55 protein-coding genes (1 of these 55 only partly in view) are annotated in these 55763 nt (G+C 73.2%); 21 read left to right on the top strand and 34 right to left on the bottom strand.

The window, feature by feature from the left end:
• Window positions 1-53: 53 nt before the first annotated feature.
• From LUM46_RS17490 to LUM46_RS17555, 14 genes are all read right to left on the bottom strand, one after another.
• Complete coding sequence (locus LUM46_RS17490; RefSeq protein WP_274995537.1) at window positions 54-2609, bottom strand: beta-glucosidase family protein; 2556 nt, start codon at window positions 2607-2609, stop codon at window positions 54-56.
• A gap of 44 nt (window positions 2610-2653) precedes the next feature.
• Entirely contained in the window at window positions 2654-4252 is a 1599-nt protein-coding gene (locus LUM46_RS17495) for an FAD-dependent oxidoreductase (RefSeq protein WP_274995538.1), read from the bottom strand.
• On the bottom strand, window positions 4249-5331 hold the full coding sequence (locus LUM46_RS17500) for a LacI family DNA-binding transcriptional regulator (RefSeq protein ID WP_274995540.1): 1083 nt from the start codon (window positions 5329-5331) through the stop codon (window positions 4249-4251). The genes LUM46_RS17495 and LUM46_RS17500 overlap by 4 nt, the downstream gene beginning before the upstream one ends.
• Window positions 5328-6467, bottom strand: coding sequence for an ABC transporter ATP-binding protein (locus LUM46_RS17505; protein WP_274995541.1), 1140 nt, complete (start codon window positions 6465-6467; stop codon window positions 5328-5330). Before LUM46_RS17505 ends, LUM46_RS17500 begins: the two co-directional genes overlap by 4 nt.
• On the bottom strand, window positions 6464-7609 hold the full coding sequence (locus LUM46_RS17510; protein ID WP_274995543.1) for an ABC transporter ATP-binding protein: 1146 nt from the start codon (window positions 7607-7609) through the stop codon (window positions 6464-6466). The genes LUM46_RS17505 and LUM46_RS17510 overlap by 4 nt, the downstream gene beginning before the upstream one ends.
• Window positions 7609-8556, bottom strand: coding sequence for an ABC transporter permease (locus LUM46_RS17515; protein ID WP_274995545.1), 948 nt, complete (start codon window positions 8554-8556; stop codon window positions 7609-7611). Before LUM46_RS17515 ends, LUM46_RS17510 begins: the two co-directional genes overlap by 1 nt.
• A gap of 5 nt (window positions 8557-8561) precedes the next feature.
• Window positions 8562-9632 carry an ABC transporter permease gene (locus LUM46_RS17520; protein ID WP_274995547.1) on the bottom strand — a complete coding sequence of 357 codons (1071 nt, stop codon included), beginning with the start codon at window positions 9630-9632 and terminating at the stop codon, window positions 8562-8564.
• A 2-nt stretch (window positions 9633-9634) separates the two neighbouring features.
• On the bottom strand, window positions 9635-11296 hold the full coding sequence (locus LUM46_RS17525; RefSeq protein WP_274995548.1) for an ABC transporter substrate-binding protein: 1662 nt from the start codon (window positions 11294-11296) through the stop codon (window positions 9635-9637).
• Between the two features lie 198 nt (window positions 11297-11494).
• Window positions 11495-12472, bottom strand: a complete 978-nt coding sequence (locus LUM46_RS17530) for an alpha/beta hydrolase (protein ID WP_274995550.1) — start codon at window positions 12470-12472, stop codon at window positions 11495-11497.
• Window positions 12469-14136: an ABC transporter ATP-binding protein gene (locus LUM46_RS17535; RefSeq protein WP_274995551.1), complete on the bottom strand. Its 1668-nt coding sequence runs from the start codon at window positions 14134-14136 to the stop codon at window positions 12469-12471. The genes LUM46_RS17530 and LUM46_RS17535 overlap by 4 nt, the downstream gene beginning before the upstream one ends.
• Window positions 14133-15815, bottom strand: a complete 1683-nt coding sequence (locus tag LUM46_RS17540) for an ABC transporter ATP-binding protein/permease (protein ID WP_274995553.1) — start codon at window positions 15813-15815, stop codon at window positions 14133-14135. The genes LUM46_RS17535 and LUM46_RS17540 overlap by 4 nt, the downstream gene beginning before the upstream one ends.
• Window positions 15816-15818: 3 nt before the next feature.
• Window positions 15819-16832 carry an ABC transporter substrate-binding protein gene (locus LUM46_RS17545; RefSeq protein ID WP_274995554.1) on the bottom strand — a complete coding sequence of 338 codons (1014 nt, stop codon included), beginning with the start codon at window positions 16830-16832 and terminating at the stop codon, window positions 15819-15821.
• Window positions 16829-17659: an ABC transporter ATP-binding protein gene (locus tag LUM46_RS17550; protein ID WP_274995555.1), complete on the bottom strand. Its 831-nt coding sequence runs from the start codon at window positions 17657-17659 to the stop codon at window positions 16829-16831. The genes LUM46_RS17545 and LUM46_RS17550 overlap by 4 nt, the downstream gene beginning before the upstream one ends.
• Window positions 17656-18780, bottom strand: a complete 1125-nt coding sequence (locus tag LUM46_RS17555; protein ID WP_274995556.1) for a FecCD family ABC transporter permease — start codon at window positions 18778-18780, stop codon at window positions 17656-17658. Before LUM46_RS17555 ends, LUM46_RS17550 begins: the two co-directional genes overlap by 4 nt.
• A gap of 213 nt (window positions 18781-18993) precedes the next feature.
• Between LUM46_RS17555 and LUM46_RS17560 the strand changes: the two genes are divergently transcribed.
• Together LUM46_RS17560 and LUM46_RS17565 are read left to right on the top strand one after the other, a co-directional pair.
• Entirely contained in the window at window positions 18994-19572 is a 579-nt protein-coding gene (locus LUM46_RS17560; RefSeq protein ID WP_274995558.1) for a hypothetical protein, read from the top strand.
• A gap of 74 nt (window positions 19573-19646) precedes the next feature.
• On the top strand, window positions 19647-20300 hold the full coding sequence (locus tag LUM46_RS17565; RefSeq protein ID WP_274995560.1) for a response regulator transcription factor: 654 nt from the start codon (window positions 19647-19649) through the stop codon (window positions 20298-20300).
• A 27-nt stretch (window positions 20301-20327) separates the two neighbouring features.
• On the opposite strand, the gene LUM46_RS17570 is transcribed toward LUM46_RS17565, so the two are convergent.
• Window positions 20328-21998: a sensor histidine kinase gene (locus LUM46_RS17570; protein ID WP_274995561.1), complete on the bottom strand. Its 1671-nt coding sequence runs from the start codon at window positions 21996-21998 to the stop codon at window positions 20328-20330.
• A gap of 149 nt (window positions 21999-22147) precedes the next feature.
• On the opposite strand from LUM46_RS17570, the gene LUM46_RS17575 reads away from it, so the two are divergent.
• Window positions 22148-23050: a universal stress protein gene (locus tag LUM46_RS17575; RefSeq protein ID WP_274995562.1), complete on the top strand. Its 903-nt coding sequence runs from the start codon at window positions 22148-22150 to the stop codon at window positions 23048-23050.
• An 8-nt stretch (window positions 23051-23058) separates the two neighbouring features.
• Here the strand turns inward: LUM46_RS17575 and LUM46_RS17580 are convergent, their stop codons facing one another.
• Window positions 23059-23208 carry a tautomerase family protein gene (locus LUM46_RS17580; protein ID WP_274995563.1) on the bottom strand — a complete coding sequence of 50 codons (150 nt, stop codon included), beginning with the start codon at window positions 23206-23208 and terminating at the stop codon, window positions 23059-23061.
• A gap of 131 nt (window positions 23209-23339) precedes the next feature.
• On the opposite strand from LUM46_RS17580, the gene LUM46_RS17585 reads away from it, so the two are divergent.
• The gene (locus tag LUM46_RS17585; protein ID WP_274995565.1) at window positions 23340-24152 is read left to right on the top strand and encodes an ArsR/SmtB family transcription factor; all 813 of its coding nucleotides are present in this window, start codon (window positions 23340-23342) and stop codon (window positions 24150-24152) included.
• Window positions 24153-24204: 52 nt separating this feature from the next.
• Window positions 24205-25014, top strand: coding sequence for an SDR family NAD(P)-dependent oxidoreductase (locus LUM46_RS17590; protein WP_274995567.1), 810 nt, complete (start codon window positions 24205-24207; stop codon window positions 25012-25014).
• 20 nt (window positions 25015-25034) lie between these two features.
• Here the strand turns inward: LUM46_RS17590 and LUM46_RS17595 are convergent, their stop codons facing one another.
• Window positions 25035-25337 (bottom strand): helix-turn-helix domain-containing protein, encoded by a 303-nt coding sequence (locus LUM46_RS17595; protein WP_274995569.1) that lies wholly within the window; start codon window positions 25335-25337, stop codon window positions 25035-25037.
• A gap of 66 nt (window positions 25338-25403) precedes the next feature.
• Here LUM46_RS17595 and map point away from each other — a divergent pair, with 66 nt between their 5' ends.
• Window positions 25404-26180, top strand: coding sequence for a type I methionyl aminopeptidase (gene map / locus LUM46_RS17600; RefSeq protein WP_274995570.1), 777 nt, complete (start codon window positions 25404-25406; stop codon window positions 26178-26180).
• Window positions 26181-26291: 111 nt separating this feature from the next.
• On the opposite strand, the gene bdeA is transcribed toward map, so the two are convergent.
• Entirely contained in the window at window positions 26292-27164 is an 873-nt protein-coding gene (gene bdeA, locus LUM46_RS17605; RefSeq protein WP_274995571.1) for a bis(hydroxyethyl) terephthalate hydrolase, read from the bottom strand.
• 118 nt (window positions 27165-27282) lie between these two features.
• Here bdeA and LUM46_RS17610 point away from each other — a divergent pair, with 118 nt between their 5' ends.
• Window positions 27283-27903 (top strand): TetR/AcrR family transcriptional regulator, encoded by a 621-nt coding sequence (locus tag LUM46_RS17610; RefSeq protein WP_274995573.1) that lies wholly within the window; start codon window positions 27283-27285, stop codon window positions 27901-27903.
• Between the two features lie 94 nt (window positions 27904-27997).
• Here the strand turns inward: LUM46_RS17610 and LUM46_RS17615 are convergent, their stop codons facing one another.
• A complete protein-coding gene (locus tag LUM46_RS17615) occupies window positions 27998-28909 on the bottom strand; it encodes a VOC family protein (protein ID WP_374726937.1) in 912 nt (303 codons plus the stop codon).
• Window positions 28906-29541: an NADPH-dependent F420 reductase gene (locus LUM46_RS17620; RefSeq protein WP_274995575.1), complete on the bottom strand. Its 636-nt coding sequence runs from the start codon at window positions 29539-29541 to the stop codon at window positions 28906-28908. The genes LUM46_RS17615 and LUM46_RS17620 overlap by 4 nt, the downstream gene beginning before the upstream one ends.
• Window positions 29542-29630: 89 nt before the next feature.
• Between LUM46_RS17620 and LUM46_RS17625 the strand changes: the two genes are divergently transcribed.
• A complete protein-coding gene (locus LUM46_RS17625) occupies window positions 29631-30101 on the top strand; it encodes a MarR family winged helix-turn-helix transcriptional regulator (protein ID WP_274995577.1) in 471 nt (156 codons plus the stop codon).
• A 95-nt stretch (window positions 30102-30196) separates the two neighbouring features.
• On the opposite strand, the gene LUM46_RS17630 is transcribed toward LUM46_RS17625, so the two are convergent.
• Window positions 30197-30442 (bottom strand): CGNR zinc finger domain-containing protein, encoded by a 246-nt coding sequence (locus LUM46_RS17630; protein ID WP_274995578.1) that lies wholly within the window; start codon window positions 30440-30442, stop codon window positions 30197-30199.
• Between the two features lie 327 nt (window positions 30443-30769).
• Here LUM46_RS17630 and LUM46_RS17635 point away from each other — a divergent pair, with 327 nt between their 5' ends.
• On the top strand, window positions 30770-31057 hold the full coding sequence (locus tag LUM46_RS17635; protein WP_274995580.1) for an MFS transporter: 288 nt from the start codon (window positions 30770-30772) through the stop codon (window positions 31055-31057).
• Between the two features lie 139 nt (window positions 31058-31196).
• On the opposite strand, the gene LUM46_RS17640 is transcribed toward LUM46_RS17635, so the two are convergent.
• The 3 genes from LUM46_RS17640 to LUM46_RS17650 are packed head-to-tail and all read right to left on the bottom strand — an operon-like array spanning window position 31197 to window position 32845.
• On the bottom strand, window positions 31197-31397 hold the full coding sequence (locus LUM46_RS17640; RefSeq protein WP_274995582.1) for a hypothetical protein: 201 nt from the start codon (window positions 31395-31397) through the stop codon (window positions 31197-31199).
• Between the two features lie 56 nt (window positions 31398-31453).
• Complete coding sequence (locus LUM46_RS17645; RefSeq protein WP_274995583.1) at window positions 31454-31864, bottom strand: DoxX family protein; 411 nt, start codon at window positions 31862-31864, stop codon at window positions 31454-31456.
• Between the two features lie 48 nt (window positions 31865-31912).
• Entirely contained in the window at window positions 31913-32845 is a 933-nt protein-coding gene (locus LUM46_RS17650) for an EamA family transporter (RefSeq protein WP_274995585.1), read from the bottom strand.
• A 71-nt stretch (window positions 32846-32916) separates the two neighbouring features.
• Here LUM46_RS17650 and LUM46_RS17655 point away from each other — a divergent pair, with 71 nt between their 5' ends.
• On the top strand, window positions 32917-33864 hold the full coding sequence (locus tag LUM46_RS17655; protein WP_274995586.1) for a LysR family transcriptional regulator: 948 nt from the start codon (window positions 32917-32919) through the stop codon (window positions 33862-33864).
• Here the strand turns inward: LUM46_RS17655 and LUM46_RS17660 are convergent.
• Window positions 33859-35097: a sensor histidine kinase gene (locus LUM46_RS17660; RefSeq protein WP_274995588.1), complete on the bottom strand. Its 1239-nt coding sequence runs from the start codon at window positions 35095-35097 to the stop codon at window positions 33859-33861. The two genes, LUM46_RS17655 and LUM46_RS17660, sit on opposite strands and share 6 nt — an antisense overlap.
• Window positions 35094-35810, bottom strand: coding sequence for a response regulator transcription factor (locus tag LUM46_RS17665; protein WP_274995589.1), 717 nt, complete (start codon window positions 35808-35810; stop codon window positions 35094-35096). Before LUM46_RS17665 ends, LUM46_RS17660 begins: the two co-directional genes overlap by 4 nt.
• Window positions 35811-35925: 115 nt before the next feature.
• Between LUM46_RS17665 and LUM46_RS17670 the strand changes: the two genes are divergently transcribed.
• The 4 genes from LUM46_RS17670 to LUM46_RS17685 are packed head-to-tail and all read left to right on the top strand — an operon-like array spanning window position 35926 to window position 40007.
• Entirely contained in the window at window positions 35926-36972 is a 1047-nt protein-coding gene (locus LUM46_RS17670; protein WP_274995591.1) for an AAA family ATPase, read from the top strand.
• Complete coding sequence (locus LUM46_RS17675; protein ID WP_274995593.1) at window positions 36969-37916, top strand: DUF58 domain-containing protein; 948 nt, start codon at window positions 36969-36971, stop codon at window positions 37914-37916. Before LUM46_RS17670 ends, LUM46_RS17675 begins: the two co-directional genes overlap by 4 nt.
• On the top strand, window positions 37913-38932 hold the full coding sequence (locus LUM46_RS17680; protein WP_274995594.1) for a VWA domain-containing protein: 1020 nt from the start codon (window positions 37913-37915) through the stop codon (window positions 38930-38932). The genes LUM46_RS17675 and LUM46_RS17680 overlap by 4 nt, the downstream gene beginning before the upstream one ends.
• Before the next feature lie 22 nt (window positions 38933-38954).
• Window positions 38955-40007 carry a S1C family serine protease gene (locus LUM46_RS17685; protein ID WP_274995595.1) on the top strand — a complete coding sequence of 351 codons (1053 nt, stop codon included), beginning with the start codon at window positions 38955-38957 and terminating at the stop codon, window positions 40005-40007.
• Between the two features lie 35 nt (window positions 40008-40042).
• On the opposite strand, the gene LUM46_RS17690 is transcribed toward LUM46_RS17685, so the two are convergent.
• The 3 genes from LUM46_RS17690 to LUM46_RS17700 are packed head-to-tail and all read right to left on the bottom strand — an operon-like array spanning window position 40043 to window position 42897.
• Complete coding sequence (locus LUM46_RS17690; RefSeq protein ID WP_274995596.1) at window positions 40043-41062, bottom strand: 1-aminocyclopropane-1-carboxylate deaminase; 1020 nt, start codon at window positions 41060-41062, stop codon at window positions 40043-40045.
• Between the two features lie 3 nt (window positions 41063-41065).
• Window positions 41066-41752 (bottom strand): GntR family transcriptional regulator, encoded by a 687-nt coding sequence (locus tag LUM46_RS17695; protein ID WP_274995597.1) that lies wholly within the window; start codon window positions 41750-41752, stop codon window positions 41066-41068.
• Between the two features lie 44 nt (window positions 41753-41796).
• The gene (locus LUM46_RS17700; RefSeq protein ID WP_274995600.1) at window positions 41797-42897 is read right to left on the bottom strand and encodes an AI-2E family transporter; all 1101 of its coding nucleotides are present in this window, start codon (window positions 42895-42897) and stop codon (window positions 41797-41799) included.
• Window positions 42898-43151: 254 nt separating this feature from the next.
• Here LUM46_RS17700 and LUM46_RS17705 point away from each other — a divergent pair, with 254 nt between their 5' ends.
• Window positions 43152-44276 (top strand): PQQ-dependent sugar dehydrogenase, encoded by a 1125-nt coding sequence (locus LUM46_RS17705; protein ID WP_274995601.1) that lies wholly within the window; start codon window positions 43152-43154, stop codon window positions 44274-44276.
• 10 nt (window positions 44277-44286) lie between these two features.
• Here LUM46_RS17705 and LUM46_RS17710 read toward each other — a convergent pair whose 3' ends face one another.
• Window positions 44287-45054 carry an ABC transporter permease gene (locus tag LUM46_RS17710; protein WP_274995602.1) on the bottom strand — a complete coding sequence of 256 codons (768 nt, stop codon included), beginning with the start codon at window positions 45052-45054 and terminating at the stop codon, window positions 44287-44289.
• Complete coding sequence (locus LUM46_RS17715; protein ID WP_274995604.1) at window positions 45051-45818, bottom strand: ABC transporter ATP-binding protein; 768 nt, start codon at window positions 45816-45818, stop codon at window positions 45051-45053. The genes LUM46_RS17710 and LUM46_RS17715 overlap by 4 nt, the downstream gene beginning before the upstream one ends.
• Window positions 45819-45881: 63 nt before the next feature.
• Between LUM46_RS17715 and LUM46_RS17720 the strand changes: the two genes are divergently transcribed.
• Entirely contained in the window at window positions 45882-47033 is a 1152-nt protein-coding gene (locus LUM46_RS17720; protein ID WP_274995605.1) for a sensor histidine kinase, read from the top strand.
• Entirely contained in the window at window positions 47030-47674 is a 645-nt protein-coding gene (locus tag LUM46_RS17725; RefSeq protein WP_274995607.1) for a response regulator, read from the top strand. The genes LUM46_RS17720 and LUM46_RS17725 overlap by 4 nt, the downstream gene beginning before the upstream one ends.
• A 31-nt stretch (window positions 47675-47705) precedes the next feature.
• Here LUM46_RS17725 and LUM46_RS17730 read toward each other — a convergent pair whose 3' ends face one another.
• Together LUM46_RS17730 and LUM46_RS17735 are read right to left on the bottom strand one after the other, a co-directional pair.
• Complete coding sequence (locus LUM46_RS17730) at window positions 47706-48722, bottom strand: LacI family DNA-binding transcriptional regulator (RefSeq protein WP_274995608.1); 1017 nt, start codon at window positions 48720-48722, stop codon at window positions 47706-47708.
• 74 nt (window positions 48723-48796) lie between these two features.
• A complete protein-coding gene (locus tag LUM46_RS17735; RefSeq protein WP_274995610.1) occupies window positions 48797-49255 on the bottom strand; it encodes a carboxymuconolactone decarboxylase family protein in 459 nt (152 codons plus the stop codon).
• 134 nt (window positions 49256-49389) lie between these two features.
• On the opposite strand from LUM46_RS17735, the gene sigJ reads away from it, so the two are divergent.
• The gene (gene sigJ, locus LUM46_RS17740; RefSeq protein WP_274995611.1) at window positions 49390-50292 is read left to right on the top strand and encodes an RNA polymerase sigma factor SigJ; all 903 of its coding nucleotides are present in this window, start codon (window positions 49390-49392) and stop codon (window positions 50290-50292) included.
• Window positions 50293-50327: 35 nt separating this feature from the next.
• On the top strand, window positions 50328-51056 hold the full coding sequence (locus LUM46_RS17745) for an aminotransferase class IV (RefSeq protein ID WP_274995613.1): 729 nt from the start codon (window positions 50328-50330) through the stop codon (window positions 51054-51056).
• Window positions 51057-51095: 39 nt separating this feature from the next.
• On the opposite strand, the gene LUM46_RS17750 is transcribed toward LUM46_RS17745, so the two are convergent.
• Window positions 51096-51545, bottom strand: a complete 450-nt coding sequence (locus LUM46_RS17750; protein WP_274995614.1) for a winged helix-turn-helix transcriptional regulator — start codon at window positions 51543-51545, stop codon at window positions 51096-51098.
• Between the two features lie 72 nt (window positions 51546-51617).
• Here LUM46_RS17750 and LUM46_RS17755 point away from each other — a divergent pair, with 72 nt between their 5' ends.
• Entirely contained in the window at window positions 51618-53027 is a 1410-nt protein-coding gene (locus tag LUM46_RS17755) for an MFS transporter (protein ID WP_274995615.1), read from the top strand.
• A 128-nt stretch (window positions 53028-53155) separates the two neighbouring features.
• Window positions 53156-55763, top strand: the 5' portion of a protein-coding gene (locus LUM46_RS17760; RefSeq protein ID WP_274995616.1) for a phosphodiester glycosidase family protein. The gene runs 1211 nt beyond the window's last position; only the first 2608 of its 3819 coding nucleotides appear in the window; it begins with the start codon at window positions 53156-53158; its stop codon lies beyond the right edge, outside the window.

A 55763-nucleotide genomic window follows, 5' to 3' on the forward strand; every position in this document is an offset into this window, starting at 1 on the left:
TCCGTTCTTCGTTGAACGAGTGGTCGAGCTCCGTGGTGGCAGCGGTCCAGCGGTCAGCGGGGTGCGACCACCCCCTCCGGTTCGCCGATGACGACGTCGGCGCTGAGCGGCAGGTCGGCGACGTGCGGGCCCGCATGGACGGTGAGCACGCCCGGGTCGGTCCGCCACCCGCCGTCCCAGCGGGCGAGCGACCGCGCGGGGACGTGCACGACCGCGGTCACGGTCGCGCCCGGCTCCGCGTGGACGACGGCGAACCCGGCGAGCCGGCGCACGGGTCGCTCCGCCACGTCCCGGCCGAGGCCCGGAGGCGTGTCGCCGCCGTCGGGTCCCGAGAGGTAGACCTGGACCACGTGCTTGCCCGCCCGGGTGCCGGTGTTGGTGGCCTCGACGCGCACCTCGAACCCGGCCCCGGGCTCCACGTCGGCCGGCGCCCGCAGACCGTCGAGCCGCCAGGTGGTGTACCCGAGCCCGTGCCCGAACGGGTAGGCGGGCACGCGGCCGGCCCGCAGCCAGGCGCGGTACCCGACGTGGATGCCCTCGTCGTAGCGCACCGCACCGTCGACGGGGGTGGTGTCGAGCACGGGCACGTCCGCCTCGGCGACGGGCCACGTGGTGGGCAGGCGTCCGCCGGGCTCGACGACGCCGAGCAGCACGTCGGCGAGCGCGTGCCCGTACTCCTGCCCGCCGAACCAGGTGAGCAGCACGGCGGCGACGTCGTCCCGCCAGGGCAGCAGCACGGGCGCCCCCGCGTTGACGACCACCACCGTGCGCGGGTTGGCGGCCGCGACGGCGCGCACCAGGTCGTCCTGGCGGCCGGGCAGCGCGAGCGTGGTGCGGTCGAAGCCCTCGCTCTCGACCTCGGCGCTCGTGCCCACGACCACCACGGCGACGTCCGCGGCGCGGGCGGCACCGGCCGCCGCGGCGATCTCCGCGTCCGCGTCGCCCTGGCCCAGGTCGAGACCGAGCGTCAGGGTCACGGCGCTGTCCGGGCGCTCACGCTCGGGCAGCGCCAGCCGCACCACGACGTCCACCGGCACCCCGGCGGTCAGGGTCATGGGCGCGCTCGCCGACGGCGGGGCCACGAGACCGCCGCCGAACTCCTGCCCGGTGTGCACGAGCGTGGTCTCGACCAGGGTCCGGCCGTCGACCGTGAGCACGGCGTGCCCGGCACCCGCGACCCCGAGGCGCACCTCGCCGGGCTCGCGGGGCACGTACCGGGTGCTGACCTCGATGGTCGTGGTGGCACCGAGGCGGTCCGAACCGAGACGGGCGAGGTCGGCCGTGCGGCGGTTCTCGTCGTGCACCACCCCGCCGTCGGCGTCCCGGAACACCGCCCGGATGCCGGGCTCCCCGGAGACCGGGTCGGTGAGGTCCGCCAGCGGGAGGGGTGCCAGGCCGGGCTGTGCCACGGCGCCGAGGGACCAGGTGACCTCCGCGTGGGGCAGGGCGGCACGCAGCCCGTCCAGTGGGGACACGGTGCGTTCGGGCTCGACCAGCGCGCTGCCGCCGCCCTGTGTGCGGGCCAGGAACGCGTTGTGCCCGATCACTGCGACCGACCGCAGCGCGTCGGCCGCCCAGGGCAGCTCGTCCGCGTTGCGGACCAGCACGGTTCCAGCGGCCGCCACCTCCCGCGCCAGGGCACGCCCGGCCTCGAGGGCGGCCTCGGGGTCGGCCGCCAGGCCGGACGGTGCGGCCACCGCGGGCGCGAACCCGTCGAGCGCACCCACCCGGGCAGCCAGCCGCAGGATCCGCAGCACCTTCTGGTCGACCGCGTCCTCGGGCACCCGGCCGGCGCGCACCGCCTCGACGAGCTGCTCGCCCCACGGCCCGCCCGGGCCCGGCATGACCAGGTCGAGCCGCGTGAGCGCCGCCGGCTCGGTGGTGCACGCGGCCCACCAGTCGGAGACGACGACGCCGTCGAACCCCCACTCGCCCGCCAGCGGCTCGGCGAGCAGCGGGTTCTCGGTCATGGTGGCGCCGTTCACCGAGTTGTACGCGGCCATCACGAGCCACGGACGCTCCTGCACCACCGTCTCCTCGAACGCCGCGAGGTACAGCTCGCGCAGCGCCCTGTCGCTCACCACGACGTCGGCCGTGAACCGTTCGGTCTCGAAGTCGTTGGCGACGTAGTGCTTGGGTGTGGCGCCCACGCCTCCGTCCTGCACGCCGCGCACGGTGGCGGCGGCGAGCCGGGAGGTGAGCAGCGGGTCCTCCGAGTACGCCTCGAAGTGGCGGCCGCCGAGCGGGCTGCGGTGCAGGTTGATCGTGGGGCCGAGCACGACGTCCGCCCCGGCCCGCCGCGCCTCGGCGGCGAGCACACCGCCGTACCGGCGAGCCAGCTCCGGGTCCCAGGTGGCGCCGAGCGCGGTGGCCGACGGCAGGTTGAGCGCCGTGCGCCGGTCGTCCCAGCTCTCGCCGCGGATACCGGACGGGCCGTCCGACAGCACGATCCGGCGCAGGCCGATCGCCGGCTCGGCGTGCAGGGCCCAGAAGTCGGCACCGGTCAGCAGGCGCACCTTCTGCTCCAGCGTGAGGCGTCGAAGCAGGGGCCGTAGGTCGTCGTCGGACGGCGTGGCGGCGGGCGCGCTCGCGTCGCTGGTCATCGTCATGTCGTCAGTCCTCAGCTAGGTCCAGGGCTCGGGCAGGGCAGGGCTCAGTCGCGGTGGGTGCGGATCTCGTCGGGCCACGCGAGCGTGACGCCGAGCGTGTCGCTCAGCAGCCGCTGGTAGTCGGCCAGCCGCTCGGGGTCGCTGCGCACCTTGCGCGGTGGCAGACCCCGGTCGAGGCAGAACGCGACGAGCGCACCGACCGCCTCGCCGATGCCCCACTCCACGGGGTGCAGCCGGTAGCAGCCGTTGGTGATGTGCGTGGTCCCGATGTTCTTGCCCGCCGGCAGCAGGTTCTCCACCCGCACCGGGACGAGGGCACCGAGCGGCACCTGGAACGGGTACGCCTCGATGTCCACGTAGCTGCGGCCGGCCGTGCTGGGGTGCAGGTCGATCCGGTACCGGCCCAGGCCCACGGTGTCCTCGAAGATCTCGCTCCCGGCGCCGTCCGGCCGGGCCAGCACGCCCACGTGCTGCTCGGTGACGGTCAGCTCCGCCCGGATGCGGCGGGCCTCGCGGATGTACGGGGTCTTGGCGAGACCGTCCGGCGTCCCGGTGACATCGGGCCGCAGCCTCAGGCCGGGGTAGCCCGTGCCGCCGTCGGGCCGCGGCGCCTCGGTCTGCAGCCAGTGCAGGAACGAGAAGGAGAGGTCGCGGGCGCCCGCGTGCGCGGCCGCGCGGGCCGTGTCGTCGACCCCGGGGCCCAGCAGGGGCGCCTCCCAGTAGTCGATCTGTGGCCAGTTGACGACGGTGACGTCGGTCATGGCGCCGTCGACGAAGTTGTCGCGGGCCAGGACGCGGCGGAACGTCCACAGGGGGAACGGTGCGCGGTGGGCGTGGTCCGGCTCGAACAGGCGCCAGGTGCGGGGTTCCAGCGTGATGGGCACGACGTCGTCGAGCGAGAGCTGTGGGCCGGGCCAGAACGGGGCGACGGCGGTGCGCCAGTGCGTGTACCCGGCCGGGCGGTCGACGGTGTGGTCCTCGCCGGGCCGGTGCTCCAGGGCGAAGCACCAGGAGATGGCCTGCTGGTCCAGGGGGTCGGCGACGGCGGGCGCGTGCGGCTCGCCCGTCTCGTCGTGCCCCTCGGCGCCGACGACGTGCTCCACGTCGGCGAGCTCCAGCAGGTCACCGAGCTCGGTGGCGTCGACGACGTAGTCGGCGTGGACCGTGGTCTCGGCGCCGTCGCGCAGGTCGCGGAGGGTGACGGCGTCCACCTCGTCACCGGACGTGTGGGCGGCGACGGCGTCGTGGCACAGGAGCAGCTCGATCTGCCCGCCGGCACGCCACGGGGCGATCATCTCCTCCAGGACGGCGGCGGCGACGCGGGGTTCGTGACACATGCGGCTGACGATGCCCAGGCCGGGGTCGAGGAGCGGGTCGGCGCCGGCTCGCGGTGTCAGCGGGTAGTTGCGGCGGTAGTAGTCGCGCACGCGCCGGCGCAGCTCGGCGTACCCGGGCGGGGCGTAGCCGTCCTCGATCCAGGTGTGCTCGTCGGGCGGCACCGCCTGGGCGGTGAGCTGGCCGCCCAGCCAGTCGGTGGGCTCGGTCAGGACGACGCGGCGGCCCAGCCGGGCCGCGGTCAGTGCGGCGGCCACGCCGCCCAGCCCGCCGCCTACGACCAGCACGTCCGTCTTGCGCTCGTTCATGCGGTGCTCCCCCTCGGTGGTGTGGTGGTACGCGCGGCGACGGTCTCGCCCGGGACGACGACGCACGGCACGAGCACGTCCGCCACGGGTTCTCCGGACCCGTCGAGCATGCCGACGAGCGTGTCGATGGCGAGGCGGCCCACCTCGCGGCGGGGGATCTGCAGGCAGTCCCAGCGCACCGGCGCATCGGGGGCCACGCCCTCCAGGACGGCGACGGACACGTCCCGCGGCACCTCGAGCCCGCGGGCGCGGAGCTGCTCGGCGAGCGGGTGCGCCAGCCACTCGGCGTCGGCGACCACCGCGGTGACCGCACCGTCCGCCACGGCGTCCAGCCAGACAGGGTCCAGCCCACCGCCGTCGGCCGCGGCGGAGCCCGGGCCGCTCGGTGACATGTCGCGCAGCCCGCGCCGGGCGACGGCGGACTCGTAGCCGCGCTGCCGGTCGGCGTAGGACTCCTCGTCGATGCCCGTGCGCAGGTAGCCGATCCCCCGGTGCCCGAGGTCGGCCAGGTGGTCGACGATCGCGGCGGCGGCCGACTCGTAGTCCGGTACGACGCACGTGATGCGGGTTCCCGGCACCTCGCGCCGTCCGATGTGGACGAACGGGTACCCGTCCGCCTCCAGCCGGGCCAGCTCCGCCTTGTCGGCCGCGACGCCGAGCAGCACCGCGCCGTCGGCCAGGTTGAGCCGGTTCACGCCGTCGCGGTAGACACGACGGCGCCCGTCGCTCCCTCCGGTGGAGGTGAACAGCACCAGGTCGTGGTCGATCTCCTCGGCCCGCTCCTCGATGCCGAGCAGGAACTCGAAGTAGAAGTCCTCGCGGGCCCGCGGGAACACGGCCTCGAAGGTGTGCACGCCCAGCAGCCGGTTGCGGCCGGTGCGGAGCTTGCGTGCCGCCGGGTTGGGCACGTAGCCCAGCTCCTTGATCGCCTCCTGGATGCGACGGCGGGTGCTCTCGGGGATCCGGGCCGTGTCCGTGTCGCCGCCGATCACGCGGGACACGGCGGACTGCGAGACGCCGGCCAGCCGGGCGACGTCGGACTGCCGCGGCGGCCTGGCGCGGCGTGGGGTCGTGGTCACTGGTTCTCCTGGGTGGTGCGGTCGGTGGCGTGCTCGGCCACGGGTCCGGCGTCGGTCCCGGCGTCGGTCCCGGGGCGGTCGAGCTCGCCCGCACGCCCTTCCGGGTGGAGCCAGCAGCGCGCCCAGCGGCCACCGCCGAGGTCGGTGCGCGGCGGCGCCTGCGTGCGGCACACGTCCATGGCGAACGGGCAGCGCGGGTGGAACCGGCACCCGGCGGGCGGGTCGATCAGGCTGGGGGGCTCACCGAGGCTGTCGGCATCGGCGTCGAACAGCGCCTCGCGGTCGCGAGCGCCCCGGCCGGGGTCGGGCGACGACTCGACGAGCAGGCGGGTGTACGGGTGCTGGGGTGCGGCGATGACCTGCTCCTTGGGCCCGCCCTCGACCATCTCGCCCGCGTACATCACCACGATGTCGTCGCACAGGTAGCGGGCGCTGGCGATGTCGTGCGTGATGTAGAGCAGGGCCAGGCCGTCCTCGCTGCGCAGCCGGTCGAGCAGGTTGAGCATCTCCAGCCGGATCGACACGTCGAGCATCGAGATGGGTTCGTCGCCCAGCAGCACCTTGGGTTCCACGGCCAGGGCGCGGGCGATGACGACACGCTGCCGCTGCCCGCCGGACAGCTCGTGCGGGAACTTGTCGACATACTGCTCCACGGGCGTCAGCGCCACACGCTCCAGCAGCTCCCGGACCCGGCGGTCCAGCTCGGCCCGGCCGCGCACCGCGTGGTGCAGCCGGAGGGGCCGCTCGAGGTTGTGCCGCACCCGGTGCAGCGGGTTCAGGGAGCCGAACGGGTCCTGGAAGATGAGCTGGACGTCCCGGTGGTAACCGCGCTCCACCCGGCCGCGACGCCGGCGGACGGGCGTGCCCTCCAGCCGGATCTCGCCGCTGGTCGGGGCGTAGAAGCCGGCCAGCAGGCGGGCGAGCGTCGTCTTGCCGCTGCCCGACTCCCCGACCAGCGCCACCACGCGGCCGCGGTGCAGGGCCAGCGTGCCGCCCTCCACGGCGCGCACCACCGAACGGGCGCCGACGGCGGACCGCACCGCGAAGTGCTTGGTCACGTCGACGGCCTCCAGCACCGGCGCCTCCGGCACGGTGGTGCCGGGGGCGGACGTCGCGGGGACGGTGGTCGCGGTCATCGTGCTCCTCCTTCGGGTCCTGCGGTCCGGTCAGGCCTCGCGGCCCGGTCCTGCTGCCCGGTGTCGGCGGGTCGCCCGGTCGCCGCCGGGTCGTGCAGCCGGCACGCGACGGCGTGCCCGCCCGCGGCGACCAGGCCAGGGAGGTGGGTGTCGCACCCGTCGAACCGCGCGGCGCACCGGGGGTGGAACGGGCAGCCCGACGGCGGGCGGCGCAGGTCGGGCGGCGTGCCCGGGATCCCGGTGAGCCGGCGCAGGGGCGCCCGCAGCGGCGGGAACGAGTCGCGCAGCCCGCGGGTGTACGGGTGACGTGGCTCGTCGTAGATCTCCTGCGCGGTACCGAGCTCCACGACCCGGCCCGCGTACATGATGGCGATCCGGTCGGCGAGCTCCAGCAGGAGCGACAGGTCGTGCGTCACGAAGACGACGGCGAACCCCAGCGTCCGGCGCAGCCGCAGCACCTGGGCGAGGATCTGCCGCTGCATGACGACGTCGACCGCCGTCGTGGGCTCGTCCATCACCACGAGCTCGGGCCGGCAGGCGAGGGCCAGCGCGATGCTGGCCCGCTGCCGCATGCCCCCGGACAGCTCGTGCGGGTAGCTGCGCACCCGGTCCCCCGAGATGCCGACGGTCGCGAGCAGCTCGGCCGCGCGCGTCCAGGCGGCGTCCCGGCTCAGGGACCGGTCGTGGGTACGCAGCACGTCGGCGAACTGAGCACCGAGCCGCATCACCGGGTTGAGCGCGTCCATGGCGCTCTGGAGCACGATCGACAGGGAGGTCCAGCGCAGGGCACGCAACGTCCTGGGGCTCGCGGTCACCAGGTCCACCGCGGGCCCGCCGTCGCGAGGATGGAACACGATGCTCCCCGCCGTGGTGACCGCGGGCGGCCGCTGGAGCCGGGTGAGCGCGGTGATCAGGGTCGACTTGCCGGAGCCCGACTCGCCGGCCACCCCGAGGATCTCGCCACGGCGCAGCGTGAAGGTGACGTCCGCGCAGGCCCGCACCGGGTCGCCGTCGGTCACGTACTCGACGGCGAGGCCCGTGACCTCGAGGACGGCGCCGGACGCGCTGCGCGCGCCGGTCAGGTCGGTGTCGGTCAGGTCGGTGTCGGTGCGGTCGGACTCGTGCACGGTCCTCGTGACCATCAGGCATCGCTCCCCACGCGGGTCTCGCCGACGACGCCGTCGGCACGGTCGGCACGGCTGGCACGGCCGGCGCGGTCCCGGGTGCGGCGCACCACGGAGCGCCGCACCGTGCGCAGCTTCGGGTTGGACAGCTCGTCGACGCCGAAGTTCACGAGCGTCGCCGCCGTCGCGACCAGGGCGATGCACAGCCCCGGCGGGACGAACCACCACCACATCCCGCGCAGCACCGCGCTCTGCTGCTGGGCGGCCTGGATCATCGTGCCCCAGCTGATCGCGCCGGAGTCGGAGATCCCGAGGAACGCGAGCCCCGCCTCGGCCATGACGCCGCCGATGACGCCCTGCAGGAACATCGCGGCGATCCACCCGGTGAGGTGGGGCAGCACCTCGTGGAACAGCAGCCGGTGGTGCGGCTCGCCGAGGGTGCGCATCGCGAGCACGAAGTCCCGGTTGCTCACGCTCATGGCCTGCGCGCGGATGGTGCGAGCACCGCCCGACCAGCCGAAGAAGCCGATGATCAGCGCGATGACCCACAGCCCCGTGCCCTGCATGTAGCCGGCGACGATGAGGATGAGCGGCAGCACCGGCATGACGATGAACAGGTTGGACAGGAAGTTCAGCCAGGAGTCGGTGCGCCCGCCGAAGTACCCGGCGGGGAGCCCGACGAGGATCGCGAGCGCCGTGCCGATCACCGCCGAAAGGAACCCGACGAACAGGGATCCCCGGGCGCCCTCGATGGTCTGGGCCAGCACGTCCTGGCCGAACTGGGTGGTGCCGAGCCAGTGCTGAGCACTCGGCGGCTGACCGATGGCGGTCAGGTCGTTGGCCCGCGGGTCAAGGCCGGGAACAGCGGCGGTGAGCCACGGTCCGAGCAGCGCCAGGAGCACGAAGAACACGATGACCGACAGGCCGACCCGGACCTTCCAGCCCCTCAGGAGTCCGCTCCGCACGGCGCTCACCCCTGTTCCCGGATGCGCGGGTCGAGCACGACGTACAGGGAGTCGGCCAGCAGGTTGGCCAGCAGCGTCGCGAGCGTCACGATGAGGAAGACGCCCTGCATCATCGGGTAGTCCCGCTTCGTGAGGGACTCGAACAGCAGGTAGCCGATGCCGGGATAGCTGAAGACGGTCTCGGTCAGCAGCGCCCCGCCGATCACGCCGCCGAGCGCCATGGCGAAGCCCGTGAAGCTCGGCAGCATGGCGTTGCGCGCGGCGTACCGCAGGACGACGCGACCCCGGGACAGGCCCTTGGCCTGGGCAAGCAGCACGTAGTCCTCCCGGACGGTGGTGACGGTCATGTTCCGCATGCCGAGCAGCCACCCGCCGAACGCCGAGAACACGATCGTCGCCGCAGGCAGCGCCCCGTAGTGCAGCACGGAGGCGAGGAACGGCAGGTTGAACCCCTCGGTGAGGTTGGCGTCGTAGCCGCCCGACAGGGGGAACCAGCCGAGCACGAAGCCGAACACCCACAGGGCGAGCAGCGCGACCCAGAAGTACGGCACCGACGAGAGGAACGCCGTCACGGGGGTCAGGATGGAATCGAGCCGGCTGCCGGCCTTCCACCCGGCGATCACGCCGAGACCCGTGCCGAGCACGAACGCGAGCACGGTGGTGGTGCCGACCAGCAACAGGGTCCAGGGCAGCGCCTCCAGCACCAGCTCGCTCACCGGCACCGGGAAGTTGACGACGGAGACGCCGAGGTCGAAGCGGGCGAGCTGGCCCAGGTACCCGAGGAACTGCTCGCCGAGGTTCTGGTCCGGGTCGCCGAAGATGGCCCGGATGCTCTCCAGGGTCTCCGGCGGCACCTGCTGCCCGCTGACCCGCTGCAGCTCCTCCACGATCGCCGAGGAGGGGTCACCGGGCATCAGGCGCGGCAGCAGGAAGTTGAGCACGATCGCGGCCGCCGCGGCCGCGGCGTAGAAGCCGAGCCGGCGCAGCAGGAACCCCCAGCGGCGCACTGCCCGCACCGCCGCGGGCGGGTCCGCCGCTGCCGTGCGCGCCGGGGCGGGCGTCTCCGTCGTCGTCATCGTCAGCCGTCCGCGGGCTCGAGGTCGAGCATCGTGAGGATGAGGTCCGGCCCCATCCCGACGAACGGGACGTGCTCGAAGTTCTCCGGCGTGGGCCAGCCCGACCAGCGGGTCGCGTTGATCTGCACGAAGTAGAAGTTGTCGTACAGCGGGCTGAACGGCACCTCGTCGACGACGAGCCGCTGCATCCGCAGGCCCAGCCGCTTGAGCTCGGCCTCGTCGTCCGTGCTCTCCATCGCATCGATGATCTCGTCGGCCTCGGGATGGGACCAGCGCCCCTGGTTGAGCGTCGCCGACTCCCCCACCGGGACCACGAAGTCGCCGTCCAGGAAGCTGTACACGCCGTAGACGCCGGCGCCGCCCGTGGACGTCGCGGAGATGTCGAAGTCGCCGAGGTTCATCGCGTCGTAGAAGCCGGCCGTGGGCTGACCCGCGGGCTCGACCTCGATGCCGAGCGAGTCACGCCAGCCGTTGATGAGGATGTCGGCGTAGCTGCCCCAGTCCCAGTCGTTGTTGAACAGGATGCTGGGCCGGTAGCTCTCGCCGTCCTTGACCAGCGCGCCGTCCTCGACGGTCCAGCCGCCCTCGGCCAGCTCTGCCAGGGCGCCGTCGGGATCGACAGGCCATGGCTCGGTGAGGTCGGGGTCCACCCAGTCCGCGTAGACCGTCGAGTTGAGCCCGGTCGGGCCCGCCTCCGTGCCGGGCCGCTGCAGCGTGGTGGTGATCGCGGACCGGTCCATCGTCATGGCCAGCGCGCGCCGCACGTGGACGTCGTCGAACGGAGGGCGGCCGGAGTTGAACATCGCCGACATCGCGCCACCGTTCGGGTAGAGCTGGTACAGGTGGTGCTCCGGGTCCTTGGCCGTGTACTCCTGCTCCCCGTTCGCCCACGAGCCCTGCGCGATGTCGATGTCCCCGCGCAGGAGCTGTGCCTTGGCGGCGTCCTGGCTGGTGGGGATGATCTTGTAGGTCGACATCGGCAGGTCGCCGCCCCAGTAGTCGTCCCGCGCGGCCAGCGTGACCTGCTGCGGCTTGAACTCGCCGAGGGTGAACGGTCCCGTACCGACGGGTTCGGGGTTGGTCCAGGTGTTGAGGTCCTGGTCGCGCCAGATGTGCTCGGGCACCATCGGCAGCAGGATGTTGGCGAACTGCTTCACGGTAGCGAAGGCCGGCTCCGCGAACGTGACGGTGAACGTCAGGTCGTCGACCTTGTCGGCCTTCTCGTAGGTGACGCCGGCGATCGAGAACTCCGGCTGCTCGACGGGCAGGTTCAGGGAGTACACCGCGTCGTCCGCCGTGAAGGGCTCCCCGTCCGAGAAGGTGACGCCCTCGCGCAGCCGGACCGTCAGCGTGGTGCCGGCGTCGTCGAACTCCCAGCTCTCCGCGAGCCACGGCTCGACCACCGCTCCGTCGCTGTAGTCGACCCGCATGAGCGGTTCGTAGATCAGCTCCATGTTGGGCGCCTTGTCGACCGCCGGTCCCACCACGTTGTAGTTGTGGACGAACGTGGTGCCGCCGTCCGTCTTGCCGTAGACCATGGTGTCGCCGCGGCCACCGGCGCTGCCTTCGTCAGGCGTCGAGTCGGCCGCGCAGGCCGACGTCAGCAAGACCAGTCCCATGGTCAGCGCTGCAACGCGCCGCCCGAACGATCGTGCGTGTCCCATGCCAGATCCCTTCCGCTTCGTCGAGGTCGGATCGCTGCTCATACGTATGAGCAAGGCCATAGTGTCCTGGCGCCAGGTGCTCTTACGTATGAGCAAGAAAGATAGGGGTGCCCGGGCGGTCCCGTCAACGGCCCGGCCGAACTCGGTGCCGCGCCCCTCGCCGTCACCGTCGCCGGCGCCTGGGCGGGCTGAGGCGGCCTACGGGCTGAGCCTGTCGACGAACCGCCTGCTCACGGCCGAGATCTGGGTTCGCGCCTCGTCATGCGAGATCGTCGGGGTCCCGTCGCCCGGCTGCGGACCGTAGTCGGCGAAGAAGGCGTGCGCGGCGCCGTCGACCACCGTGAAGCTGCTGTCGTCCGGCAGGTTCGCGCGCGAGGCCTCGATGTCGTCCGGCGTCGACAGCCCGTCCCGGGAGGCCGAGATCGACTCCACCTCGGCGGTGAGCGACCCGCTCACATCCCCAGCCGGGTAGGAGGCGTACAGGAGCAGCCCGACGACAGGCGCTGCACCAGCCTCAGGTCCGTCCGGGTCGCCGTCGTCCGCCGCCGTCGACGCGACGACGCCACCGAGCGAGTGCCCGCCCACCACCCACCGCTCGGCGTCGGGGAGCTGTGCCCGGGCGCCGTCGAACGCCCCGGTGGCGAGGAAGGCGATCCCCAGCGGCTGCTTGGCGATCACCACCGGGTGTCCCGCCTCGGCCAGCGGCCGCAGGACCGCGGCATAGGCCCGGGCATCGACCTTGGCCCCGGGCTGGAAGAAGACGGCGGTCCCGTCCACGTTCCTGTCCGTGTTCTCGGCGGGAGCGAGCTCGACGCGCGTCGCGGACTCGGTGACGGTGACCTCCGCGTCCGAGACCATCGCGGCCAGCGCCGGCTCGACGGCCACGTACGGCCGGCACCAGGCCATGGCCGCGATCCAGCCGATCCCCGCGACGACCAGGACGACGTCGAGCACCCCGCGCCAGCCGCGGTGGGCGGGGCGGGGTCGGACGCTGCGCCACAGCACGAGGGCGCAGCCCAGCACCGTCAGCCCCAGCAGCACCGCGTACGCGGGATGCCCGTGGGCCACGGCTTCCCCGGCGGTCAGGCAGGCCCACGCGACGACGGCGACCCCACCGGCCGCGACGACCCGGACGGTCCACGTGAGCCACGCCGGCCTCTGGGCCTCGACGGTCATCCCTCTCCTTCGCTCCGGCGGACGGCAGCGCGTGGCGCCGCCGGCGTCAGCCTGACACACCGGTCGGCCCGGGCGATGGTGGCCGGCCGGTGCGCGATCAGCAGGACGGCGCAGTCACGGTCGCCGTCCAGCAGGTCCAGGATCGCGGTGTCCGCCTCGTGGTCCAGGGACGCCGTCGCCTCGTCGAGCACGAGGACCCGCGGCGCGCGCAGGAGCGCCCGCGCGATCGCGACCCGGGCCCGCTGCCCGCCGGACAGGCCGGCGCCGTGCTCTCCGACCGGCGTGTCCAGCCCGAGCGGCAGGCCGACGTCGGGACGGTCGAGTCCCCCGGCCCGCGCGGCGCGCAGCACCTCGTGTGCCGGAGCGTCCGGCCGGCCGAGCACGATGTTGCTCCGGATGGTCCCGTGCAGCAGCGGGGAGGACTGCGGGACGACGGCGACGAGCTCGCGCAGCCGGTCGTCCGGCAGCGCGCGCAGGTCCACGCCGTCGAGGCGGATGCTGCCGGCGTCCGGGTCCCAGAGCCGGAGCGCGAGCCGGGCGGCGGTCGTCTTCCCGGCGCCCGACGGGCCGGTGAGGGCGACGATCTCGCCCGGACGCACCCGCAGGTCGAACCCCGCGAGCACCGGCCGGGCCCCGTCGTAGGCGAAGCCCACGCCGTCGAAGACGAGCCCCGACTCGCCGGAGTGCGTGGCGGCCGGAGCCGCGGCAGCGGGATCGATCGCCGGCGGCTCGTCCAGCGCGCCGAGGATCCGGGCGGCGGACTCGCGCAGGGTCCCGGCGTTGCGCAGCAGCTCGGCGATCTGCGCGGCCGGACCGAGGCCGGCCACCGCGACGGTGATCGCGAGCGGGATCGCCGCGGCCTCGACGGCGGCGGAGCTCTGCAGGGCGACCGCTATCGCCCCGACGGCGGCGAGGGCGAACATGGCGTCGGCGATGCCGCGCTCGACGCCGAGCCGACCCGCCTCACGCTGCTGGACGACGGCGGGGGCGCGGGTGTCATCGGTGATCCGCCCGAACTGGGCGTCCAGCGCGTCCGCACCGGTCAGCTCGCGCATGCCGCGGATCGTGTCGAGCAGCTCCGAGCGCACCTGCGCCGCCCCGGCCGAGAGCGCCTCGGCGTTGCGCCGGGCGCCCCGCGCGGTGACCAGGGGCACGACCACGCCGACCACGAGCAGCGGCACCCAGACCAGCAGGAGCACCGGGGTGATCGAGAGCGAGACGACCGTGCTGACCGCCAGGACCAGCGCCGCGCTGAGCGTCTGGGCGACGGTGTGCGCGTACAGCCACTCGAGCGTCTCGATGTCGCCCATGACGGTGGTGACCAGCTCGCCGGTGCGGCGGTGCTGCCGCCGCGACGGCAGCGCCCGCCGCAGGGCCGCGAAGACCCGGCCGCGCAGGATCCCGATGAGCCCGTAGGCGAGGCCGTGCGAGACCCAGGACTCCCGCCAGGCCGCCCCCGCCGCCAGCACCGCGACGGCGCCGAGGGCGGCCGAGACCGCCGGGAGCGAGACCGGGTTGCCTGCCGCGACCTGACCGACCACCAGCGCCAGGCCGAGGGCGATGGTCAGCACGGCGACCTGGGTGACGATGCTCCACACCACCGTCTCGACGAACAGCCGCCGGCGGACGGCGATGACCGGCAGGAGCCGGAGCACCGGCGTCATCGTGCGGCTCCGGTCGGCTGGGCGAGCGCCGTGGGCGGGCCCGCACCGGTCGCGGCGACCCGACCGCTCTCGATGCGGACCCAGCGGGTGCACCGTTCCGCCGCGGTGAGCCGGTGCGCGATCACGATCGTCGTGCGCCCGGCGGCATGACCGAAGATGCCCGCGATGACGCGGCGTTCGGTGTCGGCGTCGAGGGCCGAGGTGACCTCGTCCAGCACGAGCACCGGGGCCTCGGCGAGCAGGGCACGGGCGATCGCGATCCGCTGCCGCTGGCCGCCCGAGAGCTGCTCCCCGTCCTCGGCGAGCACCGTGTCGTAGCCGCTGGGCAGGGCACTGACCAGGTCGTGGGCGTCAGCGGCGGCCGCGGCGGCCTCGACCTCCGCGTCGGTGGCCCCTGGCCGGTAGAGCCGCAGGTTCTCGCGGACGCTCCACGCGAACAGCACGGGGTCCTGCGGCACCACGACGACGCTCCGGCGCAGCGCGCTCAGGGCATAGCCGCGCAGGTCCGTCCCGTCGATGTGCACGGAACCGTCGTCGGGGTCGGCGCCGCGCTCGAGCAGCCGGGCGAGCGTGCTCTTGCCCGCGCCCGACGGCCCGAGGACCGCCACGGTCTCCCCCGGCTCGATCCGGAGGTCGATCCCGCGCACGCCGGTGTCGGCGCCGGGGTACCGGTAGCCGACGTCGCGGAGCTCGACCGACGCCCCGCCACGGGCGGGAGCGGTCCGCGAGCCCTCTCCGGTCACGGCCGGTTCCGCGGACAGCAGCCCGTCGAGCCCGTCGACGGCGGTCAGCCCCAGGTAGCCGGCGTGCCAGTGCTGCCCGAGCTCCGCCACGGGGCGGAAGCACTCGCGGGCGAGCATGAGCACCAGCACCGCCGTCGTCGCCGTCGTGCTGCCGGTGACGACCGCGGCGAGGGAGACGAGCACCGCGGCGACCACGCCGACGTGGACGGCGAGGGCGCTGAAGGCGCTCTCGACCAGCGACACGCGCAGCTGGGACATGGTCCGCTCGCGCAGGTCCTCGGCGCGGGCGTCGAGCTCGGCCCCGACCCGCTCCGCGGCACCGAAGCCGCGCAGCAGCGGGACCGACCGCAGCGCCTCGACGTAGTCGCCGGACAGCCGGGTGAAGGCCGCCCACCGGCCACGGCCGTTGCGCAGCAGGCGGGCGTCCCACAGCCGCGGTGCCAGCACCGCGACGGCCGCCGTGACCGCGAGGACGGCGCCCGCCGCCGGGGCGAGCACCGCCACGATCACGGCGACCGCCGCCGGGACGAGGAGCACGACGACGAGCTGCGGCAGGTAGCGGGTGTAGTAGGCGTCCAGCCCGTCGACGCCGTCGATCACCGTCGCGGCGGTCCGCCCCGCGCGGCGCTCGGCCTCGGGAACGGCCGCGACCTTGTCCAGCAGACGGCTCCGCAGCCGGATGCGCACCGACACGCCGATCCGGGTGGTCAGCGACTCACGCACCCAGATCACCGCCGCACGGACCAGCGCGACCACGGCGAGCGCCGTCAGCGGCACGCTGACGTCCCCGTCGCCGCGGACGAGCGCCGCGACGACGAGGCCGACGAGGAGCGCGAAGGCCACGTGCAGCGCGGACATGACCAGTCCGACGGCGGCCAGGGCGAGGATCGCGCCCCGCACCGTCCCGGCGAGCTGCAGGAGCCTGCGGTGGATCACCGCTCAGAGCTCCTGGGGGTAGAGCGCCTCTGCGATCTGCCGGACGGCCGCGACGTTGCCGAGCGTGCCGGGGAACACGTCGGCGGCGGAGATGGCGATCAGCCGGTCCTCGCGGACGGCGGGCATGTCGGGGAACGTGCTGGTCAGGTACTCGCGGGCCGCCGCCTCGTGCTCGGCGTCGGACACGGAGAAGACCAGCGCGTCGGGTGCCTCGGCCGCCAGGGACTCGGGCGTGATCTCCGCGGCGAAGAAGTCGGCGAAGGCGGGCTGCTCGGGCGTGTAGACGTTGTCCGACCCGGCCAGGCGCAGGATGTCGTACTCGACGCCCGCGCCGATCGCGGAGAGCGAGGTCCCGTCGACGTACACCTGCGCGACTCGCAGCGCTTCGACGTCGGCCACGGCGGCGGCGATCTCGTCGAGCTCGGCCCGGCTCTCGGCGATCAGGTCTGCGGCGGTGTCCTCGACGCCGAAGATCGCGCCGAGGTCCTCCAGGTCGGTGAAGAGGTCGGTGACCTCGCCCGACATCCGGCGGTCCGCGCACCCGCCGGTGGCGACGTAGACGGCGGCGCCGGAGTCCTGGAGCTGCTCGATGCTCGCGAAGCCCTGCTCGGCGGTGAACTCGTAGGTGGTCGGTGAGTAGACGAAGTCGGGCTGCACCGCCAGGAGGTCCTCCCGGCTGGGCGGCGTGTCGCCGCCGATCACCGGGACGTCCGCCGCGAGGGAGGCGACGTCGTCGGGCAGCTCCTGCGTGGTCGCCTGGGCCTGGCCCGCCAGGCGGTCGGCCAGGCCCAGGCGCAGCAGCAGCTCCGTCTGGGAGGGGTGCATGCCCACCACGGCTTCCGGCACGCCGTCGACCACGACGTCCTGGCCGCAGTTGTCGACGGTGACCGGTTCCGCGCCGCCGGCCTGTCCCGACGCGGGCGTGACCCCGGTCCCGCAGGCGGACAGGAGCAGGGTGGCCGCGGCCAGGGTGGCGACGGCTCCGGTGGTGGCCGTGCGGTGGGGGTGTCGGGTCATGACGAGATCTCGCTTTCGGTGGGAACGGGTGCGGGGACCGGTGCGGCCCCGTCCGGGAAGATGTCGGCGTCCGCGCGGCGGAAGGCCAGGACGCGGTCGTGCCGGTCCTCGAGAACCCGCGCCTCCACGCCGAAGACCGCGCGGATCAGCTCCGGGGTGAAGGTCGCGGCCGGTGGCCCGTCGGCGACGACGGTCCCGGCGTCGAGCACCACCACGCGGTCGCAGTACCGGGCCGCCAGGTTCAGGTCGTGCAGCGCGGCGATCACCGTCCGGCCGAGGCCGCGGACCGTGCTCATCAGCTCGAGCTGGTGCTTGATGTCGAGGTGGTTGCTCGGCTCGTCGAGCACGAGGACCGGGCTCTGCTGGGTCAGTGCGCGCGCGAGCATGACGCGCTGCCGCTGGCCGCCGGAGAGCGTGCCCACCATGCGCGCGGCGAGGTCGTCGATGCCGGTGCGGCGCATGGCGTCGTCGGCGATCCGCAGGTCCTCGACGGTGTCCCTCCCGAAGGAGGCGTGGTGCGGCGCCCGGCCCAGCAGCACCACCTCGTGCACGCTGAGGTCGAAGTCGGTGTGCGGGTCCTGGAGCATGACCGCCACCTGCCGGGCGTGCTGCCGTCCGGAGAGCGTCCGCACGTCGGCGCCGTCGACCCGCACGGTGCCCCGGCTCGGCCGGACGGCGCGGTACAGCGTCCGGAGCAGCGAGGACTTGCCGCTGCCGTTGGGGCCGACCAGGCCCACCACGGTCCCCGGCTCGACGGTCAGCGAGGCGCGGTGCACGACCTCGGTCCCGCCGAGGACCACCGAGACGTCGTCGAACTCGACCCTCATCGTCCGAACCCCGCCCGGTCGGCGCCACCACGGCGCATCAGCCAGAGAAAGAACGGCGCCCCGACGAACGCGGTGAGGATGCCGAGCGGGATCTCGGTCGGCATCGCCACGGTGCGGGCCAGGAGGTCCGCCATCATCAGGAACACCGCTCCCGCCAGAACAGTGACCGGCAGCATCCGCCGGTGGTCGGCGCCCACGACGATGCGGGCGACGTGCGGGATCACGAGGCCGACGAAGCCGATGCCGCCGGCGACCGAGACGACGGTCCCCGTCAGCAGCGACGCCACGACGAGGAGCAGCCCGCGCAGCCGGGTGGCGTCCACGCCCAGCGACGTCGCCGACTCGTCGCCGGTCATCAGCGCGTTGAGCGAGCGCGACGTCCCGGCCGCGACCAGGCAGGCCACCACGAGGGCGATCGCCGGCCCGACCAGACTCTGCATGGTCGCGGCCGAGACGCTGCCCAGCAGGAAGAACATGATGCTGACGACGTTCTGCGCGTCCGTGGAGATCGTCAGGTAGCTCGTCACCGCGCTGAACAGCGTGCCGAGGGCCACGCCGGCGAGGATCATGCGGGTCGGCGAGAGCTCGCCGTCCTTGCGGGCCAGGGCCGCCACGCACGCGCACGCCACCAGCGCGCCGACGAACGCGGCGACGTTGAGCGAGAGACCGCCCAGCACTCCGGTGCCGAAGACGATGACCAGCACAGCACCCACGCTCGCGCCGGACGACACCCCGAGGATGTAGGGCTCGGCCAGCGGGTTGCGCACCGTCACCTGCATCAGCGCCCCCGCGAGCGCCAGGCCGGCGCCGGCCAGCCCTGCGAGGAGCGTCCTCGGCAGGCGGAACTGCCACACCGCCTGGTCCTGCAGCGGGGTGAGGGTCCCGTCGGACATCCACGGCATCCCCGGGACCAGGTGTCCCAGGGTGATCTGCGCCGCCTGGGTGAGGCTCACCTCGACCGAGCCGACCGCGCCGGAGACGACCACGAGGGTCGCCAGCGCGACCGCCAGGACCGCGCAGGACCAGGCGGTTCGCCGGAGCAGGCGGCGTCGGATCACGAAGGAGGAGCCGGGAGGGCTGCCCGGGGTCGGCGCCACAGAGGCGAGCACGCGTGCGGTCACGCCGCGACAGTAGTGATAACCATTATCAATTTCAACTCTCCCGGCAAACCGGCCTCGACCTGCACAAGGACGGGCAGGGACGAACGCCTCTGCTGCGGGCGGGACCAAGGTCCCGGAACGAGGGGGCCGGTGACCCTGCCCCGGGACCTGTCCCGCGGGGGACTGTGGTGACAGGCGCCGGAAGGGTTCCGGCACATCCCGCAGGAGGACACCATGAGCACCGTCAGCCACCGCCTCACATCCTGGACGCACCGCGCCGACACCCGTGAGCGCACCGCGACCGACACCGCCGCCACGGCCGTCACCAGCGCGTCCGTCGCCCGGTACACGTTCGCCGGGGTCCGGCTGCTGCTGGCGTTCGAGTTCCTCTGGGCGTTCGGTGACAAGCTCCTCGGCTGGGGCCGCGCCACGCCCGCCGAGGGCGCCTGGATCAACGGCGGCTCCCCCACCGAGGGCTTCCTGAGCCACGTCGAGGGACCCTTCGCCGGGTTCTTCGGCGCCCTGGCCGGCAACGCGGTCGTCGACTGGCTGTTCATGCTCGGCCTGCTCGGCATCGGCCTCGCCCTCGCCCTGGGCATCGGGATGCGCCTCGCGGCCGGCGCCGGCGCGGCGCTCATGCTCATGATGTGGCTGGCCGTCCTGCCCCTGGCGAACAACCCGTTCGTCGACTACCACCTCGTCGACGCGGTCCTGCTCGTCGCCCTGGCAGCGTTCCTGGCCGGCGACACCCTCGGCCTCGGCAAGCAGTGGGCCCGACTGCCGCTGGTCCAGCGGTTCCCCATCCTGCGATGACGGACCTCTCCAGCACCCCCGTAGCGGTGCCCGTCCCGGTCACGACCGGGACGGGCACCGTTACGGTAGGGCACATGGACGTACGCGTGTTCCTCGTCGACGACCACGAGGTCGTACGCCGCGGCGTCGCCGACCTGCTCGAGTCCGAACCCGGCGTCACGGTCGTGGGCGAGGCCGGCACCGCCCGCGAAGCGCTGGACCGGATCCCCGCCCTGAACCCCGACGTCGTCGTCCTGGACGTGCGGCTGCCCGACGGCGACGGGGTCACCGTCTGCCGCGAGCTGCGTTCCCGCATGCCGGACCTCGCCTGCCTCATGCTCACGTCGTTCTCCGACGACGAGGCCCTCTACGACGCGATCCTCGCCGGCGCCGCCGGTTACGTCCTCAAGCAGGTCCGCGGCACCGACCTCGTCCAGGCCGTGCTGACCGTCGCGGCCGGCGGGTCGATCCTCGACCCCCGCGCCGCCGCACGGGTCATGGAGCGCATGCGCTCCGACGCGCACCACGAGCCCGACCCGCTGGCCGCCCTGACCGAGCAGGAGCGCCGCATCCTCGGCCTCATCGGCCACGGGCTGACGAACCGGCAGATCGGCGCCGAGCTGTTCCTCGCCGAGAAGACCGTCAAGAACTACGTCTCCAGCATCTTCGCCAAGCTCGGCCTCGAACGACGCGCCCAGGCCGCCGTCCTCGCCGACCGCCTCGAACAGCACGAACGCCGGCGTCCCTGAGCCCTGGCCGCCGCCCGGCCCCGGGGTTCAGGACGGCAGGGCGTCGTCCGCGGGGAGGGGCACGCGCCACACCAGGCGGGTGCCGACCCGTTCGGCGTCCGGGTCCAGCGGTTCGACGGCGAGGGAGCCGCCCAGCTCCTCTGCCCGCTGGGCAAGGTTGCGCAGGCCGCTGCGCGGGACACCCGCCGGGACGCCGACGCCGTCGTCGCTCACCCGGAGCTCCACGTCGCCGTCCACCCGGAGCGTGACCGCGACCCGCGACGCCGACGCGTGCCGGGTCACGTTGGACAACGCCTCACGCAGCACCGCGACGACGTGCTCCGCCACCTCGGGCGGCACCAGCGCGTCGACCGCCCCCTCGAACCGCAGCCGCGGCGAGTAGCCGAGCGGCGTGACCGCGGCGTCGACCTCGGTGATCACCCGCGAGCGCAGGCCGATCCGGCGGGCGCCCGCGCCGCCGGGCCGGTCGTTCGACTGGAGGCGGTAGATCGTGGTGCGGACCAGGGAGATGGTCTCGTCCACCTCGTCGACCGCCTTGTTGAGCTTGTCCGCGATCTCCGGGGCCGCGTTCCGGGCCACGCTCTGGAGCGACAGCCCGGTCGCGTAGAGCCGCTGGATGGCCAGGTCGTGCAGGTCCCGGGCGATGCGTTCGCGGTCGCGCAGCAGCACCACGCGTTCGGCGTCGGCCCGCCCCTCGGCCAGCTCCAGCGCGACGGCCGCCTGCGCGGCGAAGGCCCCCAGCGCCTCCACCACCACGGACGAGAACGGCGGGCGCCCCCGGACGCGCGCGGCGGCCAGGACGCCCCGGGCCCCGCCCGACTCACCGAGCGGCCAGACGGCGAGCGGGCCGAGGCGACCGGGCAGCTCCAGCGACAGGCTGGCGTGCTCGTCCTCCGTCGCGTCGTCGGTGACCATCGGCACGCCGGTCCGGAACGTGAGCGCGGTGAACGTGCCCTCGGCGGCGAGCACCGCGCCGATCTGCGCTTCCGCGCCCAGTCCGCACGCCGACTGCAGCACCAGACGTCCGGTGGTCGGGTCCGGGACGGCGATGGCCGTGACGTCGGCGTCGGCCACCTCGCGTGCCTCGCTGCCGACGAGGGTCAGCACGTCGCCCGGCGACGTCCCGGTGAGGACCTCGCGGGAGATGCGGTCGTTGGCGCGCGCCCAGCGCTCGCGCATGCGTGCGACGTCGTACAGGCGGGCGTTCTCCACCGCCACGCTCGCCGCGGCGGCGAGCGCCTCGAGGACCCGCTGGTCCTCGGCGGTGAAGTCGCTGCCGCCCCGCTTGTCCGTGAGGTAGAGGTTGCCGAACGGCGCGCCGTGCACGCGCAGCGGCATCCCGACGAAGGTGTGCATCGGCGGGTGGTGCGCAGGGAAGCCGACGGAGGTGGGGTGGTCGGCGATGTCGTGCAGGCGCAGCGGCACGGGATGCCGGATCAGCTCGCCCAGCACGCCGTGCCCCGTGGGGTACGGGCCGATCGCGGTGATCTGGTCGTCGGACAGGCCGACCGTGAGGAACCGGGCGATCCTTCCGTCGGCGCCCAGCACGCCGAGCGCGCCGTACCGGGCGTCGACGAGCTCGATCGCCGTCTCGACGATGCGGTGCAGCACCGTCTCCAGGTCCAGCCCGCGGCTGACCGTGATGACGGCGTCGAGCAGCAGGTCAGTGCGGTCGTGCGGTGCGCTCTCGGAGTCCATCGACACCTCCAGCGGCCACGGTAGCGCGGATCGGTAGCGCGGATCGGTAGCGCGGCACGGAGGGACCTTGGTCCCGCCGAAGCGGGCCACCGGTCTCTGCCGGGCGGGGCCTGTCCCCTGGTGTCCTGGAGGGGACAGAGGAGGGCACCATGAGCATCACCTGGTACCGGGGAATCGTCGTCGGCGTCGACGGATCGGACGAGAGCCTGGCCGCGCTGGACTGGGCGGCCCGCGCCGCCGACCTGCACGACGCCTGCCTGACGGCCATCACGACCTACATCACGCCCATGACGCCCGACCCAGGGATCGGGAACCCGGTCGCGCAGGTCAGAGACGACGCCGAGCGCGCCGCCCAGGCCGCACGTGCCCGGATCGGGTCGCGCCGCCCGGGGAACCGCGACGTCGAGGTGCTGGTCCTGCCCGGCAGTGCCCACCATGTGCTGAGCCAACGGTCGACGACGTGCGACCTGGTCGTGGTGGGCCGGCGCGGTCTCGGACGGCTCGATCGCCTGCTGCTCGGCTCCACGTCGGCCGCCCTGGCCGCGTCGGCGCCCGGCGCCACCGTCGTGGTGCCGGCCGGTGCGACGACCGGCGACCCGCGCCGCGTCCGGGTGGGCGTGGACCGGAACGACGAGCCGGACGTGCTCGGCGCAGCCTTCGCCGAGGCGTCCGCGCGCGGCTGCCCGCTCGAGGTGGTGCACGTGTCGCGCACCGACCCCGCTGCCTCGATGCTCTTCGAGATCGAGCCCTTCGCCCAGGCGTGGCAGGAGGCGACGAATGCCGGGCTGGCCGACCGGGTCGCCCGGTGGTCGGAGAAGTACCCGCGCGTGACCTGCACGGTGACGATCCGCCGTGGCGACCGGGTCCCCGCCCTGCTCGACGATCTGACGCCCGACGACCTCCTGGTGGTCGGCGGACGGCGGCACCAGCCGGCCCTCGGCCGCATGCTGGGCAGCGTGCCGGACGCCGTGCTGCGCACTGCGCCGTGCCCGGTCCTGGTGGTGCACGTGCGTCGGCCGGCGCCGGAGGTCGGCAGCACGAGCGGTTGCTAGCCGCCGCGTCACTGCGGAAGGCTCTCGTCCTGCCCCGAGTCCGCGAGCGTCGCGCCGCCCACGCCCCAGTTCTCCCGCGGGATCTCCTGGATGACTACCCGGATCGTGTCGAGATCGTGGCGCGGGACGTGCCGCACGGGGTCCGCGCCCGCGACCATGCGGCAGGGCTCACGTCGTCCTTGGCGGACCTCTCCGCCTACCTCGAGCCGTAGGCCACTGCTCCGAGCCGAGCCCAGACCGGGCTGGAGTCAGCCTTGCTTATGCAGGTGATTACCTGCATATTGGATCCATGACCGCACAGCAGGACGTCCTCGATCCGGTGTTCAAGGCCTTGGCCGACCCCACCCGACGCCTGCTCCTCGACCGGCTCCGCCAGCAGAACGGGCAGACGCTCACCGAGCTCTGCGGCAGCCTCGAGATGGCGCGCCAGTCGGCGACGCAGCACCTCGACCTCCTGGCGCAGGCCGGCCTTGTCGTCGTCGTACGCCGTGGGCGGGAACGCCTGCACTACCTCAATCCCGCTCCGATCCACGAGATCGGAGAGCGCTGGATCGCGGCGTACGACGCGCCACGACTGGCAGCACTGAGCGCCGTCCGAGACCGAGCAGAGGAATACGCCATGACCGAGACCACCTCGACCGTCCCGACGTACGTGTACGTCACCTACATCCGGGCGAGCGCCCAGCAGGTGTGGCAGTCGCTCACCGACTCCGACGTGACCGCGCGGTACTGGCACCACGCCAACGTGTCCGACTGGCAGGTCGGCTCGCCGTGGGAGCACCGCCGGGTCGACGGCTCCGACACGGTCGACGTCGTGGGCACCGTGCTCGAGGCGGAGGCGCCGCACCGGCTCGCCGTCACCTTCGAGGCCTCCCCCGGCACCGAGCGGACCGACGGCCCCTCGGTGGTCACCTTCGTGATCGAACCGCACGCCGACGTCGTCCGGCTGACCGTCACCCACGAGAACCTGCCGGACGCCGAAATGCTGCGCCGCATGTCGAGCGGCTGGCCGGCAGTGCTCGCCAATCTCAAGACGCTGCTGGAGACCGGCGAGGTCATGCCGTCGGCGCTCTGGGACGCCCCCGCGAGCAAGACGCCGTGAGCCGCTGTCCCGTCGGGGCCGGCCACCACCACCGAACACCTGGAGGACAGCCATGAGCGGAATGCTGCTGGAGAACAAGAACGCCGTGATCTACGGCGGCGGGGGTGCCATCGGCGGCGCCGTCGCGCGGGTGTTCGCCCGGGAGGGCGCGCGGGTCTTCATCGCCGGGCGGACGCAGGCCAAGCTGGACGCCGTCGCGCGCGACATCATGGCCGCGGGTGGCCAGGTCGAGACCGCCCAGCTCGACGCGTTCGACCCGGAGGCGGTCGAACGGCACGCCGACGCGGTCGCCGCGCAGGCCGGCAGCATCGACGTCGCCCTCAACGCCGTGAGCGTCACGCACGACCAAGGGACGCTGCTGGCGGACCTCTCGCTGGAGGAGTTCATGCGGCCGATCGACGGCTTCCTGCGGACACTCTTCATCACGAGCAAGGCGGTGGCGCGGCACATGGGCGGGGAGCGCCCCGGCGTCGTCCTGAACCTCTCCGAGCCGGGTGCCCGGCTCGCGGCGAGCGGCATCCTCGGCCACGGCGTGAGCGCGGCCGGCAAGGAGGCGTTCTCGCGGCTGCTGGCCGCGGAGCTGGCGCCGAGGAACATCCGCGTCATCGACATCCGGCCGCACGCCGTCGTCGACGCGGCCGCCGCCGGCTCCTACACGCGCGACGTCTTCGGGCCGTCCGCGGCGGCCGCCGGGCAGACGCTCGACGAGTTCCTGGACGACGGGATGCGGGCGGGGACACTGCTCCAGCAGCTGCCGACGCTCTCCGACGTCGCGGAGACCGCCGCGTTCCTGGCCTCGGACCGCGCCGGCGCGATGACGGCCACAGTGGTCAACCTGACCGGCGGCGCCCTCGTGGACTGAGGCACCAGGGCCGGGACGGCCTACGACGCCAGCCACTCCCGCGCGCCCCGGCCCGACCGCGCGGGCCGGACGGCGCCGTCGGCCTCGCTGATCTCCGCCCACACCGCGTCGAGCGAGAGGCCGAGGACCTCCGCGATCGCGGCGATCGTCGGGAAGGCCGGTGTCGCCACGCGGCCCGACTCGATCTTGCGGAGGGTCTCCGGGGAGACACGTGCGTCGAGCGCGACCTCGAGCATCGAGCGCTCGCCCCTGGCGCGACGCAGGAGGGCGCCGAGGCGCTGTCCGCGCTCGACCTCCGCGGGTGTGAGCGGCAACCTGACCATGGCCCGATTCTAATACCGGGATAGTATGGCCGGGATAGTTATTGGGAAGCATAAGAAGGGCGCCACATGATCGAGATCCTGAACCCCGCCGAGCTGGCCCGAGCACGGGGTGCGGGCACCCTGGTCGCGACGATCCTGCAGACGCTGCGGACGCGGAGCACGGTCGGCACGAACCTCCTGGACATCGACCAGTGGGCCCAGGCGATGATCGTCGACGCCGGTGCGCAGTCCTGTTATGTGGACTACGCACCGGCGTTCGGGCGCGGGCCGTTCGGCCACTACATCTGTACCGCCGTCAACGACGCGGTCCTCCACGGCAAGCCGCGCGACTACCGGCTCGCGGACGGCGACCTGCTGACCCTCGACCTCGCCGTCTCCCTGGACGGCATCGCCGCGGACTCCGCGATCAGCTTCGTCGTGGGCGGCACCCAGCCCGCCGAGAGCCTGGCGATGATCGAGACGACCGAGCGCGCGCTGCGGGCGGGGATCGCCGCGGCCCGCCCCGGAGCCCGCATCGGCGACATCTCCCACGCCATCGGCGCGGTGCTGAGCGCCGCGGGGTATCCGATCAACACCGAGTTCGGCGGGCACGGCATCGGCTCGACGATGCACCAGGACCCGCACGTCCCCAACACGGGACGCCCGGGCCGCGGGTTCACGCTGCGCCCGGGGCTGCTGCTCGCGCTCGAGCCGTGGGTCATGGTGGATACCGCCGAGCTGGTGACCGACGCCGACGGGTGGACCCTCCGCAGCGCGACGGGCTGCCGGACGGCGCACAGCGAGCACACCATCGCCATCACCGACGGCGAACCGGAGATCCTCACGCTGCCGACCCCGGCGTAGCCCTCCGACGCAGAGCAACGAACGTAGGCCTGGTCGCCCCATGAGGGTTCATGGAGCGACCAGGCCTACGTTCGACGTGTCCTGTCCCCCGGCAGGGAGGGGGGGCGGGTTTTAGTATGGGCAGGTGCTGCGGTACTCGCTGATCGTCGTGCTCGTGGACGGTGCCGGGCACAGGAACTGGTCGTAGCGCAGGTCGTCGTCGACGAAGCGCTTGAGCCAGGAGATGCTGTACTTGGCGATGGTCGTGTTGTCGGTGTTCGGCGCGAAGTGGCTGGCCCCGCGTAGCTCCAGGTACGCCTTGTCGGCGGTGCTGGGGAGGGACTGGTAGAACGGCTCCGCGTGCGAGCGGACCGAGGCGATCGAGTCGTTCTGCGCACCGACGATGAGCGTGGGTGTGCTCACCTCGGGCCACGTCTTGTCCGTGTTCCACGGCGTCAGCGGGATGGCCGCCTGGAGCGACGGTCGGTCCTTGGCCGCCTCGAGCGATCCCCCGCCGCCCATCGAGTGACCCATGACGGCCAGCCGGTCGTCGTCGATCCGGCTCGCGACCGAGCTGCGCGTCGTGAGGTAGTCCAGCGCCCTGAGCAGCTGGTCACCGCGGGAGGACGGCTGGTCCGAGGTGGTGATCGTGTCGATCGTGAAGACGACGAACCCCTGTGAGGCCAGCCGCGGGCCGAGCCAGGCCATGGTGGACTGCGAAGCCGTGTAGCCCGGGGCGACCGCCACCGCACCGAACGTGCCTGCGGTGGTGGTGGTCGGGTAGTAGATGGTGCCGCCACCGAAACCGGAGACGAGACGCGAGACGCTCACGTCAGCGACGGCGAACGGACCACGGCGCGCCTCGATGCTCGCCACGGTCGGGTCGGGACCACGTTCGTACGGGTTGTCGGCGGCGTGCGCGGCAGGCACGCTCACGACGGCGGTGCCGGCGAGCAGCAGCCCGGACACGAGCGCTGCACCAGCCTTGCGGATCAGATGTCTCATGAATTGCCCCTTTGCGATTGACAAGACAGCAACTGACGCAACTGACAGTAAGGTAGCTCTACCAACCGGTCAAGACATTTCGTGGATTGATGCATGCGCACCTGACTAAGGTCGGTACGTGAACGGGTACGTGGACGGCCGCAAGCTGCGCTTCGAACATCGCCGTGGGGAGGTCCTGCGCGCGGCGACCGAGCATGCGCTCGATCACGGCCTGGCCGGCCTGTCGCTGCGCAAGGTGGCCCAGACGGTCGGCGTCAGCCACGCGACCCTGGTGCACCACTTCTCGACGAAGGACCAGCTGGTCGCCGAGATCGTCGACCTGGTGCTGACCCAGTCGCTCGCCCTCCCCGACCTCGCCGACGACGACCCGGAACCGCTCGGGACCATCTGGCGCCGGGCCACGTCGGACCAGGGACGCCGCTACATCCGGCTGTTCACCGCGATCACCGGGCACGCCATGCACGACAACCCGATGCTGCGCGACGCCGTGGCCCGGTCGATGCAGCAGCGGACGGCCCTGCTGGCCGCCGGCCTGGTACGGCACGGCTGCCCCGAACCGGAGGCCGTCGCGCTGGCCACCTCGCTGCTGTCGACGCTGCGCGGGCTGCTCGTCGACCTCCTCGTCACCGACGACGAGAAGCGCGTCCGGGCGGCGTTCGACGACCTGGCCACCGAGCTGGACCGGCGCAGCTCCGCCTGGCCGACGCCGGGCGCCGGGCCCACCCCGGCCGGGAGCTGACTCCCGTTCAGCAGCCTCCAGGCGACCGCGCACCGGCCTGTCGCGGCACGCCGGAGCCTGCTGAACCGATCTCAGGAGTGGGTGGAGGCGATGGTCAGGGCGCACCCTCCGGGGAGACCGCTAGGCGTGTGTTCCACGGGTCCGCGAACCGGAGCGTCGCGCCGTCGTCCGCCGTGTTGATGCCGTGGAACCGGAGGCGGTCGGCGAGAGCTTCGACGTCGGACCGCGTCGGGACGAGGATCCGGACGTCGCCGAGGCCCAGCGTCGAGGCGCGCGGAGCGGCGCCCGCACTGCGCCAGGTGTTCATGCCGATGTGGTGGTGGTAGCCGCCGGCCGAGACGAACAGGGCCGAGTCCCCCAGCTGCGCGGTGACGTCGAACCCGAGCGTGTCGACGTAGAACCGGCGCGCGGACGGGATGTCGCCCACCTGCAGGTGCACGTGCCCGATCGCCGCGGACGGGCCGGCGTCGGACGCCGCCGGGTCGTGCCAGCGCCGCAGGAACTGGTTCGGGTCGAGGTACTCGCTGGCCATCGCCACCGTCCCGTCCGGGCGGATGCTCCACTCCTCGCGCGGGCGGTCGCGGTACAGCTCGACGCCGTTGCCCTCGGGATCGGTGAAGTAGAACGCCTCGCTGACCAGGTGGTCCGCGCTGCCGGTGAACGTCTCCGGCACCCGCTGCGCCATGGACGCCAGCGACGCGGCCAGGCGCCGCTCGTCCTCGAAGAGGATCGCCGTGTGATAGAGCCCGGCGCCCCGCGGGTCCGCACCCGGCAGGTCCCGCTCCTGGCGGAGCACCATGATCGGCACACCGCCCCGACCCAGCGTCGCGGTGGCGCCCGCTTGGTCGAGGACGTCGAGGGTGACGGCGTGCTGGTAGTACGCGGTCATGACGTCGAGGTCGCGCACGAGCAGCTCGACGGTGTCCATCCGCGTGGCGTCGGGCGCCGCACCCGCGGTCACGACACCGCCCGGGCGCCAGGCGGGGACGATGTTCGGCGCGCTCATGAGATCAGGGCGAGGCCGCCGCCCCACGAGATCTTCTCGGCGCCGGCGAGGGTCAGCTGCAGCAGGCCGACCGCCTCCAGCTCCCGGGCCCGCTTGAGCGATCCGGCGTCGACGCCGCGCAGCCCGGCCGCGGTGACCAGCTCGACGACGGTCTGCTTGGCTGCCGCGTCGTCGCCGGCGACGAGCACCGTCGTCGGCAGCGCCGTCGGTGCGGCGCCGATCTCGCGGGAGGCGAGGGTGCCGCCGAAGTTCGTGTTGAACGCCTTGACGACCTTCGCCCCGGGGACGGCGTCCTGCAGGAGCCTCGCCGCCGAGGAGTCGGCGGGGACGACGAGGTCGTCGAAGGTGCTGAAGTCGACGGGGTTGGTGACGTCCACCAGGACCTTGCCGTCGAACGCGCCCGGGTAGGCGCTCAGCACGTCCGCCACCGCCCCGTAGGGCACGGCCAGCACGACGACGTCGCCCGTGACCTCGGCACCGATCGCGCCCGCCGCGCCACCCAGCGGGCCGGCGACCGCACGTGCTTTCTCGACGTCGCGGGCGAGCACCTGGACCCCCGTCCCGCCCTTCGCCACGACACCCGCGACAACACTGCCGAAGTTTCCTGCTCCGATGACGGTGACCGTGGTCATGTCCACTCCCAAGATAGTTGTTCCTACAACCAACGCTGCGAGTCTTGCACCGATTACTTGTTGCGTCAACCAAAAGGTAGGATGGAGCCGTGAAGCGACGCGTACCCCGGATGAACGACCAGGAGTCGGCGGCCTGGCTCGGCCTGACCTCCGTGTTCAGCCTTCTGCCTGCCGCCCTGGACCGGCAGCTCCAGCGCGACTCCGGGCTGACGCACTTCGAGTTCGTCGTGCTGTCCGGGCTCCAGCTCAGCCCGGAGCCGACGATGCGCATGACCGCGCTCGCCGAGGCCAGCGTCTCCACCCTGCCGCGCCTGTCCCATGTCTGCGGGCGCCTGGAGAAACGCGGACTCATCGAGCGCTCCTCCTGCCCCGAGGACCGCCGCGCCACCAACGTGCGGCTGACGACCGACGGCCGGCGCGAGCTGATCCGCTCCATCCCCGGCCACATCGCGACGGCGCGACGGCTCGTCATCGACGCGCTCACGCCGGAGCAGCTCGACGCGCTGACCGACATCACGACCACGATCACCGCCCGCCTCACCCAGGAGCCGACCCCCTGAAGCTGCGCTGTACTGGCCGCCGTCGCGGGCACCGCGGGCACCGGGCGTCGAACGTAGGGCTGATCGCTCTATCAGCCCTCATGCCGCGACCAGCCCTACGTTCGACGCCTTGGGGCGACCAGGCCTACGTTCGGCGGGCGGGGATCGACGTCGGGCCGGGGGTGCGGGGAGGCCGCTCGGCGGCGCATCTTGACGTAGTTGCCGCAGCCGGACATGGAGCACCAGCGCCGAGCATGGTTGCGGGAGGCGTCGTAGAACGCCCAGCGGCAGGTGTCGCGGGCACAGACCTTGAGCCGTTCCCAGTCGCCCGCTGCCTCGCTCCGGCGGACGGCGTCGAGCACTCCCGCCAGGGCTCGTTCGAACGCGGTGCCGGACCCCTCGAGCCGGATGCCGCCGTCGGCGTCGAACGCGGCGCGCAGCGGGATGCGACCGAGCTCGGCGTCGAGCTCCTGGCGGGCCGTGAGATCCGCGTCGTGCCTGGCATGGGTGCTCGGGTCGATGACCTACGCGGGCGTCTACGCCTACGTCGCCGCGTCACCGCTCCTGCTCCAGGGCGTCCACGGCATCTCGCCCGGGCAGTTCGCCATGGTGTTCCTCGCGAACTCGCTGGGCCTCGCCATCGGGGTCCAGGCGAGCGCAGCGCTGCTCCGGCGTCGGCCGGTGCGCCGGTGCTCGCGGGGTTCGCCTCCCTCACCGCCGTCGCGGCGATCGCCGTCGTCCCGCTGCAGCACGCGGGTGCGGGGCTCGCGGGCCTGCTGGTGTGCCTGTGGCTCTTCGTCACCGGGTGCGGCGGCTGCTTCGTCGGCGCGTTCAGCCGCGCGCTGCGTGACCAGGCGGCGCAGACCGGCACCGCCACCTCCGTCTATGGCTTCACCACCTTCGCCACGGCAGGGCTCGTCGCGCCCGTCGCGGGCCTGATCGGGATCCAGACGCCGCCCCGATCGCGGCGGTGCTGACCGCCACCGCCCTCGTCGGGACGACGGCGGCGGTCGTGATGTTCGTCCGAGACCGACCGTGACCGGGTCGGAGCAGCTGGAGGACGCGGAGGCCGAGCAAGGCCACCGCTGAGACCGACCAGGAGCGCGCCCCCTAGTCTCAGCTGTGCTTGCCGGACCTACCCGCTCGGACGCCCTGGACGATCAGCACGACGCCGACGACGGCGAGGATCGGCCCGACGACGGCCCACAGCGTCACGCCCGTCATCGCGCTGCCGGCAAGGTAGCCAAGCCCTTGAAAGGTGAAGACGGTGCCCATGAGAACGAGGACGACGCCGAGCACGATCAGACCTGATTTCACGACTGCCTCCGCGCTGAGTTGTGGTGAGAGGGCATGCGGACGCCCGTACCTGCCGGTCAGCCCAAGGAGAGCAGCGGGCCCGTGACGGTCAGACCCGGATCCTGGCTGAACGCCCAGAAGAACGCCAGCGCCGCGCCGGCGAGCGCCACGTCCTTGTTGAACTGGATCATCTCCGTCTGCTTCGCCGACGGGTCGGTCTCGCGCCAGAACGCGTGCATGAGGAAGGCCGTCGGGAGGAGGAAGACGAGCAGCAGCAGCGCGCCCAGGTCACCCCAGACGCCGAGCAGGACGGACAGCCCGCCGAGGAGCATCAGCACTCCGCTGGCGAGGGTTGCGGCCTTGGCCATCGGCACGCCCTTGGACGCCGCGTAGCCGGCCATGCCGTCCGTCTGGGTCAGGTGCCCGAGGGCGCTCCCGAAGAAGAGCGCCACGAAGAGCACCCGGGCGATGAGCAGTACGACGTCCATGGTCACCTCCGGTAGAGGACCTACATTCAATCACGCTTTCTCCACACTTTATGACCCGACTGTCTCGCGCGTCGAGGGGTGTGGGGCTACCTCTTCCTCGGTGCCGCTCGGGACCGGAGGGTTGGCCTTCCGCAGCGACCCCCAGAGCACGCCGCCGATCACCAGCGCGGCGCCGACCGCCGTCATCACCTCGATGTCCTCACCCAGCAGCACCGCCGAGGCGCTGAGCCCCACCACGGGGACCAGCATCGAGAACGGTGCGACGACGCCGGCGGGATGCCGGGCCATGAGCCAGGTCCAGACCCCGGATCCGACGAGCGTCCCGATCAGCACCGTGTAGACCAGCCCGAGCAGGGCCGCCAGCGTGTGCGGCCCAGGAGCGAACGCCGCGGCGATCGCGCCAGGCCCCTCCACCATCAGCGACAGCGCGAACATCGGCACGGGCGGCACCACCGACATCCACAGCGTGAGGTGCAGCGGGTTCGGCGCCTTGGCCCGCGCGTTGGACACGTTGCCGATCGCCCAGCCGAACCCGCCGGCCAGCACCAGCAGGAAGGGCGCCAGCGCGGCGGCCTGCGCCTGGGACCAGCCCACCACGGCCAGTCCGAGCGTCGCGGCGCCCAGCCCGGCCAGCTGCCGCGCGGTCACCCGGTCGCGGAACGCGAGCGCGCCGAGCAGAACGGTAAACGGCGCCGACGACTGCAGCACCAGCGATGCGAGCCCGGCCGGCATGCCGACGGCCATGCCCCAGTACAGGAACAGGAACTGCAGGGTGCCGAAGCCGATGCCGTACCCGAGGAGCCAGCGCACCGGCACCTGCGGACGCGGGACGAGCAGCACGGTCGGCACGGCGATGATCGCGAACCGCAGCGCCACGAGCAGGAACGGCGGGAACTGGGCGAGCGACGCGTCGATGGCGATGAAGTTCAGCCCCCACATGACCGCGACGGACAGGGCGAGCAAGCGGTGCGAGAGGGGCATGGTCCGAGTCTGCGCGGCCCACGTTCTGAAGGACAAGCGAAACTTTCTACAGCTCCTTGTAGGTTGCCTTCATGGACGGAGAGCCTCGCCGCCGCGGTCACGACCTGGCCCGTGTGGACCCTCGTCACCTCGACCTGCTCCGCGAGCTCGCCGACCGACGCTCCGTGACCGCGGTCGCCGAGGCGACCCATCGGACGCCGTCGGCCGTGTCGCAGCAGCTGCGCACGGCGCAGCGCGAGCTGGGCGGCATCCCGCTGGTAGAGCCCCACGGCCGGGGCGTACGACTCACCGAGGCCGGCAGGCTCCTGGCCGACGGCGGCCGCGACCTCGCCCGGACGATCGCGCAGGTGCAGGCCAGGTGGGACACCTACCTGGGCTCGGCGTCGGGCACCGTGCGCCTGGCGGCGCTGCCGAGTGCGGCCACGATCCTGCTGCCGGGCGTGCTCGACCGGCTCGCGGGCACGGACGTGCACCTTGAGTGCACCGACGTCGACATCGCCGAGTCGGAGTACTCCGGGATGGTCGCCGACCACGACATCGTCGTCGGGCACAGCTTCACCGGTCCCGTACCCGCCGGGGCGGGTCACCTGGTCACGGCGGCCCTGCTCCGCGAGCCCCTCGACATCGCCATGCGGGCCCACCATGCGCTGGCCACCAAGCCCCGGGTCACGGCCCGGGACCTGGTGCTCCACGAGTGGTACGGCGTGCCGCTCGGCTACCCGTTCGACGACCTGCGCATCGCCGTCGAGACGACGACCGGGACCCCGGTCCGCGTGGCCCAGCGGCTCCGCGACAACCGGCTGATCGAGGCGCTCGTCGCCGCGGGCGACCGCGTCGCCGTGCTCCCCCGGTACAGCACCACGCCCGGCGCGGGAATCGTCCTGCGGCCGGTGCACGGCATGGACGCCGCCCGGTGGATCGTCGCGATCCTGCGACCCGACCGGGCCGAACGGCTCGCCGTCCGGACGGTGCTGGAGGCGCTGCGGGCGGCGGGAGCTGCCCGGGTGGAGGGCTCATGACGCCAGCGGGTCACCGCTCGACGGCGTGTCCCCGCGCTGGGTCGCGCGGTCCAGGGCCCGGTCCGGGAGCCAGACCGTGAAGGTGCTGCCGCTCGGGCCGTGGTCGGTGTGCAGCAGGTGCCCGTCGTGGCTCTCCGCGACCTGGCGGGCGATGGCCAGCCCGAGCCCGGAGCCGTCCGGCTGCTCCGCGTTCCCGTCGTCCCCCCGGTAGAACCGGTCGAAGATCCGGTCCCGGGCCTCCGCCGGGACGCCGGGGCCTTCGTCCGCCACCGCGATCCACGCCCAGCCCTGCCTGCTGCCCACCCCTACCGTGATCGCGCTGCCCACCGGCGCGAGCCGCACCGCGTTGGACAGCAGGTTGTCGACCGCCCGGCCCAGCGCATTCGCGTCGCCGTAGGCGACCGGTCCGGGATGGGTCCGCTCCACGATGGACACACCACGCCGCTCGGCGACGGCCCGGTTGTCGCGGACGGCGCCCTCGGCCAGCGCGGCGAGGTCGACCTCCCGGTCGGCGAAGGCCTCCGACCGGAACCGCGCCGTCGCCAGCAGGTCCTCCAGCAGCCGGGACATCCGGCTCGTCGCGCCCAGGACGACGGCGGTCGCCTCGGCGCGCTGTGCCTGGTCCGCCTGCTCGTTGCCGAGCACCGCCTCGACGTTCGCCTGCACCACCATCACGGGGTTGCGCAGCTCGTGGGACACGTCCTCGATGAGCCGGCGTTCCGCGGTGAACGCCCGGTCGAGGCGGTCGAGCATCCCGTCGATCGTGTCGGCCAGGGTGCGCAGCTCGTCCCGCGGCCCGGTCGCGCCGATGCGCCGGGACAGGTCCGTGGCACCGATCTCCTGGGCGGTGCGCGTGATGGCCTCCACCGGCCGCAGCGCCCGTCCGGACACCCACCAGCCGACGAGCACGCTGAGCAGGAACATCACCGCGAGCGCCACCGCGGAGTAGTCGCGCAGGGTCTGCAGGGCGGTGTAGTTCACGGCGTGCTGCACGGTGTCGAGGTCGGCGGCCTGGAACTGTTCGCCGGGCTTGTAGGCGATGCTGCCGTCGGACTTCTTCTCGAACCGTTTGACGGTGACGGGGTCCAGCGGCGCGGCGACCATGGTCTGCGACAGCGCGAAGTAGATCCCGGCCAGGATGAGTGCGGTGATGCCGAAGAGCGTCGCGGAGTACGTGAGGGCCAGCCGCATCCGCACGGTGCGCGCCCAGCCGGGGAGCCCCGGAAGGGTCATGCGAGGACACCCTCCACGGAGGCGGGCAGGTCGCGCAGCCGGTAGCCGCGACCGATGACGGTCTCCAGCGCGGGGTCCTCGCCGTCGACGGTGAGCTTGCGGCGCAGGGTGCCGACGGTGACCCGGACGGTCTGCGTGAACGGGTCGGCGTTCTCGTCCCACACGTGCTCGAGGAGCTCCTCGGCGGGCACCACGTAGGCGGGCCGGTTCATCAGGTAGCGCAGCACGGCGAACTCCTTGCGGGTGAGCACGAGCTCCCGGGTGCCGCGCCAGGCGAGCTGCCGGGCGGCGTCGAGCCGGATCGGGCCGTGGGCGAGCACCGCGGCGGCCTCACGCGCCTCGCGGCGCAGCAGGGCGCGGATGCGGGCGGACAGCTCGATGATCGCGAACGGCTTGACGAGGTAGTCGTCCGCCCCGACGTCGAGCCCGGTGACCCGGTCGGTCAGGCGACCGCGCGCGGTGAGCATGAGGATGCGCGGCGGGTCGCCGTCGGCGAGCGGGATCTGGCCGGCGCGGACGGCGCGGGTCAGGTCGAAGCCGGTCCCGTCGGGCAGGGTGACGTCGAGCAGCACGACGTCGTACGGGTTGAGGCCGAGCTTCTCCCGTGCCTCGGCCACCGTGCGCGCCTGGTCGACGGCGTAGCCCTCACGGCGCAGCGCCACCTGCAGGGCACTCACCAGGCCCGCCTCGTCCTCCACGATCAGCAGCCGCACAGCAGCACGGTAACCGCCCGGGGCGCGCCGTGACAGGGACTGTCGGTCCACCCTTTCGGTCGGCTTTCGCTCGGGTTTCCCGCAGTTTTCTCCTCGGTCGGCTGAAGTCGGTGTCATGAACGAGCACAGACCAGCCACCCAGGACATCCCCTCCGTCGCCACGCACCCACCGCTCCGCCCGGCCGCCGCCCTGGTCGAACGGGCGCTGATCGAGGTGAAACGGGTCATCGTGGGGCAGGACCACATGGTCGAACGCATCATGGTCGGCCTCCTCTCTCGCGGTCACGTGCTGCTCGAGGGGGTGCCCGGCGTCGCCAAGACGCTCGCGGTGCGCACCCTGGCCACCGTGGCCGGGGGCTCCTTCGCCCGCCTCCAGTTCACGCCGGACCTGATGCCGTCGGACATCGTCGGCACCCGCGTCTGGAAGCCCTCGCGGGAGGACTTCGACGTCGAGCTCGGTCCGGTGTTCGCCCACCTCGTCCTCGCCGACGAGATCAACCGTGCCCCGGCCAAGGTGCAGTCGGCCCTGCTGGAGGCGATGGCGGAGGGCCAGGTCAGCATCGGCGGACGCACCTACACCCTCCCCGACCCCTTCCTCGTCCTCGCCACCCAGAACCCGATTGAGAGCGACGGCGTCTACGCGCTGCCCGAGGCGCAGCGCGACCGGTTCCTGCTCAAGGTCGACGTCGACCACGCCGACGAGCTGGAGGAGCTGACGATCGTGCAGCGCATGAGCGCCGCTCCCCCGCGCGCCGAGCCGCTGCTCGACCCGGCGATGGTCCGCCAGCTCCAGCGGGAGGCCGACCAGGTGTTCGTCCACCACGCCGTCGCGCAGTACGCGGTGGCCCTGGTGATGGCCACCCGCCGGCCCCACCAGTACGGCCTGCACCACCTCGACGGCGTGCTCGAGTACGGCGTCAGCGCGCGCGGCAGCCTCGGCCTGATCGCCGCCGGACGCTCGCTCGCCCTCATGCGCGGGCGCGACTACGTGCTGCCCGCGGACCTCGTCGACCTGGCGGCCGACGTCCTCGGCCACCGGCTGGTCCTCACCTTCGACGCGGCCGCCGACGGCGTCGACCCCCGCACCGTCGTCGAGGCCGTCCTCGCCGCCATCCCGCAGCCGCGCGTGGCACCCGCCGAGGAAGAGGTGGTCGTGCGATGAACGACGCGGCGCGGAACAGCTCGGCGCGGAACGGCTCCGCGCGCAGGTTCCGCCGGCTGGAGCTCACCGTCCGACGCCGGGTCGACGGCCTGCTGCAGGGAGACGTCGACGGGCACGCGCTCGGCCCCGGCTCCGACCCGGAGGAGCTGACGCAGTACCAGCCGGGGCAGGACGTGCGACGGATCGACTGGAACGTCACGGCCCGCACCGGCGAGGCCCACCTGTGGCGCACCCGCGCCCAGCACGAGCTGGACACGTGGCTCCTGGTGGACCGCAGCGCCAGCATGACCTTCGGCACCGCGCAGACCGAGAAGGTGGACGTCGCCGAGGAGGTGGCCGCCGCCGTCGGCCTGCTCACCGCCGGACCGGGCAACCGCGTGGGCATCGGCCTGATCGACGGCGCCGGCCTGCGCTGGGTCTCGCCCCGGCCGGGCCGCGCGGCGGCGGTCACGCTGTCCCGGCTCGACCCGGCGGTGCGGACGGGCAGCCCGCAGGTCCCGCTCTCGGACGCCTTGCGCGGGCTCGGCGCGCGCGCCCGGCGCCGCGGGCTGTGCGTCGTCGTCACCGACCTGGTGGCGCCCGACGGCGACGTCGAGCGCCCCTTCGAGTGGGAGGAAGCGCTGCGCCGCCTGACCGCCCGGCACGACGTGATCGTCGTCGAGGTCGACGACCCGCGCGAGCGCGAGCTGCCCGACGTCGGCGAGGCGGTGTTCGTCGACCCCGAGACCGGGCTGCAGCGCGAGGTGTCCACCTCCGACCCGGGGCTGCGCCTCGCCTACGCCACCGTCGCCGCCCACCGGCGCGACCAGACCGCCGCCGCCGTGCGCGCCTGCCGCGCCGAGCACCTGCGCGTGAGCACCGACGACGACTGGGCGGCGACGCTCGCCCGGTTCGTCAAGGACCGCCGCCGCGCCCCCGCCCGCCGTACCCGGAGGACACCGTGACCTTCACCGACCCCCTGATCCTGCTCGCCCTCGTCCCCGTCGCCGCCCTCGCGCTGGCATACGTCCTGATGCAGCGGCGCCGCACCCGTTACGCCGTCCGGTTCGCCACCCTGCCGATGCTCGACCGGGTCGCCCCCGCCCGCCCGCGCTGGCGGCGGCACCTCGCGACCGGCCTCGTCCTGCTCGCACTCGGCGCGTTCGCCACCGCCGCGGCCGGTCCGGAGATGCGGCTCCGGGTGCCGTACGAACGCGCGACGGTCATCGTCGCCATCGACGTGTCCGGCTCGATGCAGGCGCAGGACGTGCCGCCGGACCGGCTGACCGCGGCCAAGGAGGCCGCCGTGCAGTTCGTCCGCGAGCTCCCCGGGACCGTCCAGGTCGGCGTGGTCGCGTTCGCCGAGGACGCCGAGCTGGTCGCCCCGGTCACCGCCGACCGTGCCCTCGTCGAGAGCTCCATCCAGACCCTGCAGTCCGACGGCGGCACCGCCATCGGCGAGGCGGTCTTCGCCTCGGCGGCGGAGGTCGTCCGGCAGGCCGCCACCAGCGGCACGACGTCGGACGGCGGCACCGCGGGCACGGACGGGGCGGGCGCGGCGCCCGGCACCGAGGAGGATCCGGCCGCCGACCCGGTCCCCGCCCGGCTGGTCCTGCTCTCCGACGGGTTCAACACCGCCGGCCGCAGCCCCGCCGACTCCGTGCAGGCGGCGCTCGACGCCCAGATGCCCGTCTCCACCATCGCCTACGGCACGCCCGGCGGCGTCATCGGCAACGGCGGCCGCAGCCAGTCGGCGCCCGCCGACGACGACACCCTGCGCATGCTCGCCGAGGAGACCGAGGGCCACTTCTACCGCGCCGAGAGCGGCGCCGAGCTGGACCAGGTCTACGAGGACATCGGCTCCGCCATCGGCTGGCGCACCGAGACCACCCTCGTCACCACTCCCCTGGTCCTGCTCGGCCTGGCGCTCGCCCTCACCGCCACGGCGCTGTCCCTGCGCTGGTTCTCCCGGTTGGTCTGACACCGTTCGAAGGAGTGTTCCCTTGCAGAACCCCGACCCGCTGCTCCCTGCTTCTCCCCCCGGGAGGTCTCCCCGGACCTCACCGGCCGGCAACCCTCCCGACGGCAACCCGCCGGACGGCCTGGGACGGCCTGCCGGCCCGCGCCACTTCGTCGTCGGCGAGCCCGTCGTCCCGCGACCGCCCGCGACCGACCCGGTGCGTTCCCGGCTGGTGCCGCTGCTCGCCGCCGCTCCCTCCACGCCGTCCGCCGCACCGCCCGCACCGGCCGGCTCCGGGTACTCGTTCGGCCTGCCGCCGGGCCCGCCCGCACCCGGTCCCAGCCCTCGGCACGACGCCCCGCACGACGCCGCGCCCCGCCGTCCGCGGCCCCTGCTGACGCTGGCGACCGCGCTCGCCCTGGGCGCGTTCCTCGGATCGGCGACGACGGGCCTGGTCACGGGCCTGAGCGTCGCCCAGGAGGAGGCCGCGGTACCGGTAGTCGTGGACCAGGCCACCGGCACGACGACGACGGAGAGCGCCGCCCAGCGTGCGCTGCCCAGCGTGGTCCAGGTCCGGGCCGGGTCGCGAGGCGGGTCGGGAGTCATCATCGACGACCGCCACGTGATCACCAACGGGCACGTGGTCGTCGGCACCGAGAGGGTCGAGCTGCTGCTCGACGACGGGAGCTCCGTGACCGGCCGCGTGCTCGGCGCCGACGAGCGCAACGACATCGCGGTGATCGAGGCCGACCTCGGCAGCGCCCGTGCCGCCGACCTGGGCCGCAGCACCGGGCTGCAGATCGGCCAGCCGGTCATCGCCGTCGGGTCGCCGCTCGGCCTGACGGGCAGCGTCACCGCCGGGGTGGTCAGCGCCGTCGACCGCAGCTCCGGCAACTACGCCGGGCCGATGATCCAGACCGACGCCTCCATCAACCAGGGGAACTCGGGCGGGCCCCTCGTCGACCTGCGCGGTCAGGTGGTCGGCATCAACACGGCCATCGCGACCGTCGGCAGCTCGGGCAACATCGGCATCGGGTTCGCCGTGCCGATCGACCGCGCGGCGGAGGTCGCCCGGCGCATCATCGCCGGGGCGTGACCGGGGACGGCCGGCGCGGGGTGGCCGGCGGCGGGCTACGTGAACAGGCCGCTGTAGGCGTTCAGGGCCGGCTGGCCGCCCAGGTGGGCGTAGAGCACCGTGGCGTCCGCCGGGATCTCACCGCTCGTGACGAGGTCGATCAGGCCGGCCATCGACTTGCCCTCGTAGACGGGGTCGATGATGACGCCCTCGAGCCGACCGGTGAGCCGGATCGCGTCGAGCGTCGACGCCACCGGGATCCCGTACTTGTCCCCGGCCCAGCCGGGCAGCACGGTGATCTCGTCGTCACGCAGCGGCCGCCCGACGCCGATGAGCTCGGCCGTGGCGCGCGCGATGCGGGCCACCTGGTCGCGGGTCTCGTCCGGCTTCGCGCTGGCGTCGATGCCGATCACCCGCCGAGGGCGGCCACCGGCCTCCTCGAGCGCGGCGAACCCGGCGATCATCCCCGCGAGGGTCGACCCGGTGACCGCGCACACCACTACCGTGTCGAAGAAGACGCCGAGGTCGCGCTCCTGCTCCTGGACCTCGTACGCCCAGTGCGCGAACCCGAGCCCGCCCAGCCGGTGGTCGGAGGCTCCGGCCGGGATCGCGTACGGCGTGCCACCGCGCTCCTTCACCTCGTCGATCGCGCGGGCCCAGGAGTCCTTGAACCCGATGCCGAAGCCCGACGGGTCGAGCCGCACCTCGGCGCCCATGATCCGGCTCAGCATGATGTTCCCGACCCGGTCGGCGACCGAGTCGGGCCAGTCGACCCAGTTCTCCTGCACCAGCACCGCCTGCAGGCCCAGCGACGCGGCCACCGCGGCGACCTGACGCGTGTGGTTGGACTGGTACCCACCGATCGAGACCAGGGTGTCCGCACCCTGGGCGAGCACGTCCGGGACGATGTACTCGAGCTTGCGGGTCTTGTTGCCGCCGTAGGCGAGACCGGCGTTGCAGTCCTCGCGCTTGGCCCACACCGACGCACCGCCGAGGTGGGCGGTCAGCCGCGGCAGCGGGTGCACCGGGCTCGGCCCGAAGGTCAACGGGTGGCGGGGGAAGTCGGACAGGGCCATGGGTTACTCCTCGTCGGCGGACGGGTCGGTCGGCGCGTCGGTCGGCGCGTCGGTCGGCAGGGTGTACCAGGTGTCGAAGGCGACGGCCGCCGCCCTGTCCGCGTCCCCGGCGGCGCACAGCCGGATCAGCTCGTCGTGCCGCGCGAACGAGGCGCGACCGCCCAGCGAGGAGAACCGCAGGCGTTCGGCGCGGCGCAGCACCGGCGTGAACTGGTCGAGCACCGACGCGAGCGCCCGGTTCGCCGCCACGGCCACGGGTACGTCGTGCAGCGCGTCGTCGGCCCGCAGCGCCGCCTCGACGTCGCCCGCCTCGATCGCCGCGCGGAACTCGCGGTTGGCCTCGCGCATCGCGTCGAGGTCGGCCTCCGTGAGGCTCCGCACCGCCTCTCGCACGGCGACCTCGTGCATCGCCGCGACGACGTCGCGCGCGCCGCGCACGTCCCGCAGGTCCAGCGAGCTCACCGTCGTCGAGCTGCCCGGGCGGGCCACGACCAGCCCGGCCTCGGCCAGGCGCAGCAGCGCCTCGCGCACCGGCGTGCGGCTGACGCCGAGCCAGGCCGCGAGGTCGCCGTCGCGCAACTGCTCCCCCGGCGCGAAGCTGCCGTCCACGATGGCGTCGCGGAGCCGGCCGTAGACGTCGTCACGCAGCAGACGGCGGCCGATCGGGGGCACGCTCGCAGGAATGGGCATGCAATATATTACATACCTCTCGGCCGATCCTGGCAAGGGGCGGCCTAGCGCGTCTCCTGGAGCGGGAGGACCACCCGGTTGATGACGAGAAGGCCCGCCGCCGCGACCGGGACCGCGACGAGCGCCCCGAGCACACCACCGAGCGCCGCCCCGGCCAGCGCCGCGACGATGACGAGGACGCCCGGCACCGCCACGGCGCGGCTCATCACCCGCGGCGACAGGACGTACGCCTCGACCTGCATGTACACGAGCAGGAAGATGGCGACGACGAGCGCACCGACCGGGCTCACCGTCAGCGTCGCGAGCACCACCAGGATGGAGCCGATCACTGTTCCGACCACCGGGATCAGCGCCGCGACGAACGCGATGATGGCGAGCAGGATCGGGGCGGGGCTGCCCGCGAACACCGTCAGGAGCAGCGTGAACGTGGCGTTGGTGGTCGCCAGGACCAGCTGGCCCGAGACATAGCGGCCGACGGAGTCCAGCACCTCGTTCAGGAGCGATCCGGTGAGGTCCCGTCGGGACCGAGGCACGAGCCGCAGGACGGCGGACACGATGGTCGGCAGCGTGAGGGCGATGTAGATGGTCAGAGCTGTGACGATGACGACGGCCGTCACGCCGTTGATCAGCCCGGTACCGACCTGCAGCACGCCGCCCGCGATCACCGAGAGCTGCCGGGGGTCGGTGAGCAGGTCGGTCAGCGAGGACAGCAGCCCGTTCAGGTCGAGGGCGCCGAGGTTGCTGGTCACCCAGGTGTACCAGGCCTGTTCGGGCAGGTCGCGCAGCACCCCGACGAGCTGGGTGCCGAAGACGCTGACCTGCTGGACGGCGAGCGGCAGCACGGCGACGACGAACAGCGCGATCACCATCGCGAACCCGACGACGAGTACCGTCGCTGCCGCCCACCGCGGCAGTCCACGCGAGATGAGGGAGCGGATCCCGGGCTCCAGGGCCAACGCCAGGAACAGGGCCAGCCCGACGTAGACGAGGACCGTCGCCGCCGCCGCGAGCGCGCCGAGCACCGCGAGGCCGGCGCCCACCCCCAGGGTGGCGAGCATGGCGTAGCCGAACGGGCGTGCCGGCAGCCCGACCGTCGCGCCCTCGGGGCCCGCGGCGCGTGCGGCCCGCTGCGGTCCCCCGGGCACGCCCGCGTGGTACCTCGCGGTCAGCCTCCGTGCGGTCGGCGGCCGCGACGCGGTGCCGGGGCGTTGCGGCAAGCGGGCCATGACGCTCCATCTCGATCCCACGGGTCCCCGGTGGACACGTGCTGGAACAGCCTCCCCGAAAGCGGCCCGCTTGTCGCCGCCTCGCCCGGCACGTCGCGCTCGCGCCCGGCCTCTTGGCCCGGCCCCCGCGGGATGGGAGGCTTGTTCCAGTCCTGTGGTCGACAAGGAGAGCTATGCGCCCCCGCTACCTGGAGACAGTCGTCGCTGCCGCCGCAGTCCTCAGCCTCACGCTGGCCGCCTGCACCGCTGCGCCCACGCCCTCGTCGCCATCGACCGGCACACCGTCGTCAGCACCTCCGACGGCATCGTCCGCCCCTGCCACGACCGCCAGCGGTGCGCTGCCGACCGGCACCCCGGCCGACGTCGTCACCGGGCTCGAAGCCCCCTGGTCGGTCGTGTTCCTCGGCGACACACCGCTGATCAGCCAGCGCGACGACGGCACCGTCCTGGAGGTCACGGGCGACCAGACCCGGCCGATCGGCACCGTCGAGGGCGTGCAGCACGGCGGCGAGTCCGGGCTGCTCGGGCTCGCCGTGGACGACCAGGACCGGCTCTATGCCTACTCCACCGGCTCGGACGGCAACCGCATCCAGCGTTTCGAGGTCATCGGTGAGCCCGGCTCCCTGGCGCTGGGCGAGGCCGAGACCATCATCGACGGCCTCCCCTCGGCCACCATCCACGACGGCGGCCGCATCGCCTTCGGCCCGGACGGCATGCTCTACGCCACCGTCGGCGACGCCGGGCAGACCGACGACGCGCAGGACCTCGACAGCCTCGCCGGCAAGATCCTGCGCATGACCCCGGACGGCGACGTCCCCGACGACAACCCCTTCGACGGGTCGTTCGTCTACAGCTACGGGCACCGCAACCCCCAGGGCATCGCCTGGGCCGACGACGGCACCCTGTTCGCCGCCGAGTTCGGCCAGAACACCTGGGACGAGCTCAACATCATCACGCCGGGTGGCAACTACGGCTGGCCCCGCGTCGAGGGCATCGCCGGGCAGGAGGACTTCATCGACCCCGTCCAGCAGTGGAGCCCGGACCAGGCCAGCCCCAGCGGCATCGCCATCACCGGTGGCACCATCTTCATCGCCAACCTGCGCGGCGCCGTGCTGCGCGCCGTCCCGGTCGCCGACCCCACCACGTCCACCGACTTCTACGCCGGCGAGTACGGGCGCCTCCGGGCCGTCACCCCCGGCCCGGACGGCGACCTCTGGTTCCTCACCAACAACACCGACGGCCGTGGCACCCCGCGCGACGGCGACGACCGCATCCTCGGCGTCGCGCTGGAGGAGTAGCCCGCGCCCGCTATTCCCAGCGGAACAGCAGGGCCGCGGTGACCACGCCGACGACGGTGGCGACGCCGAGGCTGATGAGGTGGACGGGGTCGACGGGGCTGCCGACCCAGGCCGCGGACAGCGCCGCGACGGCGGCACCGAAGGGCAGCCGTTCGCCGACGGCCGCCACCGCGTCGGGCAGGCTGCCGGGCCCGCCGAACATACCGCCGAGGGCCCCGAGGGCGAAGAACGCGAGGAGCCCGATGGCCACCGCCGAGTTGGGTGTCGGCGCCACGGCGGCGACGATCATGCCGACGGCATACATCGCCGCCATCGCGAGCGCGTAGACCGCGACGGCGGCACCGAGGTCGGCCGGGGGCCGCGCGTCGAAGGCCAGGAACGCCACGGCGAGGGCACCGGCGACGCCGACCAGGGCCTGCAGCACGCTCACGATCACCTGGACGACCAGCACCATGGCCGGCGATGCCGGGGTGACCGCGAGCCGGCGCAGGATGCCGGTGCGCCGGTAGTAGGCGAGGAAGCTGGGCATGTTGATGATGCCGATGGTCGCCAGGACCATCGTCAGCACCAGCGGCAGGACGTAGGCCTCCAGGGCGGTGAGCTCGCCGGCCACCACCTGGTCGCCCGCCGACCGGGCGCTCATCACCAGGATCAGCAAGGGCAGGAACACCGGGACCACCAGGCCCGCGGTGTCCCGCGCGACCATCTTGGCCTCGCACCCGACCAGGGTCAGCCACGACCTCACGCCCGGTCGCCGGGCCTCGATCACCGTGCTCATCCGACGTCCTCCAGCTGCTTTCCGGTCAGTGCGACGAACGCGTCGTCCAGGTTCTGGGTCCCCGCCTGCGCCACCAGGCCGGCGGGCGTCTCGACGGCGACCACGCGGCCGGCGTCGAGCAGCGCCACCCGGTCGCAGAGCCGTTCGACCTCCTCCATCGCGTGGCTGACCAGCACGATGGTCACGCCCTCGTCCCGGAGCCGTTCGATGGTGGCCCACATGCGGCGCCGGGCGCGGGGATCGAGGCCCGTGGTGAGCTCGTCGAGGATCACCACGCGCGGCCGCCCGACGAGCGCGAGAGCGATGGAGAGCCGCTGCTGCTGGCCGCCGGACAGCTTCTCGAACCGCACCCGGCGCTGCTCCTCCAGGCCGACCAGCTCGACGAGCTCGTCGGCCGGGCGCGGATCCGGGTAGAAGCTGCGGTACAGCCCGATCAGCTCGGACACGGTGAGCGCGCCGTGCACGTAGGACTCCTGCAGCTGCACACCCAGCACCTGCCGTACCTTGGCGCGGTCGCGCCGCGGGTCCAGGCCCAGCAGGCTGACCGATCCGCGGCCGGGCCGGCGGAGCCCGGCGATCATCTCGACGGTAGTGGTCTTGCCCGCGCCGTTGGTGCCGAGGATCCCGAAGATCTCGCCGGGATCGACCCGGAGGCTCACGTCGTCGACCGCGACCTTCGGGCCGTAGCGTTTGTGGAGGTGCTCGGCGACGATCGCCGGTTCCTCGCTGCTCATGTCTCCGCTGTCCCTGTCTCTGCTGCTCATGGCACAGGACGCTAGGCGGGCCGCACGGGCGGGCGCGTGTGCCGTTGGTCAGGGATGTGGACCATGACTTTCGGCACGGGCGGACCGCCCGGGTCCGCCCGTAGGGTGGCTCTCATGCGGCGGCTGGGCACGGACGGATGGTCAGGTCTGGTGATGCTCGCCGTGACGGTGGCCGTGGCCGGCCCGGCGATGCTGGGGGCCGCGGAGCCCGCGATCCCCCGTGGCTGGTGGACTGCGCTCTTCGCCGTCGTGGTCGTCGCCCTGCTCCTCGCCCTGCTCCGCGAACGGTCGGACCCGGCCGGGTACGGACTCTTCGCGGCGGCCGTCGTGTCCTCGTGGGCCGTGGTGCTGACGGCGCCGCACATGGGACTCCTGCCGGTGCTGCTCGTCGTCAACGCCGCGGTGAGCGTCTACCTGGTGCCGCTGCGGGTGGGATTCGTCGTCGTCGGGCTCAACACGGCGGTCCTCGTCCTCGCCGTGGTCCTGAACGACCGCGGCACGGTCGATGCCCTGGTCACCGTCGGTTTCTACCTGCTCATCCAGGTCGCGACCGTGCTGAGCTCCGTGACCCTCATCCGCGAGCAGCGGCTGCGCCGCGAGCTCAGCGAGGCACACATCGACCTCCGCGCGGCGTCCGCGCTCCTGTCCGAGTCGGCCCGCACCGCCGAGCGGCTGCGCATCTCGCGCGACCTGCACGACCTCATCGGCCACCAGCTCACCGTGCTCACGCTGGAGCTGGAGGCGGCCAGGCACCGGGACGGCGAGCCGGCACGCGACCACGTCGAGCGGGCGAACCACGTGGCACGCGAGCTCCTGGCCGACGTGCGCCGGACGGTGGGCGAGCTGCGGACGGCGCCGTCGGACCTGAGCGAGGCGCTGCGCCAGGTGGTGCGCGACCTGCCCGACCTCGAGGTGACCGTCGACGTCGGTCCCGACGTCGAGGCCGACGACGAACAGGTGGCGGCCCTCGTGCGGGCGGTGCAGGAGATCGTCACGAACACCATCCGGCACGCCGACGCCCGGGAGCTGTGGATCGAGGTGGTGACCGGTCCGGACGGGCTCGTCCTGACCGCCGCCGACGACGGGCGCGGGGTCCGCGAGATCGTGCCCGGCAACGGGCTGCGCGGGCTCACCGAGCGGTTCGAGGCGCTCGGCGGCGACGTGCGGTTCGACGGCACAGGCGGCTTCCGGGTCACCGCGCGGGTGCCGGCATGACGCGGGTGGTCATCGTCGACGACCAGACGCTGGTGCGGCACGGCATCCGCACGCTGCTGGAGATCGCGGACCTCGACGTCGTCGGCGAGGCCGACGACGGGCAGGCCGCGCTCGACGTCGTCGCGGCCACCGCGCCGGACGTGATCCTGCTCGACCTGCGGATGCCCCGCTACGACGGCCTCTGGACCCTCCGTGAGCTGCGCGAGCGCGGCATCGACGTCCCCGTGCTGGTGCTCACCACCTTCGACGACGACACCCTGGTGCTCGACGCCCTGCACGCCGGTGCGCGCGGATACCTGCTCAAGGACGTCACGGTCGAGCAGCTGACCCGGGCGGTGCACACCCTGGCCGACGGCGGGACGCTCGTCGCGCCGTCGATCACCAGCCGGATGCTGCGCGCCATCCGGTCCGTGCCGCCGGCGGCCGGTCCCGACACTCCGCTCGCCCAGAAGCTGACCGAGCGGGAGCTCGAGGTCCTCCGGCTCATGGCCGAGGGCTACACCAACCGCGAGATCTCCAGCGCGCTGCACCTGGTCGAGGGCACCGTCAAGAACCACGTGTCGACGATCCTGCTCAAGCTCGCCGCCCGGGACCGGACCAACGCCGTCCTGCGTGCCCTCCACCTGGGCATCCTCGGCTGAGCGCGCCGGGGCACGGGCAGGTGCGGCCCGGTCAGGCGCTCGCGCGGACCACCAGCTCGGGCGCGAGGACGACGTCGCGCGGCGCGCGGCCCGGCTGGGCGATCTCGTCCAGCAGGAGGCGGGCCGCGGCGGTCCCGATCTCCGCGATGGGCTGGTGCACGGTCGTCAGCGGGACGGCGGCGACGGCGGCGAACGGGATGTCGTCGTACCCGACCACCGCGATGTCCTCGGGCACCCGGATGCCTGCCCCCGTCAGCCCCGCGACGATGCCGATCGCGTGCAGGTCGTTGCCGGCCACCACGGCGTCGGGCCGCTCGGCGGGCGGCTGTGCCGCGATCCGACGCCCTACGTCGGTGCCGTCGGCGAGGTCGAGGTCGGGCGTGCGGACGATCTGCAGGTCCACGCCCGACGTCTGCCGCACGGCGTGCCGGGCGCCGTCGAGGCGGCGCTCGACCTGCCGCACCCCCTCGGGCCCCGCGGCGAAGAGCAGCCGCCGGCGCCCGGCGTCGAGCACGTGCTGCGCGGCGAGGCGGCCGCCCTCCCGGTGGTCGAGCGACACCGACGACAGGCGGTGCTCCGGGTCCTCGTGGTCCACGAGGACGATCGCTGTGCCCTGGTCCCGCCGGCGCCGCAACGGCTCCAGGTCGTCGTCCGACGGCGAGACGACGACGCCGTCGAACCGGAGCTGCTCGAACAGGTCGAGCAAGCGCTTCTGCTGCTCCGCCGACTCGTGCGAGCTGCCCACCACCACCGTGAGCCCGTTGTCCGCCACCACCTTCTCGACCGCCGTGGCGATGCCGCCGAAGTACGGGTTGGAGGCGTTGACGAAGGAGGCGCCCACGATCCCGCTGGGGCGTCCGCGGAGCTGGCGCGCGGCCAGGCTCGGCACGAAGCCGAGGGTGTCGACAGCCTCCCCGATGCGCCGCTTCATGGTCACGGAGACCCGGTCGGGCCAGTTGAGGAAGTTCGAGACCGACGCCACCGACACGTCGGCATGGCGGGCGACGTCGTAGATCGTGACGGGACCCTCGTCGCTGTGCCGGTTCACGTCGCCCATCTCACCACGGACCGGGCCGGACGACGGGGTGATTGATCACCGCGCCGTGCCGCCCGTCACGGACCTCAGCTCTCGGGTGCCACGGGGGTGTGGCTCGAGATGGTGATCCGGTTCCATCCGTTGATCTCCACGGCGAGCCAGGCCACCGCCGCGATCTGCGGGGCGGACAGCACCTGCTCGACGTCGATCTCCGGAGCCGGCGACGTGTGCTCGTCCCCGATCCGGGTGATCCGCTCGGCGAGGGTCAACGCCGCCCGCTCCTGCTCGGTGAAGTACTGCGACTCCCACCAGGCGGGCAGCACGGCGAGGCGGTCCGCCGTCTCGCCCGCCGCCACGGCGTCGCGGGAGTGCATGCGCAGGCAGTAGGCGCATCCGTTGAGCTGCGACACGCGGATCTTGACCAGCTCGCCGAGGATGGGCGACAGACCCGCGGATGCCGCCGCCTCGTCGGCTGCCACGGTGAAGGCCCGGTAGGCCTGGTACAGGGCCGGGAACTGCTGGGTGATGTTGACCTGCGGGAGCATGGAACCGTCCTTTCCGGGTCCCCCTGCGGGACCCTTGTGCTCATGACGACCGGACCGGTCGAGGTGTGAGTGCGACCCGGCTCACACCCGGCCCGGCTGCCTCGTCGGACCTACTACCCACGATCGGAGGACCGATGAGCACGCAGGACCAGGACCCGGATGTCCTCGAGGTGGTGATCCGCGAACGACGTCGGCTCCTCGCGATCGCCTACCGCCTGCTGGGCACGGTGGCCGAGGCCGAGGACGCGGTCCAGGAGGCCTACGTGCGCTGGTACCAGCTCAGCGAGGGCGAGCGGAACGCCATCGACAACGTCCCCGGCTGGCTGACCCGCGTCACGAGCAACATCTGCCTCGACGTCCTGAAGTCCGCGCGCAGGAGGCGCGAGCAGTACGTCGGACCGTGGCTCCCCGAGCCGCTGCCGAGCGACTCGGCGGGCAGCACCGACCCGGCCGACCGCGTCACGCTCGACGAGTCGGTCAGCACCGCCCTGCTGCTCGTGCTCGACTCGATGACACCGGCCGAGCGGGTCGCCTTCGTCCTGCACGACGTCTTCAGGGTTCCGTTCCCCGAGGTCGCCGAGATCGTCGGGCGCACGCCGGCCGCGGTGCGCAAGCTGGCGTCGTCCGCCCGGCGGCGTGTGAGCACGGAGCGGGGCCGGAGGTCGCCGTCGGACGTCCACGTCTCCGTGGTGCGCGCCTTCGCGGCAGCCTGTGAGAGGGGCGACCTCCAGGCGCTGCTGGCCGTCCTCGACCCGACCGTCGAGCTACGGTCCGACGGCGGCGGGGTCGTCCGCGCGGCCTACCGGCCGATCGTCGGCGCCACCAAGGCGGCCCGCTTCCTGCTCGGCGTGCTGGCGAAGCGCCCGGAGTGGCGCCTCGAGCTGCGCACCGTCCCGGAGGGCCTCGCCGTGGTCCTCCTCGACGACTCCCCCGGGCACGGTGCCGTGGAGAGCGTGATCACCGTTCAGGTCATCGACGGTCGCATCCACGACATCTGGATGATGCGCAACCCGCTGAAGCTCTCGCGCTGGGCATAGCGCCGGCACCCGGCGACTTGGCTATCGTCGCCGGTGTGCGCATCGAGACCGACGGCCGCCCCGCGACCGCAGCCGAGCTGTTCAGCACCTACGGCCACTTCACCGCCCTGCAGGTGCGCGGCGGCGGGGTCCAAGGGCTGGCGAACCACCTCGAGCGGCTCGACGCGGCGCACCGCGAGCTGTTCCGCCGCCCGCTCCCGGGCGAGCGGGTGCGGGAGCTGGTGCGGCACGCCCTCGACGGGACGGCCGACGCCTCCGTGCGGGTGACGCTGCGCGACGCCGACCGGGTCACCGTGTCGGTCGCCGATCCGCGTCGCCCGCCCGCCGCACCGCAGCGCCTGCGGTCCGTGCCCTACCTGCGCCCGTTCCCCCACCTCAAGCACCTGGGCGGCTTCGCGCAGCTCGAGTGGGCCCGGCGCGTCCGCCTCGACGGGTACGACGACGCCCTCCTCACTGCGCCCGACGGCGCCCTCGCCGAGTCCTCGACCGCGAACATCGGGTTCCTCCAGGACGACGGCACCGTCGTCTGGCCGGACGCTCCCCAGCTGCACGGCACCGCGATGCGGCTGGTCGAGGCCACGACGCCGTCGAGCCGTCAGGTGGTGCGATCCGCCGACGTCGCCGCCTTCGCGGGCGCGTTCCTCGTCAACTCGATCGGCGTCGTCGCGGTGGCCTCCGTCGACGACGTCCCGCTGCCCGACCCCGGACACCTTCTCGCCGGGGTGGTCGAGCGCCTCGCGGCAGTCCCGTGGGAGCCCGCCTAGGCTGCCGCACGAGCACCCTGCGGGCCGAGGACGGTTCCGTCAGTCGGCGCCGTTCGCCGCCTCGAACTCCTGGCGGGCCCTGGCGATCTGCTCCTGGTGCTCCTCGGACCAGCTCACCAGCGCCTGCGTGGTGCCGAGCAAGGTACGTCCCAGCGGGGTCAGCTCGTACTCCACCCGGGGCGGCACCTCGGGGTACACGGTGCGCCCGACAAGACCGTCACGTTCGAGGTTGCGCAGCGTGACCGTCAGCATCCGCTTGCTGATCCCGTCGATCTCCCGCACCAGCTCCCCGAACCGGAGCGTCTTCTCGTCCAGCAGCGCGATCACCAGCAGGGACCACTTGTCGGCGATCCGGTCCAGGATCTGCCGCACCTGGCAGTCCTCACGGACGTCCCACTGGAAGGGGTCCCGCTCGAACCTGCACGCGTCCGCCTCCTCCTTGGTTCCCTCGGGGGAACCGGGTGACGTCAAAGTGCCTTCTTGTGCCATCTGCTGATCGTGCCCAAGGATCGTCATGGTTACAAGTGGTAACCATGCGAGGCCTTGAGCGAGGAGAACCTGGTGACAGACGTACGAGAGGCCCCACGGCCATCGGCGAGCAGCGCACGAACGGGCTGGGGCGTGCTGGCCGTCGTGTGCGGCGCGCTCTTCCTCGAGGGGATCGACATCGCGATGCTCAACGTCGCGGTGCCGGCCATCGCCGCCGACATCGGCCTGGCCACCGCCGACGCGCACTGGGTGATCAGTGCCTACGTGCTCGCCTACGGCGGCTTCATGATCTTCGGCGGGCGCACCGCCGACCTCCTCGGCCGGCGCCGGACGTTCCTGGTCGCGCTCGCGATCTTCGTCGTGTTCTCCGGTCTGGGCGGTCTCGCCGACGAGGCCTGGGTGCTGATCGTCGCCCGGTTCGTCACCGGCGCCACGGCAGGTTTCTTGACGCCGGCCGGGTTCAGCCTCCTGACCACCAGCTTCCCGGAGGGGCCGCTGCGCGACCGGGCACTGGCGATCTACGGGGCGATCGGCGCGGGTGGGTTCACGCTCGGTGTCGTGGCCGGCGGCTTCCTGACCGACCTCGGCTGGCGCTGGGTGTTCTTCGCGCCCGTGATCGTGGGGGCCCTGCTCTGGGTCGCCGGGCGCGCCGCCATCCGGCCGGACGTCGCCCCGGAGCTGCCACGCCGCGGGTTCGACCTGGGCGGTGCGATCACGCTCACGTCGGCGATGGTGGCGCTGATCTACGGCGTCGTGACGCTCGGCGAAGGCCGGGACGTCGCTGCCGGGGTCGTGTCGTTCGTGGTCGCCGCGGTGCTGATCGGCGTGTTCGTGGCGATCGAGCGCCGGGTCACCGATCCCCTGCTGCGCCTCGCGGTACTGCGCGAAGGGCTGCTGCTGCGGTCGAGCGCCGCGGGGCTGCTGTTCATCGGGGCGTTCTTCGCGTTCCAGTTCCTGATCACGCTCTACCTGCAGGAGTACCGGGGCTGGTCGCCGATCGCGACGGGCCTCGCGTTCGCCGTCATGGGCCTGGACATGATCCTTGCTCCCCTGGTCACGCACCGGCTGGTCAAGCGGTTCGGGAACGCCCCGGTGATGGTGGCCGGGCTGCTCGCGGGAGCGGTGGCCTTCGCCCTGGCGCTCCGCATCGACGACAGCTGGGGATACCTGGACCTGCTGCCGGCGATGGCGTTGGTCGGCGTGATGTTCGCCCTGGTGTACGGGCCGCTGGCCGCCGCGGCCACCGCGGGCCTGGACGAGTCCGAGCACGGCGTGGCCGGCGGGATCGTCTACACGGCGTTCCAGTTCGGCGCGGCGCTGGGCGTCTCGATCGCGACCATCGCGCTCGTCGACGGGCACGCCGCGGACGCCGACTGGTCCGACTACCGGCGCGCCCTCCTGGTTCCTGCGATCGGCGCCGCCCTCGCCCTGGCTCTGGGTATCTCCACGTGGGTCCGCGGGCGGCGGGTGATTCCCGCATAAGTTCACCGGTCTGCCAGGACGCGTTCATCGACGCGTGGCCAGGGAGCCCGATCGTGTCCGTGCGCCGCGGTCTGACCGCGGCGTGCCGGCGCGCCCCCGCCCGGCTCCCTCCCACCTGAGGTTCTGCCATGAGAGCAACGGCCACGATGCGCCGATGGTCCCGTCCCCTGGCCGCTGCCGTCGCAGCAGCCACCCTCGCCACCGCCCTACCGTCCGTCGCCCAGGCCGACGAGCTCACCCTGACCGACACGGTCGAGAGCATCGGCCCCGGCATCAGCCTGCGTCATCTGAAGGCGGTGGACGAGGGCGGCTGGTACGACTCCCGCTTCCTCACCGTCGACCTCGCCGAGGACGCCGTCAGCACGAACCTGCTGACAGCCGGTCCGGTCGCGTCGGGCGGCCCGCTGAGCGGCGCCGCCAACCGTGCGGGCGCCGTCGCGGGCATCAACGGCGAGTTCTTCGACATCGGCAACAGCAACGCCGCGCTCGGCGGCGAGGTGCAGAGCGGCGCCCTGCGCAAGTCCGCCGACATCAGCGGGCGCTCGCACGTCGGGGTGAGCCGCGACGGGATCGCCCAGCTCGTCGACCTCGCCGTCGACGCGAGCGCCGACCTGGCGGGGGCCCCGCACAAGGTCCTGTCGGTGAACGCGGCGAACGGCGGCGGCGTGCCGGCCAACGGCATGGTCGCGTACACCCCGGTGTGGGGCGAGTCCAGCCGCAACCGCGCGTTCACGGGCGTCGCGGCGGACCGGATCGCCGAGGTGATCGTCGTCGACGGCGCCGTCGTGTCGGTGGACCCGTCCGGTCCGGCGGGCTCCGGCCCGGTCCCGGAGGGCGGGTTCGCCCTGGTCGGGCGGGACGGCGCGGCCGACGCCCTGCGGGCGCTCCGCGAGGGCGACCCGGTCGGGCTCACGTACGAGCTCGCCGACGACGTCGCCCGCACCATGGAGTTCGCGCTCGGCCACGGCGGCACCATCGTGTCCGACGGCGAGGTCGTCGACGGACTGGCGACGTCGATAGCGCCGCGCACGGCACTCGGCTTCAGCGACGACGGCAGCACTCTCGTCCTGGCCACCTGGGACGGCCCGGGCGGCACCGGCAGGGGCGGCGTGGGGGTGGACAAGGCCGCGCGCGACCTGGTCCGGCTCGGTGTGGACACGGCGGTCAACCTGGACGGCGGCGGGTCGACGACGATGGTCGCGCGTGCCCTCGGCGCCGAGGAGGTGACCGTGCGGAACGTGCCGTCGGACGGGAACGAGCGCAGCAACCCGAACGGCGTGGGCGTGTTCGTCGCACCGGGTGACGGGCGCCTGCACGACCTGCTGGTGGAGCCGGCCCTCGGCGGCGCCACCGCCGACGGCGACGTGCGGGTCTTCCCCGGCCTGCACCGCACCCTGGTGGCCAAGGGCGTGGACGACCACGAGACGCCGGTCGAGGTCGACGCGGACTCGGTGCGCTGGACGGCGCGCGGGGCCGCGGTGACCGGCGGGCGCCTCGAGGCACCGCACAGGTCCCCCGACGAGATCACGGTCAGCGCACGCTCCGGCCGCGAGCGCGGCACGCTGGACGTCCGGGTGCTCGGCCCGCTGGACGACGTCGAGCTCTCGACCGACCGCCTGTCGATCGCCGACGCGACGCCGTCCTCCGCCGTGACCGTGTCCGTGACCGGACGCGACGCCCAGGGCTTCGCCGCCCCGATCGAGGCGGGCGACCTCGAGCTCGACCACGACCCGGAGGTGGTCCGGGTCGAGCCGGCGCCCGGCGGTCTGCGGGTCACGCCGCTGAAGGACGCGGCGACGATCCTGACGGTCTCCGTGGCCGGCGAGTCGGTGCGGCTCCCGATCACCATCGGCGTGGAGAACGTCACCGTCTACGACTTCGATGACGACGTGCTCGCCCGCTGGCGCAGCAACAGCACCCGGCCGACGACGTTCTCCGCGCACCCGGACGGGTTGCGGGTCGACTTCGAGGGGATGCGCAACATCGGCGTCTACGCGGCGTCGGCGAACGTGCGCGTCCCGGTGCCCGGCCAGCCGCTGCGCCTGCGGGTGCGGCTCAAGTCGAGCATCGCCGTGCCGAGCGGCCTCACCTATGTCGCGTACGTCGACGCCGCCGGCAAGAGCGGTGGTGTCTACGGCACCGGCCTGACGCCGTCGGACGACTGGCAGCAGGCCACGTTCACGCTGCCGGCCTCGACCGCCTACCCGATCTCGGTCTCCGGCTTCCAGGGGATCAACACCAACGCCGCCCAGCAGAAGCCCGGCACGTTCGTCCTGGACCGGATCGAGGCCGACGTCCCGACCTCGATCGAGCTGCCCCCGCGCCCCGACCTGGAGCCGGACCCGCTCGTCTCCGCGGACGGCGAGCCGCTCCACGGCCGTGACGCGTGGCAGTTCGCCACGCTGTCGGACGTACAGTTCACCGCCGACAACCCGGACCTGACCGAGGTCGCCACCACCGCGCTCCAGACGATCCGTGCTACGAACCCGGACCTCGTGGTCCTCAACGGCGACATCACCGACCGCGGCCTGCCCGAGGACATCACCCTGGCCCGTGAGGTGCTGGAGGACGCGGGGTGCGACCTGGTGCCGGTCGGCCAGGAGCCGGCGGCGGACAGCACGCCGGACCCCCGCTCGGGCACCGTGCCGTGCTACTACGTGCCGGGCAACCACGAGTCCTACGGCCTGAACAACACGCAGGCGACCCTCGACCCGTTCGTCGCCGAGTTCGGTCAGC

It is taken from the genome of Promicromonospora iranensis (assembly GCF_028994805.1).
Lineage (GTDB): Bacteria > Actinomycetota > Actinomycetes > Actinomycetales > Cellulomonadaceae > Promicromonospora > Promicromonospora iranensis.

Excerpts from the sequence above, each read along its gene's own strand:
- LUM46_RS17490 (WP_274995537.1), bottom strand. The coding sequence starts at position 2,609 with ATGACGATGACCAGCGACGCGAGCGCGCCCGCCGCCACGCCGTCCGAC.
- LUM46_RS17495 (WP_274995538.1), bottom strand. The coding sequence starts at position 4,252 with ATGAACGAGCGCAAGACGGACGTGCTGGTCGTAGGCGGCGGGCTGGGC.
- LUM46_RS17505 (WP_274995541.1), bottom strand. The coding sequence starts at position 6,467 with ATGACCGCGACCACCGTCCCCGCGACGTCCGCCCCCGGCACCACCGTG.
- LUM46_RS17510 (WP_274995543.1), bottom strand. The coding sequence starts at position 7,609 with ATGGTCACGAGGACCGTGCACGAGTCCGACCGCACCGACACCGACCTG.
- LUM46_RS17520 (WP_274995547.1), bottom strand. The coding sequence starts at position 9,632 with ATGACGACGACGGAGACGCCCGCCCCGGCGCGCACGGCAGCGGCGGAC.
- LUM46_RS17525 (WP_274995548.1), bottom strand. The coding sequence starts at position 11,296 with ATGGGACACGCACGATCGTTCGGGCGGCGCGTTGCAGCGCTGACCATG.
- LUM46_RS17530 (WP_274995550.1), bottom strand. The coding sequence starts at position 12,472 with ATGACCGTCGAGGCCCAGAGGCCGGCGTGGCTCACGTGGACCGTCCGG.
- LUM46_RS17535 (WP_274995551.1), bottom strand. The coding sequence starts at position 14,136 with ATGACGCCGGTGCTCCGGCTCCTGCCGGTCATCGCCGTCCGCCGGCGG.
- LUM46_RS17545 (WP_274995554.1), bottom strand. The coding sequence starts at position 16,832 with ATGACCCGACACCCCCACCGCACGGCCACCACCGGAGCCGTCGCCACC.
- LUM46_RS17550 (WP_274995555.1), bottom strand. The coding sequence starts at position 17,659 with ATGAGGGTCGAGTTCGACGACGTCTCGGTGGTCCTCGGCGGGACCGAG.
- LUM46_RS17560 (WP_274995558.1), top strand. The coding sequence starts at position 18,994 with ATGAGCACCGTCAGCCACCGCCTCACATCCTGGACGCACCGCGCCGAC.
- LUM46_RS17565 (WP_274995560.1), top strand. The coding sequence starts at position 19,647 with ATGGACGTACGCGTGTTCCTCGTCGACGACCACGAGGTCGTACGCCGC.
- LUM46_RS17570 (WP_274995561.1), bottom strand. The coding sequence starts at position 21,998 with ATGGACTCCGAGAGCGCACCGCACGACCGCACTGACCTGCTGCTCGAC.
- LUM46_RS17575 (WP_274995562.1), top strand. The coding sequence starts at position 22,148 with ATGAGCATCACCTGGTACCGGGGAATCGTCGTCGGCGTCGACGGATCG.
- LUM46_RS17580 (WP_274995563.1), bottom strand. The coding sequence starts at position 23,208 with ATGGTCGCGGGCGCGGACCCCGTGCGGCACGTCCCGCGCCACGATCTC.
- LUM46_RS17585 (WP_274995565.1), top strand. The coding sequence starts at position 23,340 with ATGACCGCACAGCAGGACGTCCTCGATCCGGTGTTCAAGGCCTTGGCC.
- LUM46_RS17590 (WP_274995567.1), top strand. The coding sequence starts at position 24,205 with ATGAGCGGAATGCTGCTGGAGAACAAGAACGCCGTGATCTACGGCGGC.
- LUM46_RS17595 (WP_274995569.1), bottom strand. The coding sequence starts at position 25,337 with ATGGTCAGGTTGCCGCTCACACCCGCGGAGGTCGAGCGCGGACAGCGC.
- map (WP_274995570.1), top strand. The coding sequence starts at position 25,404 with ATGATCGAGATCCTGAACCCCGCCGAGCTGGCCCGAGCACGGGGTGCG.
- bdeA (WP_274995571.1), bottom strand. The coding sequence starts at position 27,164 with ATGAGACATCTGATCCGCAAGGCTGGTGCAGCGCTCGTGTCCGGGCTG.
- LUM46_RS17615 (WP_374726937.1), bottom strand. The coding sequence starts at position 28,909 with ATGAGCGCGCCGAACATCGTCCCCGCCTGGCGCCCGGGCGGTGTCGTG.
- LUM46_RS17620 (WP_274995575.1), bottom strand. The coding sequence starts at position 29,541 with ATGACCACGGTCACCGTCATCGGAGCAGGAAACTTCGGCAGTGTTGTC.
- LUM46_RS17645 (WP_274995583.1), bottom strand. The coding sequence starts at position 31,864 with ATGGACGTCGTACTGCTCATCGCCCGGGTGCTCTTCGTGGCGCTCTTC.
- LUM46_RS17650 (WP_274995585.1), bottom strand. The coding sequence starts at position 32,845 with ATGCCCCTCTCGCACCGCTTGCTCGCCCTGTCCGTCGCGGTCATGTGG.
- LUM46_RS17655 (WP_274995586.1), top strand. The coding sequence starts at position 32,917 with ATGGACGGAGAGCCTCGCCGCCGCGGTCACGACCTGGCCCGTGTGGAC.
- LUM46_RS17660 (WP_274995588.1), bottom strand. The coding sequence starts at position 35,097 with ATGACCCTTCCGGGGCTCCCCGGCTGGGCGCGCACCGTGCGGATGCGG.
- LUM46_RS17670 (WP_274995591.1), top strand. The coding sequence starts at position 35,926 with ATGAACGAGCACAGACCAGCCACCCAGGACATCCCCTCCGTCGCCACG.
- LUM46_RS17675 (WP_274995593.1), top strand. The coding sequence starts at position 36,969 with ATGAACGACGCGGCGCGGAACAGCTCGGCGCGGAACGGCTCCGCGCGC.
- LUM46_RS17690 (WP_274995596.1), bottom strand. The coding sequence starts at position 41,062 with ATGGCCCTGTCCGACTTCCCCCGCCACCCGTTGACCTTCGGGCCGAGC.
- LUM46_RS17695 (WP_274995597.1), bottom strand. The coding sequence starts at position 41,752 with ATGCCCATTCCTGCGAGCGTGCCCCCGATCGGCCGCCGTCTGCTGCGT.
- LUM46_RS17705 (WP_274995601.1), top strand. The coding sequence starts at position 43,152 with ATGCGCCCCCGCTACCTGGAGACAGTCGTCGCTGCCGCCGCAGTCCTC.
- LUM46_RS17710 (WP_274995602.1), bottom strand. The coding sequence starts at position 45,054 with ATGAGCACGGTGATCGAGGCCCGGCGACCGGGCGTGAGGTCGTGGCTG.
- LUM46_RS17715 (WP_274995604.1), bottom strand. The coding sequence starts at position 45,818 with ATGAGCAGCAGAGACAGGGACAGCGGAGACATGAGCAGCGAGGAACCG.
- LUM46_RS17720 (WP_274995605.1), top strand. The coding sequence starts at position 45,882 with ATGACTTTCGGCACGGGCGGACCGCCCGGGTCCGCCCGTAGGGTGGCT.
- LUM46_RS17725 (WP_274995607.1), top strand. The coding sequence starts at position 47,030 with ATGACGCGGGTGGTCATCGTCGACGACCAGACGCTGGTGCGGCACGGC.
- LUM46_RS17735 (WP_274995610.1), bottom strand. The coding sequence starts at position 49,255 with ATGCTCCCGCAGGTCAACATCACCCAGCAGTTCCCGGCCCTGTACCAG.
- sigJ (WP_274995611.1), top strand. The coding sequence starts at position 49,390 with ATGAGCACGCAGGACCAGGACCCGGATGTCCTCGAGGTGGTGATCCGC.
- LUM46_RS17750 (WP_274995614.1), bottom strand. The coding sequence starts at position 51,545 with ATGGCACAAGAAGGCACTTTGACGTCACCCGGTTCCCCCGAGGGAACC.